Origin of the sequence: Streptomyces sp. NPDC057950 (genome assembly GCF_042887295.1) — a bacterium.
Taxonomy (GTDB): Bacteria; Actinomycetota; Actinomycetes; order Streptomycetales; family Streptomycetaceae; genus Streptomyces; species Streptomyces kaempferi.
The window spans coordinates 422,914-477,784 of the sequence record NZ_JBHVPP010000001.1 but is presented as its reverse complement, the minus strand read 5'-3'; the positions used below and the strand labels follow the sequence as shown (position 1 = coordinate 477,784).

35 protein-coding genes are annotated in these 54,871 nt (G+C 72.4%); 14 read left to right on the top strand and 21 right to left on the bottom strand.

All coding sequences use genetic code 11. The annotated features are described in order from the left end of the window. Positions 1 to 125: 125 nt before the first annotated feature. From ACFVTC_RS02170 to ACFVTC_RS02155, 4 genes are read right to left on the bottom strand one after another with little or no spacing between them, the layout of a single operon-like run. On the bottom strand, positions 126 to 737 hold the full coding sequence (locus ACFVTC_RS02170; protein WP_390122996.1) for an ATP/GTP-binding protein: 612 nt from the start codon (positions 735 to 737) through the stop codon (positions 126 to 128). After that, entirely contained in the window at positions 688 to 1,119 is a 432-nt protein-coding gene (locus tag ACFVTC_RS02165; RefSeq protein WP_390123742.1) for a DUF742 domain-containing protein, read from the bottom strand. Before ACFVTC_RS02165 ends, ACFVTC_RS02170 begins: the two co-directional genes overlap by 50 nt. Positions 1,120 to 1,178: 59 nt before the next feature. Beyond that, positions 1,179 to 1,652, bottom strand: a complete 474-nt coding sequence (locus tag ACFVTC_RS02160) for a roadblock/LC7 domain-containing protein (protein ID WP_148012874.1) — start codon at positions 1,650 to 1,652, stop codon at positions 1,179 to 1,181. Positions 1,653 to 1,654: 2 nt separating this feature from the next. Further along, positions 1,655 to 4,342 carry an ATP-binding protein gene (locus ACFVTC_RS02155; RefSeq protein ID WP_390122994.1) on the bottom strand — a complete coding sequence of 896 codons (2,688 nt, stop codon included), beginning with the start codon at positions 4,340 to 4,342 and terminating at the stop codon, positions 1,655 to 1,657. Between the two features lie 453 nt (positions 4,343 to 4,795). Here ACFVTC_RS02155 and ACFVTC_RS02150 point away from each other — a divergent pair, with 453 nt between their 5' ends. The 3 genes from ACFVTC_RS02150 to ACFVTC_RS02140 all read left to right on the top strand — a co-directional run bounded on the left by ACFVTC_RS02150 (position 4,796) and on the right by ACFVTC_RS02140 (position 8,206). Then, positions 4,796 to 5,758, top strand: a complete 963-nt coding sequence (locus tag ACFVTC_RS02150) for an ABC transporter substrate-binding protein (RefSeq protein ID WP_390122991.1) — start codon at positions 4,796 to 4,798, stop codon at positions 5,756 to 5,758. A gap of 100 nt (positions 5,759 to 5,858) precedes the next feature. After that, a complete protein-coding gene (locus ACFVTC_RS02145) occupies positions 5,859 to 7,469 on the top strand; it encodes an aromatic amino acid ammonia-lyase (RefSeq protein ID WP_390122989.1) in 1,611 nt (536 codons plus the stop codon). Positions 7,470 to 7,720: 251 nt separating this feature from the next. Further along, entirely contained in the window at positions 7,721 to 8,206 is a 486-nt protein-coding gene (locus ACFVTC_RS02140) for a DUF6924 domain-containing protein (RefSeq protein ID WP_390122987.1), read from the top strand. 37 nt (positions 8,207 to 8,243) lie between these two features. On the opposite strand, the gene ACFVTC_RS02135 is transcribed toward ACFVTC_RS02140, so the two are convergent. From ACFVTC_RS02135 to ACFVTC_RS02110, 6 genes are all read right to left on the bottom strand, one after another. Further along, positions 8,244 to 9,023, bottom strand: coding sequence for an alpha/beta fold hydrolase (locus tag ACFVTC_RS02135; RefSeq protein ID WP_390122985.1), 780 nt, complete (start codon positions 9,021 to 9,023; stop codon positions 8,244 to 8,246). Positions 9,024 to 9,084: 61 nt separating this feature from the next. Further along, positions 9,085 to 10,221, bottom strand: coding sequence for an alpha/beta hydrolase (locus tag ACFVTC_RS02130; RefSeq protein WP_390122983.1), 1,137 nt, complete (start codon positions 10,219 to 10,221; stop codon positions 9,085 to 9,087). Continuing rightward, positions 10,218 to 12,803 carry a thioester reductase domain-containing protein gene (locus ACFVTC_RS02125; RefSeq protein ID WP_390122981.1) on the bottom strand — a complete coding sequence of 862 codons (2,586 nt, stop codon included), beginning with the start codon at positions 12,801 to 12,803 and terminating at the stop codon, positions 10,218 to 10,220. Before ACFVTC_RS02125 ends, ACFVTC_RS02130 begins: the two co-directional genes overlap by 4 nt. A gap of 77 nt (positions 12,804 to 12,880) precedes the next feature. Further along, complete coding sequence (locus ACFVTC_RS02120; protein WP_390122979.1) at positions 12,881 to 27,628, bottom strand: SDR family NAD(P)-dependent oxidoreductase; 14,748 nt, start codon at positions 27,626 to 27,628, stop codon at positions 12,881 to 12,883. 328 nt (positions 27,629 to 27,956) lie between these two features. Further along, on the bottom strand, positions 27,957 to 29,684 hold the full coding sequence (locus ACFVTC_RS02115; protein ID WP_390122977.1) for a fatty acyl-AMP ligase: 1,728 nt from the start codon (positions 29,682 to 29,684) through the stop codon (positions 27,957 to 27,959). A 512-nt stretch (positions 29,685 to 30,196) separates the two neighbouring features. Then, entirely contained in the window at positions 30,197 to 30,412 is a 216-nt protein-coding gene (locus tag ACFVTC_RS02110; RefSeq protein ID WP_194280770.1) for a hypothetical protein, read from the bottom strand. 293 nt (positions 30,413 to 30,705) lie between these two features. On the opposite strand from ACFVTC_RS02110, the gene ACFVTC_RS02105 reads away from it, so the two are divergent. The 3 genes from ACFVTC_RS02105 (at position 30,706) to ACFVTC_RS02095 (ending at position 33,411) form a co-directional block, all read left to right on the top strand. After that, positions 30,706 to 32,070 (top strand): MFS transporter, encoded by a 1,365-nt coding sequence (locus ACFVTC_RS02105; protein ID WP_390122975.1) that lies wholly within the window; start codon positions 30,706 to 30,708, stop codon positions 32,068 to 32,070. A gap of 179 nt (positions 32,071 to 32,249) precedes the next feature. Next, the gene (locus tag ACFVTC_RS02100) at positions 32,250 to 32,609 is read left to right on the top strand and encodes a hypothetical protein (protein WP_390122973.1); all 360 of its coding nucleotides are present in this window, start codon (positions 32,250 to 32,252) and stop codon (positions 32,607 to 32,609) included. Between the two features lie 40 nt (positions 32,610 to 32,649). Further along, the gene (locus tag ACFVTC_RS02095; protein ID WP_390122971.1) at positions 32,650 to 33,411 is read left to right on the top strand and encodes a maleylpyruvate isomerase family mycothiol-dependent enzyme; all 762 of its coding nucleotides are present in this window, start codon (positions 32,650 to 32,652) and stop codon (positions 33,409 to 33,411) included. On the opposite strand, the gene ACFVTC_RS02090 is transcribed toward ACFVTC_RS02095, so the two are convergent. After that, positions 33,398 to 33,838 carry a MarR family winged helix-turn-helix transcriptional regulator gene (locus ACFVTC_RS02090; protein ID WP_390122969.1) on the bottom strand — a complete coding sequence of 147 codons (441 nt, stop codon included), beginning with the start codon at positions 33,836 to 33,838 and terminating at the stop codon, positions 33,398 to 33,400. The two genes, ACFVTC_RS02095 and ACFVTC_RS02090, sit on opposite strands and share 14 nt — an antisense overlap. An 85-nt stretch (positions 33,839 to 33,923) precedes the next feature. Here ACFVTC_RS02090 and ACFVTC_RS02085 point away from each other — a divergent pair, with 85 nt between their 5' ends. Continuing rightward, a complete protein-coding gene (locus ACFVTC_RS02085) occupies positions 33,924 to 35,426 on the top strand; it encodes an MFS transporter (protein WP_390122967.1) in 1,503 nt (500 codons plus the stop codon). Between the two features lie 221 nt (positions 35,427 to 35,647). Next, on the top strand, positions 35,648 to 35,929 hold the full coding sequence (locus ACFVTC_RS02080) for a DUF6332 family protein (RefSeq protein ID WP_390122964.1): 282 nt from the start codon (positions 35,648 to 35,650) through the stop codon (positions 35,927 to 35,929). Here ACFVTC_RS02080 and ACFVTC_RS02075 read toward each other — a convergent pair. The 3 genes from ACFVTC_RS02075 to ACFVTC_RS02065 all read right to left on the bottom strand — a co-directional run bounded on the left by ACFVTC_RS02075 (position 35,890) and on the right by ACFVTC_RS02065 (position 38,640). After that, the gene (locus ACFVTC_RS02075) at positions 35,890 to 36,555 is read right to left on the bottom strand and encodes a response regulator (protein ID WP_390122962.1); all 666 of its coding nucleotides are present in this window, start codon (positions 36,553 to 36,555) and stop codon (positions 35,890 to 35,892) included. The two genes, ACFVTC_RS02080 and ACFVTC_RS02075, sit on opposite strands and share 40 nt — an antisense overlap. After that, complete coding sequence (locus tag ACFVTC_RS02070) at positions 36,552 to 37,817, bottom strand: sensor histidine kinase (protein WP_390122960.1); 1,266 nt, start codon at positions 37,815 to 37,817, stop codon at positions 36,552 to 36,554. Before ACFVTC_RS02070 ends, ACFVTC_RS02075 begins: the two co-directional genes overlap by 4 nt. An 88-nt stretch (positions 37,818 to 37,905) precedes the next feature. Beyond that, entirely contained in the window at positions 37,906 to 38,640 is a 735-nt protein-coding gene (locus ACFVTC_RS02065) for a TetR/AcrR family transcriptional regulator (RefSeq protein WP_390122958.1), read from the bottom strand. Between the two features lie 147 nt (positions 38,641 to 38,787). On the opposite strand from ACFVTC_RS02065, the gene ACFVTC_RS02060 reads away from it, so the two are divergent. Further along, positions 38,788 to 39,237, top strand: coding sequence for a nitroreductase family deazaflavin-dependent oxidoreductase (locus ACFVTC_RS02060; RefSeq protein ID WP_390122956.1), 450 nt, complete (start codon positions 38,788 to 38,790; stop codon positions 39,235 to 39,237). A gap of 416 nt (positions 39,238 to 39,653) precedes the next feature. Here ACFVTC_RS02060 and ACFVTC_RS02055 read toward each other — a convergent pair whose 3' ends face one another. Beyond that, positions 39,654 to 40,859 (bottom strand): geranylgeranyl reductase family protein, encoded by a 1,206-nt coding sequence (locus tag ACFVTC_RS02055; RefSeq protein WP_390122954.1) that lies wholly within the window; start codon positions 40,857 to 40,859, stop codon positions 39,654 to 39,656. 184 nt (positions 40,860 to 41,043) lie between these two features. On the opposite strand from ACFVTC_RS02055, the gene ACFVTC_RS02050 reads away from it, so the two are divergent. Further along, positions 41,044 to 42,399, top strand: a complete 1,356-nt coding sequence (locus tag ACFVTC_RS02050) for a dipeptidase (RefSeq protein WP_390122952.1) — start codon at positions 41,044 to 41,046, stop codon at positions 42,397 to 42,399. Positions 42,400 to 42,580: 181 nt separating this feature from the next. Here ACFVTC_RS02050 and ACFVTC_RS02045 read toward each other — a convergent pair whose 3' ends face one another. Further along, on the bottom strand, positions 42,581 to 43,621 hold the full coding sequence (locus ACFVTC_RS02045; RefSeq protein WP_390122950.1) for an NUDIX domain-containing protein: 1,041 nt from the start codon (positions 43,619 to 43,621) through the stop codon (positions 42,581 to 42,583). A gap of 161 nt (positions 43,622 to 43,782) precedes the next feature. Further along, the gene (locus tag ACFVTC_RS02040; RefSeq protein ID WP_390122948.1) at positions 43,783 to 43,977 is read right to left on the bottom strand and encodes a hypothetical protein; all 195 of its coding nucleotides are present in this window, start codon (positions 43,975 to 43,977) and stop codon (positions 43,783 to 43,785) included. 345 nt (positions 43,978 to 44,322) lie between these two features. On the opposite strand from ACFVTC_RS02040, the gene ACFVTC_RS02035 reads away from it, so the two are divergent. Together ACFVTC_RS02035 and ACFVTC_RS02030 are read left to right on the top strand one after the other, a co-directional pair. Beyond that, on the top strand, positions 44,323 to 44,952 hold the full coding sequence (locus tag ACFVTC_RS02035; RefSeq protein ID WP_390122946.1) for a hypothetical protein: 630 nt from the start codon (positions 44,323 to 44,325) through the stop codon (positions 44,950 to 44,952). Between the two features lie 525 nt (positions 44,953 to 45,477). Next, positions 45,478 to 47,511, top strand: coding sequence for an NPCBM/NEW2 domain-containing protein (locus ACFVTC_RS02030; RefSeq protein ID WP_390122944.1), 2,034 nt, complete (start codon positions 45,478 to 45,480; stop codon positions 47,509 to 47,511). Positions 47,512 to 47,871: 360 nt separating this feature from the next. On the opposite strand, the gene ACFVTC_RS02025 is transcribed toward ACFVTC_RS02030, so the two are convergent. Then, complete coding sequence (locus ACFVTC_RS02025; protein WP_390122942.1) at positions 47,872 to 48,831, bottom strand: ROK family protein; 960 nt, start codon at positions 48,829 to 48,831, stop codon at positions 47,872 to 47,874. A 195-nt stretch (positions 48,832 to 49,026) separates the two neighbouring features. Between ACFVTC_RS02025 and ACFVTC_RS02020 the strand changes: the two genes are divergently transcribed. Continuing rightward, complete coding sequence (locus ACFVTC_RS02020; RefSeq protein ID WP_390123740.1) at positions 49,027 to 50,091, top strand: LacI family DNA-binding transcriptional regulator; 1,065 nt, start codon at positions 49,027 to 49,029, stop codon at positions 50,089 to 50,091. A 395-nt stretch (positions 50,092 to 50,486) separates the two neighbouring features. Here the strand turns inward: ACFVTC_RS02020 and ACFVTC_RS02015 are convergent, their stop codons facing one another. Continuing rightward, positions 50,487 to 51,791, bottom strand: coding sequence for a DUF6986 family protein (locus ACFVTC_RS02015; protein WP_390122940.1), 1,305 nt, complete (start codon positions 51,789 to 51,791; stop codon positions 50,487 to 50,489). A gap of 179 nt (positions 51,792 to 51,970) precedes the next feature. Here ACFVTC_RS02015 and ACFVTC_RS02010 point away from each other — a divergent pair, with 179 nt between their 5' ends. After that, positions 51,971 to 52,867: an endonuclease/exonuclease/phosphatase family protein gene (locus tag ACFVTC_RS02010; RefSeq protein ID WP_390122938.1), complete on the top strand. Its 897-nt coding sequence runs from the start codon at positions 51,971 to 51,973 to the stop codon at positions 52,865 to 52,867. 57 nt (positions 52,868 to 52,924) lie between these two features. Here the strand turns inward: ACFVTC_RS02010 and ACFVTC_RS02005 are convergent, their stop codons facing one another. After that, the gene (locus ACFVTC_RS02005; protein ID WP_390122936.1) at positions 52,925 to 53,887 is read right to left on the bottom strand and encodes an electron transfer flavoprotein subunit alpha/FixB family protein; all 963 of its coding nucleotides are present in this window, start codon (positions 53,885 to 53,887) and stop codon (positions 52,925 to 52,927) included. A 75-nt stretch (positions 53,888 to 53,962) separates the two neighbouring features. Beyond that, complete coding sequence (locus ACFVTC_RS02000) at positions 53,963 to 54,748, bottom strand: electron transfer flavoprotein subunit beta/FixA family protein (RefSeq protein WP_168526725.1); 786 nt, start codon at positions 54,746 to 54,748, stop codon at positions 53,963 to 53,965. Positions 54,749 to 54,871 lie beyond the last annotated feature (123 nt).

Genomic DNA, 54,871 nt, shown 5'->3' with positions numbered 1-54,871 from the left:
GGGGGTGCGCTGGCGCCTTCCGGCCTGCCGATAAGGGTGTGTACGGTCTTGGGGGGGACGGGCCGGGCCCGTCCCCCCTTCTCCGTTCCTCACGCCCTCACTCCCGGACCGTCACTCCCGGACCGTCACTTCTCCGCGGTGGCCAGGGCGTGTTCGAGGACGACGAGGAGCGCGTCCCGCACCGATCCGCGCTCACGTGCGTCGAAGACGGTGAGCGGCACGTGCTCGCCGACGTCGAGCGCCCACCGTACGTCGTTCAGGTCGTGCTCGACCTTGCCGTCGAAGGCGTTGACCGCCACCGCGAAGGGGATCTCGCGGTGCTCGAAGTAGTCGACGGCCGCGTAGCAGTCGTCGAGCCGGCGGGTGTCGACGATGACGAGACCGCCGAGGGCACCCTCGACCAGGTCGTCCCACATGAACCCGAAGCGTTCCTGGCCTGGTGTGCCGAACAGGTAGAGCTTCAGGGTCGGATCCAGCGTGACGCACCCGAAGTCCATGGCGACGGTGGTCGTCATCTTCTCGGGGGTGTGGGAGAGGTCGTCGATGCCGGCGGCGACCGAGGTGATGGACGCCTCGGTGGTGAGCGGCTCTATTTCGGAGATGGCGCCCACCGTGGTGGTCTTGCCGACGCCGAAGCCGCCCGCGATGACCATCTTGACCGGCATCGGCGGCCGGGACGCCTCGTTGTCAGCGCTCACGGATCGCGCCCCGGGAGTCGGGGATACCTCGGAGACCATCGATAACCCTTCGCAATACGGTGGCGTCGCGGGCGGATTCGGCCTGCGGTGCGTACAAGGCCAGTTGACCGTCGGCGCGCAGATCGTCGGCGAGCACCCTGATCACATTCAAATGCATTCGCAGCTTCGCCGCGATCTCCGCCAGTGACTGCGGCTGGCGGCAGATCGTGATGATGTCGCGGTGCTGGTCGAAGACGAAGGCCTCCAGCGTGGCCAGACCGAGTTCGGTCGCGACGACCTGCGTCTCGATCGGGATCGGCGGCACCAGGCTGTCACCTCCGGCGATCCGTCCCGCGGTCAGCAGGAATGGCCGGACGACCGACGCGGGGGGTTCCACACCCCACGCGCCGTCGTCGGCGGCTGATGGCTCGCCGGCCGTCATCACGTCCTCACCCTTCACCTCGCGGGTCGTCGCGGCCTTCGCGACGCCCCCGCCGACCGTCAACGGGTCGGCGCGATCCCCACGGTGTTCTTGAGCTCCATGACCAGCTGCGGACTCAGTGCGGCGCCTGCGCGGTTGGCGAAGAGGGTCATCTCGTACGCGATGTTCCCGAGCTTCGCCTCCTTCGAGGCGACCACGCCGAGCACCGCGCCCGCGCCCAGTGCGGACACCAGGACGTGGCCCTCCTCCAGGTCGATGATGACCTTGTTGAGGCCGCCGAGGCCGTAGTTGCCCGACGCGCCCATGGCGAGGCTGGTGATCCCGGAGACGATGGCCGCGAGCCGCTCCGAGTCGGCTTTGCCGCGCAGTTGGGACACCGCGATCAGCAGACCGTCGGAGGACACGCCGATCACGTCGACGACCCCGGCTGTCTCGGTGGCGAAACGATTGAGCAGCCAATTGAAGTCGGCAGCGGCGGTCTTCACGTCCGTCGCCGGTTCCACGGCCGCGGACTCGGGTCCGCCTGTCCACATGGTCACTTGCTCGTGCCTTCCGGGAATGAGGGTCTGTTGTTCTCTGTGCTGTGTTCGGTCGAGGTGACTGGCCGGCCCCCTGAACGGGCCGGCCCGCCGCCGCTCCCCCGGTACCCGGCAGCGCTCTCACGCTCGGCCCGCAGGACGGCTTCCTCGAACTCGTCGATCTCGGAGCGCGCCGCCTCCGCGTCGGCGGTCTGCCAAGCGGGGGGACGCGGGTTGGGGGTGGTGACGGCTTCCCTGGGCAGCCGGGTCGAGGCGGTGGTGGCCTGCAGGGTCGCGCCGCGCACGCGGCGCCGCAGTGGACTGGCACCGCCCTCGGCCGGTCCCGCCGCGCCGCTGCCGGACGCCGCCGGGACCGGGCCCGAGCCGCGTCCCGGACTCCCGCCACGGGGTGGTTGTCCGAGGCCGTCCTCCGTGGCGCGAGGCGCCTGTCCGAGGCCGCCGCCCACGGTACGGGGTGGCAGTCCGAGCCCGCCGACGGCGCCGGTGCCGCGCTGCCGTACGGGACCGGCGGCACCGCTCCCCGCTGCGCCGTGTCCCCCTGCCTCGCGGACCCCGGGTCCCGGGCGGGCCGGTGCTTCGGCTGCCGTGGCGCGACCCGGCCTGGGCCGCGCCGCCCCGGGACCGCCGTAGCCCACGCCGCCCTCGGAGGCCGGTTCCTGACGGCCCGCGTGGCCCGCGGACGCCGTGCCGCCGCGGGCGGGAATCCTGCGGGGCAGGGCCGAGGGGCCCGGCTCCGGGTCGACGGCCGCGGGGCGCGGTTCGGCGAGGCCCGAACGGCGGGGCGGAGGCAGGATGTGCGGGGCCCTGGCCGCGGCTCCGGTGGGGTCGGCGAGCAGCAGGTGGGACCCGGGCACCGCGACCGTCGCCGTGACACCGCCGCCCGGCGTGCGGGTCAGGACGACCTCGATGCCCCAGCGCCGGGAGAGACCGCCGACCACGAACAGGCCGAGGACCTCGGTCGGGGCCAGGTCCAGCCGTTCGCGGCGGATCAGGCGGGCGTTCTCCTCCTCCAGCCGCTCGGCGCTCATCCCCAGCCCGTGGTCGATGATCTCGATCAGGGCGCCGCCGCCGGCGCCGTGCCGGGGTCTCAGGACCACCTCGACGCTGCTGGACGCGGGGGAGAACGTCACCGCGTTCTCCAGGAGTTCGGCGAGCATCAGCGTCAGGTCGCCGACGATGTCGGGGGCGACGGTGACGTCGCCCTCGGCGTGCGGCGTGACACGCTGGTAGCCCTCGATCTGGCCGAGCGCGGCGCGGACGATGTTGCTGAGCCGCATGGGACCGGAGTTGAGGCCCGTCTCGCGGATCCCGGCGAGCAGCATCAGGCTGTCGGCGTTGCGCTGGAGACGTACGGCGATGTGGTCGATGCGGTAGAGCCGGTCCAGTACCTCGGGGTCGGTCTCACCGCGTTCCACGGAGTCGATCAGGGCGAGTTGCCGTGCGGTCAGGTTGCTGACGCGGTGGCCGACGTTGCCGAACATCTCGGCGATGTTGCGGCGGCTGACGACCTGGCGCTCCAGCAGGGCACTCGCGGTGACCTGCACCTGGTTGAAGGCTTCGGCGAGTTCGCCGATCTCGTCGCGGACCGGCACGGGAACGGCTTCGAGCCGCGGCGGGCCCGTGTCCTCGGCGTCGTCGTCCGCGACCCTGGCGAGTTCCGTCTCGGCGGCGGCTGCCACGTGCTGGGCCGCCTGGGTGAGACTGCGCACGGTCCGCACCACGGAGCGGCGCACCAGCACCGAGAACAGGATCCAGGCCGCGAAGGCGGCGAGGTTCGCGGCCACCAGCCAGAGCACCTGCCACCAGGCGTCGTCGGACGCCGACTGGGTGTCGGCGGCGATGTCGTTGATGAGCGACTCGGTGATCTTCAGCCGGTTCTGGGCCTGGCGCTCGTACGTCGGGTCGGCGGTCAGCGCGCCCTGGAGCGCGGTGCGCAACTGCGCCGGGCTCTCGGCGACCAGACCGCCGGGGTCGACCTGGAGCGCCGCGTAGTGCTGGGCGATGACGCTCTGGTAGGCGCTGTGCTCGATCGCGGCGAGTGCGGCGCCCTGCTCCTGGCTCGCCAACCGGGTGAAGCGATCGGCCTGGTAGGTGTACTGCTCGTAGTCGCCGACGGCTCCGGTGTACTCGATGAGCGCGTTGGCGTCGCGGGTGCGGGCCGCGAAGACGCTGGTCTCGAAGGACGCGTGGGCGGTGTCGGCACGCAGCAGCGCGTCGAGCAGATTGCCCGCGGACTCCGAGGACTCACCGCCCGACTGGCCCAGTCCGAGCCCGTTGATGAGGCCTTCGATCACCGATCCGTACGCCGGGTCGATGTTGTCGGCGGGGATGGGGCCCTGCTCGATGGTCTTGCGGAGGCTGTCGAGGCCCTCCAGCTCCTTGAGCGCCTGGGCCTCGGCCTCGGGCAGCCGGTCGCCGTAGGTGGCCCGCACGGCCTCGGCCTGGGCGGTGACCTTCTGCTGCGCCTGGAGGAAGGCGGAGGTGTCGGACGCCTTGTCGCCGGGGCGGGCGGCCTCGTGACGCAGGGAGACCAGGAGCGCCTGCCGGTGCTCGGTCTGCACTCCGTCGATGAGTTGGGTGACCTGCGCGCTGTCCCGTACGAGACGGGCGGTCGCGGCCGCGGAACGGGCCGAGTCCATCTCGGAGTAGACGATGTACGCGATCATCGCGGAAACAACGGCCAACGGAACAATGACCAGGACGTTGAGTTTCCGTCGGAAAGGCCAACGGTCGAGGAGGGAAGGCGTCCGGCTTATTCGGGGAGCCGTGGTCTGCGGCCCCCGGGCGGCTTTCCTGTGCGCGGGCACCAAACCTCCTTGACTTCATTCCCAATTGGAAGCCCGCGGCCCGAGCTGCGTGAACGGGTCGCGTCAGTACGCTCGGACCGAGCAAGTGGAACCATGTCCCCCGACTCGGCCAACATTAGCGGTTGCCGCAAGAGTACGGCCATGATCAACCAAAAAGTGACACGGCGAAACGTCTGATTCGATGCCCTTTCAAGCGAGTTGCGCACACGCGGTGAAGCCGCCTGGTCTCCATCGGTGATCTATTCGTGTCTTGACGGTGCGTTACTGCGCTCGATTGGATCGACTACACGCCATGCCTTCCGACCGTCGAACCCCCATGCACAAGTCTGGATGACCCACGTGACCCACGCCAGAAGCACCCGAACGACCGCAACGTATGCTGTGTCCCTGCTGGTTGTGGCCGCGGCCGCGCTCACGGGCTGCGGTTCCTCCGACAACAACTCCGACGGCAAGGACCCGCTGAAGGGTGACACCGCCAAGGGCGGTACGGTCGTGGTCGGTTCCAACAACTTCCCCGAGAGCATCCTGATCGCCGACATCTACGGCGAAGCCCTGAAGGCCAAGGGCATCAAGGTCAGTTACAAGCTCAACATCGGCAGCCGGGAGACGACCTACGGTCTGATCAAGAACGGCACGATCACCGTTCTGCCCGAGTACAACGGCGCTCTGCTGGCCTACCTGAACGCCAAGGCGGCCCCGACGACGGTCGAGGACACCTCCAAGGCCATCACCGCCGGTCTCGACGCGAAGCTGACCCTGCTGGAGCCCTCCGAGGCCCAGGACAAGGACGCGGTCGCGGTGAACGAGGCCACCGCCAAGAAGTACAGCCTCACCGAGAAGTCGACCATCGCCGACCTCGCCGACGCGGCGAAGGACATGGTCATCGGCGGTTCCCCGGAGTTCCAGACCCGCAAGCAGGGACTGGTCGGCCTGAAGTCCGAATACGGCCTCAATTTCAAGTCGTTCAAGGCCCTGGACGCGGGTGGCCCGCTGACCGTCGCGGCTCTGAAGGGCGACAACATCCAGGCCGCGGACATCTTCTCGACCGACCCCGGAATCGCCAAGAACAAGTTCGTCGTTCTCCAGGACTCGAAGAATCTCTTCGGTTTCGAGAACGTCACTCCGCTCGCCTACAAGAGCGGTCTCACCTCCGAGGGTGTCTCCGCCCTCAACGCCGTGTCGGCGAAGCTCGACACCGACGCCCTCGTGGACCTCAACGCCCAGGTGCAGAACGACAACAAGGACCCGCTGGACGTGGCCAAGAAGTGGCTGTCGTCCGCCGGTCTGTCCTGACGGACGCGCGCCGGCCGGAGCGGTGTTCCGCTCCGGCCCGCTGTCCGGCACCTCGGGGGTGGGGGCGCCCGGGGCCGTGTGGGTGAGGAGACCGTCCGACATGCTCGAGCGCACCGCCGAAACGTCCCCCGACGATCCGCGCACCGCCGGCCCGCGCGTGGCCGCCGTGCCCGCCGGGGTGGCACTGACGGGCCACGGTCTCGACGCACGCGCGGTCGCCCGGATCGCCGGCGGAGCCCCGCCCGCCACCGTGCGTCCCGGCGCGCTGGAGGGGATGGAGCGTTCACACCGGGCCGCCCAGGCGCTGGCGGCGGAAGGCACCCGGGCCTACGGACGCACCACCGGTGTCGGAGCCCACCGCGGCGTCGCCGTCGAGGAACGCGACGGCGACGGCCATGACCTGCGCCTGCTGCTCAGCCACGCGGGCGGCATCGGGGGGCGGCTGCCGGTGCGGCAGGTCCGCGCGATGATGGCGGTCCGGGCCAACCAACTGCTCGCCGGGGGCTCGGGGTTGCGCCCCGCGATCGCCACGGCCGTGCTGGACGCCCTGCGGGCGGGTGTGCATCCACCGGTCAGCGAGTACGGGGCGGTGGGCACCGGGGATCTGACGGCGCTGGCCGAACTCGGACTGGCGTTGTTCGGACACGGGCCGTGGGAGCACGACCGGGCGGACGACGGTGCACCGCTCCCCGAGCCGCTGCGGATCGAACGCGGCGACGCCCTCGCCCTGTTGAGCAGCAACGCCCTCACCCTGGGGCAGTCCGCGCTCGCCTGTCACGACCTCGGGGCGTCGCTGCGCGCCGCGCACGTGGTGGCGGCCCTGTCCCTGTGCGCGATAGACGCGTCCCTCGAGGCGTACGCGCCCGAGGTCCACCGCGCGCACCCGCATCCGCCCACGCGGCGCGCCGCCGCGCGCGTACGACGGCTGCTCGGTGCGTCGCGGACGCCGTGGCCACCGTCCCCGCGCGTCCAGGATCCCTTCGGCTTCCGCTGCTTCCCGCAGGTACACGGCCCGGCGACGGAGGCGTGGAGCACCCTGGACGAGGTGCTCGCCATCGACCTCAACTCCGCCGTGGAGAACCCCCTGATCGGCTGGGACGGGGTCGCCGGCGCCCCGAGCGCCCATCATCACGGCGGTTTCTTCGCCACCCCGCTCACCCTGGCGCTCGACGGGGTGTGCCTGGCCGTCCTGGGCACGGCCAGGCTCTCCGCCGCACGGCTCTCCGGGCTCGGTCGCCCCGAACTGACCGGACTGCGTTCCTACTTGGCCGACGAGGCGTCCGCGGGGTCGGGGATGATGATCCTCGAGTACAGCGCGGCGGCCGCGGTCGCCGAGGTCCAGACATGCGCCGCGCCTGCCGCTCTCGGGCACGTGGTGCTGTCGCAGGGGACGGAGGAGGCGGCGAGCTTCGCCACCCAGGCGGCCCGCAAGACGCTCCGCATCACCGACGCGTACCGGCTGGTCCTGGGCTGCGAACTGGTGGCCGCGGTACGGGCCTTGCGCCAACGCGGTACGGTTCCCGACCCGCTGACCGCCGCGGGGCGGGCCTACGCGCGGGCCGCGGCAGTACTGAATCCGGCGATGGAGGACCGCTCCCTGACCAGCGACGTGGCGAGGGCCGCGGCGCTGCTCGCGGAGTTCGCCGAGTTCGCCGAGTTCGCGGAGGCGGAAGGACACACCGCCGACACGCCGGCCTCCGCATCGCCGTAGCGGTTTCCGGAGCGTGATCGCCCCGACCTGCCCAGCGGCCTCCCGGGCGGCCGGTGAACTTCGGCGCCCGGCGACGTTCCCCGCCTGCCGATACCGACCGGTACTGAAGCTCTGGCGGCGGCGACGGCCCCGACTGCCCATCCCGACGGCGTGGACGTCGTACCGTCGAGCGGTCGCCCCACCGCGGTCACCGCAGTTACCGCAGTCACCACAGTCACCACAGTCACCACAGTCACCGAGGAGAACGTTCCATGAACGCGTTGCCCGCCGTCGTCGGCCGGGACGAATTCGATGCGCTTGTCGTCAGGACGGACTATCACGACGACGTGTCCTGGCAGGCCGTGACGGCTGCCCTGGCGGAGCCCTGGGGCGACGAGGGCGACGGGCAGTACGCGGCGGGCCTCCATGTCGTGGACGACCCTGCCTGGGCGGAGGCCGGTGCCGACGACGTGGCCGCCGCGGTCCGCGCCGACGAGAACCTGTCGGTCGTCTTCCTGGCCGACGGGACCACCATGCGGGCCGCGCACCACGCGCTGCTGGCGGTCACCACGCTGACGCGGGAGGAGTGCGAGGACGACGAGGACCACCGACGGCTCACCGAGTTCGGGCGCTCCTTCCGCACCGTCCCCGCGGGCATCCGCGACATCCACGCGAACCTGAGCATCGGCAACCTCGGATTCGAGGAGTACGCCGCGATGGCGCACGACGAACCCGAGGGGATCTACCGGATCTCCTGAACGGCCGCCGACCCACCGGGTCCTGGGGTCCGGTGACTCACAGCCGGTCGGACACGAACCCGTCGACGGCGGCGGTGAGTTCCGCCGGCTTCTCCACGGGCAGTTCATGGCCGGCGTCCAGGATCCGCACCACCGCGTCGGGGTAGGCCTTCGCCATGCGGAGCATCTGTGCGACGGGCAGCTGGATGTCGTAGTAGCCGTGGACCAGGAGGGTCGGGGTGCGGATCTCGCCGAGCCGGTCGAGGACGTCGAAGGACCGCATGGCGCCGTACAGCGTCATGACCACCTCGCGCGGGGTGTCCGCCGAGGTGCGGACGTACTCCCGGATCTCCTCGCGCGGATAGCCCGGGGCGAAGGCGCGCTGGATGTTGGTGGCCACGAACAGCTTGAACGGCACCAGCGTCGACGCCGCCATGAGCAGGCCCCGCCCCTTGCTGTACGTCATCCTGCTGATCGAGCTGACCAGGACCATGCGTTCGACCCGCTCGGGGTGGGCGAGGGCGATGGTCTGGGAGATCATCCCGCCCATGGAGTGACCGACCAGGACGAAGCGCTCGATCTTCAGGTGGTCGAGGACGGCGAGGACGTCCGTCGCCAGCTCCGCGATCGTACGCACCCCCGCCCCGCCGCTCTCGCCGTGCCCGCGCAGGTCCAGCCGGACCACTCGCCGGTTCTCGGCGAAGTGCGCCACCTGGTGGTCCCAGCGGCGCCGGTTGGCCGTCCAGCCGTGCAGGAACACCAGGGGGACGCCGCCGCCGTCGCGGGGGCCCTCGTCGTCGTACGTCAGCGCGGCGCCGTCGACATCGAGCTGCGGCATGGGGCCTCCTGGGTGCGGTCCGGTTACTGACCGGTACGGTATCCGGCCGCACGGGTCGCCGTCACCGTCGTTCGCCGAGGAATTCGAGGATGTGCCCGAACACGTCGAGGGCCGCGCCCCGGCCCAGGAACGTGTCCAGGTGGCCGTAGCCGGGAATCTCGGCGTACGAGACGTCCAGCTGGGGCTGCCGGTGCGCCAGTACCTCGTGGCAGAGCCGCTGCGAGTCCAGCCACAGTCCGTTCTCGCTGCCCGCGAGCAGCAGTACCGGGGTGTCGATGCGGGCCGCCGCGTCCAGCGCGTTGGGCGGCAGCGCCCGGTAACGGTGGTCGGTGTCGTGCCAGCGCACGACGGTGCGGGCCAGTTCGATGCGGCGCAGGTGCGGCAGGATCCACAGGGGCGCGGGCCCGAGGAGTTCGGCGAGCCGGTCGTGGGTCGCGTCGGACAGGTTCTCGTGCACGAAGAGCGAGGCACCCGAGCCCCAGGCCGAGTTGTGGAGGATCTGGCAGGTCGGGTCCGGGCAGGCCGCCCCGCGTGAGGCGAGGGCGAACAGCGGCGTGTACCTCGACCGCAGGCCCACCTTGCGGAAGTCGACCGGGATGTGGTCGATCCGGTTGCGCAGCAGTTCGCCCGCCACCGTCATCCGCAGCGAGGTGCGCCCCGCGAGCTTCGGCGTCAGGAAAACACCCTGGGAGACCACGCCCGCGAGGCCGGGCACCAGTCCCGCCGCCATGCTCAGCGACAGGGTGAGGGAGCCGACGCAGTGGGCGACCACGAACAGGGGCCTGTCTCCGACGCGTTCACGGACGCGGCTGACGGCTTCGGGGATGTCGTACAGGGCGACGTCGTCGTACGTGTACCTCCGGCCGGTCTCGTTGTACGGGAACCGGCGGCTGCCCCGCCAGTCGAGCAGCCAGGGCTCGTAGCCGTCGTCGAGCAGGACGTCGACGAGGTTGCGGGTCTCGGGGAGCAGGAACATGTCGGCGGACGCGGTGTGTCCGTGCAGGAGCAGCACGGCGGGCCGATCCCGCTCGCCGGTGTCGACGCGCGTGAGCGCGAGGCGTACGCCGTCCCGGGTGCTGAAGGGGATCTCCTCGACCCGGGCCGGGTCGAGACGGTGACGGAGGGGGTGCGGGGCCGTGGCCGTCCGGACCTTGCGGAGGGGCTGCCGGGTGCGGGAGGCGGCGGTTCTGAGGATCATCGGTGGCGCTCCGAGGGGGTCTGGGTGCGGCGCAGGTCGAGGAGGTCCGCGGCGGCACGGGCGAAGGGGCCGAGCAGCCCGCGGCCCATCTCCAGGCCGAACCAGGCGAGCCAGGTCAGCTTGGCGGCCCGCTGTTCCCGGGCGGTCAGGCGCGGATCGACCTTGATGCCGTCGATCTGGTCGCGCACATAGCTGTCCGCGGGCACGACCAACTCGCCAGTGAGCACGGCGGGTTCGCCCTCACGGCCGATGTCGACGCGCAGTGCGCGGGTCTGCCGCCACACGTCACGGCGGGCGCGGGCATGCTTGTGGCCCTCCAGCCACCAGCGGCCGCCGTCGGCGTCACGCAACAGCAGCCGGTAGCGCAGGAGCCGATGGTGCTGTCCGTGCTCCCGCGGAATGCCCTCCTCGGGGCGGACCCAGACGTCCCCGCGCACCACCACCAGCGGTTCGGGATGCACGGCGGAGCACACCAGCTCGCCGTCGGCGTCCACCCGCCGCTCCCCCGCCAGTTGGTACATGCTCGCGATGGAGAGGGTCAGCGCCATCGAGCAGGGGGTGTCGGCGGCGGTGCCGACGGGCCCCACGAAGCCCTCGGTCGTCTCGGAGAACCACAGATAGGGCTGGTCGTCCTTGTGCGGGAGCCTGGCCAGGCCGTCCTCGGCGAGACGCTCGAACGTCTTCAGCTGCGCCCTCGAGTCGTAGCGGGCCGGGGGCCGAAGGCCGAGCGCCTCGACGAGCGCGGCGGTGCGTTCTCCGGTGGCCGCGGGCCCCTTCAGGGTGGCCTCGCACAGCCTGAGGGCGGTGGGGCTGCGCAACACCCGGGTCAGGAAGCCCAGTTCGGGCACCGGGTCGGCCTCGAGGCGGGCCAGAGTGTCCGCGCGCCACTCGTCCCAGTCCTGTACGCGCACGTGCATGCCGCCGAACGCCATGTCCCGTACGACGTCGTCGAGGGTGTTGGGCACGCCGGTCAGGTTGTAGTCGTGGCCCCAGGCGTCCGGTTCGCAGACGACGGCGGCCGCGACCCGGCTCACCCAGTCCACCGGGGCCGAGTTCAGGTACCGGAAGGCGGGAACGGTGCGGAAACGGGCGAAGGCCGAGATGAGTCCGCTGCTCAGGTCCTGTGGGTTGTAGGCACCGGTTCTCGTGTGACCCCCAATGCCTCCGGGACGCATCGCGGTGACGACCAGACCGTGGTCGCGCGCCCTGCGCAGCGCGACCTCGGCGGCCCACTTCGTCTGGTCGTAACCCGCCACGAGGCGGTCGGCGTGGGCGAGTTGGTCGTCCTCCCCCACGGAGGCGATACCGACCTCGTTGAAGACCGCGATGGAGGAGATGTGGTGCAGCGGCTTCGGTGGGCCGGTCGCCGCGAGTTCGGCCAGGGTCAGCGCGCCGATGACGTTGCTCTGCCGCAGCGACTGGTAGCCGCGCAGGAAGTCCACGGCCGCCGCCACCCCGACCACGCTGTCCAGCTCGTGGGCGAGCGTGTTCCAGAGGTCGTCCGACAGGCCGAGGCGCGGGCGGCGGATGTCGCCGGGGAGCACCGTCACCCGGCGGCGGATCTCCGAGGACCAGGGCAGCCGGTGGGTCCTCAACGCGGCGCCGAGGCGCGCCGAGGCCGCCTCCTCGTCGGCGGCGCGGACGAGACAGTACACGTGGGCGTCGCTGTGTCTGAGCAGGTCGAGGAGCAGGTGGCCGCCGAGGAAGCCGGTGGCGCCGGTGAGCAGGATCCGGTGGGGCGGCAGCGGCTCGGGCGAGCTCGTCCAGGGCAGCCGGTCGGCGAGCGAAAGGTCGGCCAGGATCTGCTCCAGGTCTTCGGGACGGGCCGAAGGGTCCGAGGAAGGCGAGGAGTACGCGGACGGCGCGGGGAACCGAGAGAGCGGGGTGTCACCCACGGCCGTCCAGGGGTCGGCCGTCGTCCCGGGGTCGGCCGTCGTCCCGGGCGGTTGGGTACGGGGGGCCGTCCCGGGCGCAGTCGTGCGCGCTGTCGGGACCGGCGGGGCAGAACTCCACTCGGTTCCGGGGGTTTCCGACGCGCCCGGAACGGCGGGGGCCGCGGCGGTACCGGCGGTCGCCAGCAGGCGGCGGGCGAGGCTGCGCGGCCGGGCGTCGGCGAACACCTCGTCGAGGTCCAACTCGACGCCCAGTGAGTCCTCCAGGGCCGCGACGAGTTCCACGGCACCGACGGAGGTTCCCCCGGCGTCGAAGAAGTCGCTGTCGGGGGACAGACGTCCTCCGGGTACGAAGGGACCGGCCGCCTCGGCGATCGCGGAAGCCAGGCCGTCCACGTCGAGTGCGGTGGAGGTCGGAGCGGAACCGCGCGAGACGCCCGCGTCGTGCTCGCCCTGGGTACCGGGACCGGAGGGGGAGACGCCCTCGCCCTCACCCGTGACGCTCGTTGTCGGATCCACCTCGCCCGCGCCCGGTCCCGTGCCGCTCACGGCCGGCTCGGGTCCGGCGGCGAGACCCGCCCTGGACAGCAGGGCCGCCACGCTCAGCCCCAAGCCGCCACGCTCGATCGCCTCGCCGGCCGCACGCCGTCCGGCGTACGACGACGTGTCCTCGTTGTTCACTTCACGCATGAGAGCCCTTCCGCCCTGTGCCCTGCTCTTTTCCCGCACCGCTGTCACGGACGGGCCACGTGCCGCGGCCGTCCCGCTCACCGTCGCCGCCAGGAGCGGAAGGCCCGCAGCTGATCCGGCGTGACCACGCTCTCCAGGCGCTCGTCGTCCTGGTCGGCGCCGCCGAGCGCGGCCAGCAGACGCCGGGCCGGCAGGTTGCGCGCGGTGCGCTCCGCCGTCAGCCGGACCTTCGCGCAGCCCAGCCGCTCGGCGCGGTCGGCGAGCCACTGCAGCATCCGTTCCTCGACGCCCCGGCCCAGCGCCCGGCAGCTCATCACCCAGGCGAGGACGTCGAGTCGGCCGTCTTCCACGCGCAGGGCGATCAGGCCGATCTGCCCGTAGTCGCCGAACCGGTCGCGGGCCGCGGCCGTCCACACCTCGCCGTGTTCCCGCCACCGCGCCAGATCCCCGCCGTCGGCCGCCCGGGGGTGGAGGACGAACTGGTTGGTGCGGCGGACGAGTTGTCCGGCCCGCTCGACGTCGTCATCGGAAAGGGCCTTGATGTCGACCTGAAGCTCCAGCCGGGCGAGGAACTCCTCGAATCCGGCCTGCTCGCGGGCCGCGTCCCGCTCCCGCTCCTGCGCGTAGAACCGTGCCCGCAGCCCGTCCTCGGCCGTCGCCGCCGCCGGGACCAGCGGCCACAACCGGTCCAGGAAGTCGCCGAGTTCGGCCGCCGGTGGGCAGGTCAGTGACAGCACCTGCGGCAGCGCCGACCGCATCGCCGCGATCTCGACAGGGTTGTCGTCGAGGTAGAGGAAGCTGTCGAGTCCCAGGCCGAGGGCGCGCGCCGCCCGGGAGAGCCGGTCGGGCTTCGGCCCCCAGGTGACCGAGAGCGCGCTGAAGTGCTCGGCCTTCAACAGGCTGTCCGGACGGTCCAGTACGGCTCGTACCGTGTCCTCGTCGTTGTTGCTGACCAGTGCCAGCAGTACGCCGGCCGCCCGCCATTCGAGCAGCCTGCGCGCGAGGAGGGCGCGCGGACCGGCCAGGTCCACCGCGTCCGGGCCGATCTCCCCGGCCACCCCGCCCCACAGGGTCTGGTCACCGTCCACCGCGATCACCTTCGGTGCGGGGCGCCGCACCGCGCGTACGACCTCGGCCACCCGCAGGGCCACCACCGCCTGGAAGGGCGGTGTGAAGGGGAGATGGGCCAGCCGTTCGGTTCGTTCGTCGAAGCGTTCCGCGACGGTGTGGTGGCGTGTCCAGTCGTCCGGGCGCAGTACCGCGATGCCGGGGGAACCGGCGAGTCCGGCGGCGAGGTCCTCCTCCCACCGCGTGAAGCGGTCCTCCTGACGCGCGGTGGGCAGGAAGCCCACGATCAGAGGCTTGCGGGTCCGCTCGGACAGGGCCTTCAGCGCGGCCGGGTACGCGGCGCGCAGTTCGTCGAGCACCGCGTCGGTGACCGGGCCGAACCGTTCCAGGTCCACCGCCCGCAGCAGCACCACACCCACCGCCGACGCGGGGTCGGCGAAGACGCCCGACGGGTCGCGCAGGGCGGCGAGCACCTGGTGGTACGGGGCCTCGGCGACCGTCGGGCCCTCGTCCCGCACCCGGTCGGGCGCCCCGTCGCGTACCCCGTCCGGTGTCTGGTCCCCCTCTGTTTCCGTCTCCTCCTCGGTCGCCGCGGCGCACAGCGACGGCAGATGACCGAGCGCGAAGGTGGCGGCGATGGCGAGCGGGCGGCGCGGGCGTGCGGCGGGTCCACCAGCGGCCGGGGCGCTCCTCGACGCCCCACCGTTCCCCGTCGTCGCCCAGATCGTCTCCGCCTCCGCACGGACCGCCGCCGTCGGATCGTCGGCCGCGTCCGCGAGCAGCCGCAGGAACTCTCGCGCCAGGTCGGCCGAGGTCTCCGCGTCCAGGATGTCGAGGTTGTGGTCGAGGCGGACACGGCCCGCGTCCGGGGTCATGGTGATCATGAGGTCGAGGTCGGAGTAGCCCGTACCGGCGGGGAGCACCTCCAGCCGTTCGAGGCGGCGGCCGGGGGAACGTACGTAGTTGAAGTACACCTCCACCAGGGGCGCGTTCGCCCGGTGCAGCCCCTGTCCGGCGAGGGTCGGCAACACGTCCGAGAACATGGCGCCCTTGGCGAGGATGCGGTCCAGGCGCGTGTCCGTGCGGCGCAGCACGTCCTCGATCCGCTCCCCCGCCCCGGCCTGTGCCGGGAAGGGGACGGGCACCCCGAAGAAGCCCACCGCGTCGTACGCGTCGGCGTGGATCCGGGTGTCGACGGGCACGGCGAGCACGAAGCGCTCCCGTTCCCGCGCCCTGGCCAGCAGCACGGTCAGGGTGCCGAGGCAGAAGGCGGCGGGTGTGACGGCGAGTCGGCTCGCGGCCGCCGTCACCCGTTCCACGAGACCGTCGGGTATCTCCACGGTGACGCTCCCGGCCCGGTACGAACGGGTCGCCGGGCGGGGCCGGGCGAGGGTCAGATCGAGGCGCGCGGCGCCGTGGAAGGCCTCGCGCCACTCGGCCGTGTCCGCACCGGGGGTGCCGCCGGTGCGCTGGGCCTCGATCAGCAGGTCGAGGTCGCGATTGCTGACGGTGTCGCCGAGTGGGGTGCCGGACAGTTCGGCGTCGATCTCCCCCGCGACGAGCAGCAGCGACCGCAGATCGCTCACCGCGTGGTGGGCGCCGAACACGAGGAGCTGGCCGCCCTCGCCCGCGTCCAGCAACTCGAAGCGCCACAGCGGCGCGGCCGCCGGGTCGAACGGTGGCTCCAGCAGTCGGCGCAGCCGGTCGGCGGCGTCGAGTCCGGCGTCGCAGCTCACGGCCGTCCAGCGCAGGAGCGGCGAGGTCAACTCCCTTTCCACACGTATCTGTCGGCCCTGTCCGCCGCCGGGTATCGCCGTGCGCAGGGCTGCGTGCCGTCCGGCGAGCCGGGTGAGGACGGCGGCGAGGGCCTCACGGGTGGTCGGCGCGGTGAGCCGTGCGGCCAGACCGATGGCGTGCGCCGCGTCCGGCATGTCCGGCCGGGCGCTGCGCAGCAGCCGTACCATGTCGCGGGTCGCGGGCCGCAGTTCGCTCTCGGGTACCTGCGGTGCGCTCCCGGGACGCCGTTCCTCCTCCCGGGCCCCGGTGCCGTGTGCGGGCAACACCTCGCCCAGCGCTTGTGCCAGGCCCCGGATGTCGGGCGCCGAGAACACGTCGGTGGTGGGGAGTTCGGCGCCGAGTTCGCGTGCGAAGGCGTTGCGCAGCCGGACGAGCATCAGGGAGTCGAGGCCCAGTTCCTTGAGGGGTGTGGTCGCGGACGCGTCGAACGCACCGCCGGAGACCTGGGCGACCTTGGCCCGTACGTACGCTTCCAGCCGTGCGGCGCGGTCCCGGTCCGTGGTCGCCGCGAACACCCGCGTGACGAGGCCGTCCGTGTCCGCCGGGGACGCCGTGGTGGCGATCAGGTCGCCCAGGACCGGGCGGGTGCGGGCCGCGTCCGGGTCGAGCGCCAGGGCCTCCCAGTCCAGGGCGAGAGGGGCGAGTTGGCGGCGGGAGGTGGCGAGCAGCCGCTCGAACAGGTCGCCGCCCTCCTGTGGGGAGAAGGCGATCAGACCCGACCGGCCGGTCTCGGCGGCCCGGGTGCCGGACCCGGCGACCATGCCCACCCCCGCCCAGGCGCCCCAGTCCAGGCTCAGGGCTCGGCGGTCGGTGCGGGACAGATGGTGCGCCCAGGCGTCGAGGAAGGCGTTCGCCGCCGCGTACGGGGCCTGCCCGGCCGAGCCGAGCAGACCGGCCGCCGAGGCGAAGAGCACGAACCGCTCGGCCTCCGGGACGAGTTCGGTGAGCAGGGCGGTGCCCAGGACCTTGGGTGCGAGGACGCTCAGGACACGGCCGTCGGTCAGGGTGGCCACCGTGGCGTCGTCGAGGACACCTGCCGCGTGGACGACCCCGGCGATCGGTCCGGCCGCCTGTCGTACGGTGGCCAGGGCGGCCGTCAGGGCGTCACGGTCGGCGACGTCCGCGCGGGCGGGACACACGGTGACACCCCGTGCTTCGAGTCCAGCGATCCAGCTCGCCGTGTCCGCGTCGGGTCCGCCGCGGCTCAGCAGGGCCAGCCTGCGGGCGCCCAGGCGTACCAGCCGCTCGGCGACCACCCGGCCGAGTCCGCCGAGACCGCCCGTGATCAGGTACACGCCGTCCGCGGCGACCCCGTCGTGGCCGCCGTCGTCGGGGCGGGTGCGGGTCAGCCTCGGTACCAGCCGGCCCGACTCCCTTAGTGCGACGAGCCGTTCGTCGTCCGCGTGCCGCAGTTGCGTCCACAGGGCGTCGTCGCCGTCCGTTGCCGGCAGGTCGATCAGCGTGGTCGACAGTTCCGGGTACTCCTGGGCCACCGTGAGGCCGAAGCCCCAGGCGAGCGCCTGCTGAGGGTGCGTCACCTGTGTGCTGCCACCGGCGGCCTGGGTCCCGCGTACGACCACGAACAGGCGCGGGGCGCGGCCCCGCGGGTGGTCGGCGAGTGCCCGCACCAGATGCAGGGTGCTGAGGCAGCACCGGCGCGCGGCCTCCTCGGCCGTGGCGGCGTTCTCGATCGGGGGCGCGTCGAGCGCGTACAACTGCACCACCCGTTCCGGCGGTCCGTCGGCGAAGGCCTCGTCGAGGAGCCGGGTCACCTGCCCCGGGTCGGCCGGATCGAGGACGTAGCGGCCGGGGCCCTCGGCGCCGAACGCCTCGCCGGTGCGCGCGATCACGTACGGTGCCGAGGCGGCGGCCAGTCGCTCCGCGAGCGCGGCGGCCACTCCGGTCCCGTCGGCGAGGAGCAGCCAGCTGCCCCGGCCGGCCGGCTCCTGTGCGTCGGAGCGCGGCTGCCAGCGGGTCTCGAGGAGCGCGGCGTCCGCCCGTGTGAGCGCGGTCAATGCGAACTCCTTCGCCTCCAGGACGAGTTGGCCGTCCTGGTCCCATAGCCCGAGGTCCAGCAGCGCGGTGTCGCCCTCCACGGAACGCAGTCGGCAGGTCACCCACGCGGGAGTGCCGCCGAGACCGGTGAAGCGCAGCCGTCCGACACCGGCGGGTACGAACGCCCGGCCCTCGGGGGCGTTCGCCGGCAGCGCCGCCGTGTGGAAGGCGGCGTCGAGCACGGCGGGGTGCACGAGATGACCGGCGGCAGGACGCCGGGCGAGCCGGCCCACCGCTTCGGAATCCGTGCGGTGGCCCTGTTCCAGGCCCCGGAAGGCGGGGCCGTAGTCGATGCCGAGGGCGGTCAGCCCCGCGTAGACGGCCGACAGGCCGACCTCCTCACCGCACCTCTCGCGCAGCGCCGCGAGCTCCTCGCCCGCGTCCGGCGCGGGTTCGGCGGCACCGGTCAGGACGCGTCCGGTGACATGCCGCTCCCACCGGGCCGGCCGCTCACCGGCGGGGGCCGAGGAGATGGTGAAGTCCCGTGAGCCGTCCTCGGCGGGACGCAGGACCAGTTGCACCCGTACGGGCCGCTCGGCGTCGAGCGCGAGGGGCCGTACGAACCTCACGTCGGCGAGCCGTACCTCACCGCCGTCACGGGCCTCACCGCCGTCACGGGCCTCACCGCCGTCACGGGCCTCGTCACCGTCACGGGCCTCGTCACCGTCACGTACCGCCGAGGCGGCCTCCATCGCGAGGTCGAGGAAGGCGGCGCCGGGCAGCCAGACCTCGCCGCCGACCCGGTGGTCGCCGAGGTAGGCGAAGCGGCTGTCGCGCAGGTCGATCTCGTTCTGGAAGAGGTGCCGGCCGGGTGTGTCGCTGGCCTCGACGTGCGTACCGAGGAGCGGTGAGCCTCCGGCCGTCGCGGCGGCCGGGGCGGGTGCGAGCCAGTGGCGTTCGCGGGCGAAGGCGTACGTGGGCAGATCGACACGGCGGCCGCGGGGGAACAGCACCGGCCAGTCGGGCGCGTACCCGGCCTCGTACAACTCCCCCAGCCCGCGCAGCAGTACGTCCTGTCCGTCCCGCTGCCGGCTCAGCGAGCCGACGGCCACCGCGTCGATCCCCGCCTCGGCCGCCACCGCCTCGACCGACGCGGTGAGCGACGGGTGCGGGCTCAGCTCGACGAAGTAGCGGTACCCGTCGTCGAGCATCCGGCGGATCGTGTCCGCGAAACGGACCGGGCGGCCCAGGTTGGCGTACCAGTGGTCGGCGTCCAGCCGGTCACCGGGCACGGGCGCGGCCAGCACCGTCGAATAGAGCGGGGTCGGGGTTCGGGTGCCCCTGATACCGGCGAGCCGATCGAGCAGATCCTCGCGGACCGGGTCCATCAGGGGGGTGTGGGAGGCGAACGGGGTCGACAGCCGTCGTACCGGTACGCCCTGCGCGTCGAGTCGCCGGCGCAGCCCGTCCAGCGCCTCGGCGTCGCCGGACACCGCTGTGGAGGACGCGCTGTTGACGGCCGCGACGAACAGCCGGCCCCGGTGGGGCGCGAGCAGTTCCTCGACCTCCGCGAGCGGGAGTTCCAGGGACAGCATGCCGCCCTGCCCGACCAGCGGCGCGACCGCGCCGGCCCGTGCGGTCACCACGGCCACGGCGTCGTCCAGGGTGAGGGCGCCCGCGGTGTACGCGGCAGCGATCTCGCCGAGGCTGTGTCCGACCACCGCGTCCGGGCGGACGCCCAGCGCTCGCCAGGCGGCGGCCAGGGACGCGTTCAGCGCGAACAGCACCGGCTGGAGGAACTCCGTCCGGTCGAGCGGGGTGAACTCCTCGGGGGCTCGCAGCACGTTGAGGACCGACCAGCCGACGCGGCGGTGCACCGCTTCGTCGATCCGGGACAGCTCGTCGTGGAAGGCCGCCGACTCGGTCGTCAACTCCGCGCCCATTCCCGGCCATTGGCCGCCGTGCCCGGCGAGGACGAACGCCACGCCGCCCGTCCGTCCCTCATGGGACCGGGCCGGCGGTGTCCTTCCGCACGCCAGCGCGTCGAGCCGGGCGCGCAGTTCGTCACGGTCACCCGCCATGATCGCCGCCCGCCGCTCGAAGTGGCCTCGGTGTCGCGCCAGGGTGTGGGCGACGTCGGGCAGGGCGACGTCCCGCGTGAGGTGACGGGACAGCCGCTCGGCCTGCCCGCGTACGGCGGACTCACTGCGCCCGGACAGCACGAACAGCCTTTTGCCGGTGCCGGTGCCCGTGCCCGTGCCCGTGCCCGTGCCGGTGTCGGTGTCGGCCGTCGGCCGCGCCTCGGCCCGCGGGGCCTCCTCCACGACCAGGTGCGCGTTGGTGCCGCTGATCCCGAAGGCGCTCACGCCGGCCCGCCGTACGCGCTCACCCGTCAGCGGCCAGGGAGCCGTCTCCCGCAACAGCCGCAACCCGCCGCCGTCCCAGTCGACGTGGCGACTGGGCGTGCCGGCGTGCAGGGTGCGGGGCAGCGAGTGGTGACGCAGGGACTGGACGACCTTGATCAGCCCGAGCACGCCCGAAGCGGCCTGCGCGTGACCGATGTTGGACTTGAGTGAGCCGAGATACAGGGGTCGGCCCTGCGGACGCGAGGCGCCGAAGACCTCCGCCAGGGCGTTCGCCTCGATCGGGTCGCCGAGCGTCGTCCCGGTCCCGTGCGCCTCGACGTAGTCGATGTCGGCCGGTGCCAGCCCGGACAGTTCCAGCGCCCGCCGGACCACCTGCTCCTGGGCCGGGCCGTTGGGCGCGGACAGTCCCTGACTGCGGCCGTCCTGGTTGACCGCGGTTCCGCGCAGTACGGCGAGCACCTCGTCGCCGTCGCGGCGCGCGTCGCCGAGCCGCTTCAGTACGACCATGCCCGCCCCCTCGGCCCAGACGGCTCCGTCGGCGTCGTCGGAGAAGGAGCGGCAACGGCCGGTCGGGGACAGCCCCCGCAGACGGCTGAACTCGACGAAGGTCCCCGGTGTCACCATCAGGGTCACGCCGCCGGCGAGCGCGAGGTCGCACTCGCCCGACCGGAGTGCCTGCGCCGCCAGGTGTAGCGCCACCAGCGACGAGGAGCAGGCCGTGTCCACGGTGAGCGCGGGTCCGTTCAGACCCAGCGTGTACGCGAGCCGTCCCGAGGCCACGCTCAGGGCCGACCCGGTGCCGACGTACCCGTCCAACTGGTCGAGCCGGGAGCCCGCGAGGTAGTCGCTGCCGAACATGCCCACGTACACGCCGGTGGGACTGCCCGCCAGGTCGGCGGGGACGATCCCGGCGCGCTCCAGCGCCTCCCACGCCGTCTCCAGCAGCACGCGCTGCTGCGGGTCCATGGCCGCCGCCTCCTTGGGCGTGATGCCGAAGAAGCCCGCGTCGAAGGAGTCCAGCCCGTCGAGGAATCCGCCCTCCCGGGCGTACGACTTGCCCAGGGCCTCCGGGTCGGGGTCGTACAGCGACCGCACGTCCCAGCGTGCCTCGGGGAACGGGCCGACCGCGTCGCGGCCTTCGGCCACCAGGTGCCACAGGCCCTCGGGGTCGTGCACGCCGCCGGGCAGCCGGCACGCCATGCCCACCAGCGCCAGTGGCTCGTCCGCGGCGGGCGTGGTGTCGCGGGCGTGCCGCGGGCCGGGCGCGCTCCGCGGGGCCCTGGGGCCGCCTGCGGCGAGCGTGGTGGCCAGCAGGTGCGCGGTGAGCCGGGCCGCGGTGGGGTGGTCGAAGAGCAGGGTGGCGGGCAGCCTGGCTCCGATCCGGGTGCCGATGCGGTTGCGCAGCTCCACCGCCGTCACCGAGTCCATGCCGAGGTCACGCAACGGCCGGTCGGGCCGCACGGATTCGGCCGAGCGCAGGCCGAGTGCTCGGGCGGTCTCCTCGCGGACCAGGCCCAGGACGCGGGCGGCGCGTTCGGCCTCCGGCAGCCGGGTCAGCCGGTCCGCCAGGCTTTCGCCCCCGTCCCGGTCGCCGCGCGGCGCGGGCAGCAACGAGCGCCACAGTGCCGTCGAGCGGTGGTCAGCGGCCGCCGTGTTCTCGCGCAGCCGGGGCAGGTCCAGGGACCAGGCGACCAGGTGCGGTGCGCCGTGGAGCAGGGCGAGTTCGACGAGTTCGCGGCCCTGGTCCGGGGTGAGGGGCCGGTGGCCTGCACGGGCCATCCGGTCCAGGTCGGCGTGTTCGGCGGCGAGGCCCTCGCCCGCCCAGGCACCGAAGGAGACCGAGAGACCGGGCAGGCCCAGGGCGGCTCTGTGGTGGGCGAGTTGGTCGAGAAAGGCGTTGGCCGCCGCGTAGTTGGCCTGGCCCGCGGTGCCGACGACACCGGCCGCCGAGGAGATCAGCAGGAACAGGTCGAGGGGCAGGTCGGCGGTGAGCCGGTGCAGATGGGCGGCGCCGTCGACCTTGGGGCGCAGCACCCGCGCGAGGCGTTCGGGCGTCAGATCGGCGATCACGCCGTCGGCCAGGACTCCGGCGCAGTGGACGACTCCGCGCAGCGGCAACTCCACTGTCACCTGGGCCAGTACGTCGGCCAGGGCTTCGGCGTCCGCGACGTCGCACGCGGCGATCTCGACCTCGGCGCCGAGCGCGGTCAGTTCGGCGGTGACCTCGTCGGCGCGCGGGTCGTCCGGCCCCCGACGGGACGTCAGGAGCAGTCGGGGGACGCCCCGTTCGGCGAGAAGCTGGGCGATGTGGCGGCCGACCGCGCCGAGCCCGCCTGTGATCAGCACCGTGCCGTCCGTGGGTACCGGGCCGGTACGCCCGGCCGGTGCCTGGGCACGCTCCGTCGCACCGGGCGTACTCGCGCTGTCGGCCGGTGCGGCGGAAGGTCGTGCCGGGTGTCGCGACGGGGTGGACGTTGCCTGCCGCGGCACCAGGTCGAGGACGACGGGCCCGCCGGACGTGGTCCGCCGCCGCAGTGCCTCGCGCGCGCCGCTGACGGGAAGGACCCGGGGGCGGGCCGGACGTGTCGCACCGGCGAGGGCGGTGTACAACGCCTCGGCCGGTTCTCCCGAGACGCCCGCGCCACCGGCCGCGAGGGCCAGGGCCGCCGCCGTGGTGAACGGGACGTCGTCCGGGAGCACCGCGAGCCGCCGTGCGTCCACGACCGCCTCGGAGCCGGGTGGCGTCTCGGCGAGGGCGCAGACCCGCAGACCGGGAGCCAGGTCCCCGGTATCGGCGCCGGCCTCGGTCAGCACACCGGCGCACGCGGTACGGGGCGCCGCGCCGCCGGGGCCGGGGACCGCGACGGCGTGCACCTGGATCCTGACCTGGCCGGCGGCCAGGGCGTGGGAGGCCACCGCGCGCAGGGCGGGATCCGCCGGGAGCCCGGTCAGTTCGTACTGGTCCCCGGCCGGAATCCGCAAGCCGTCCGTCACGCGGGCGCGCACCAGCCGCGGTACGAGCAAGGTGGCTGCCCGGAGGGCGAGTTCGGGCTCGTCGGCGCGGGCGACGGCAGCCGCGAGGACATCGCCGGAGGGGAGACCGGAGGGGCCGGAGCCGTCGAGGTCCAGCAGGGTCAGTCCGAGGTGCGGGTGTTCGGTCCGGGCGCTGCGGGCGATGCCCCACAGCACGGACTGGGCCAGCCCTGGCACGGAGTCTCCGGCACCGGTCGCGATCGCGCCGCGGGTCACCCATACGGTCCGGGCGGGCAGCCGGTCCTGCGCGAGCGCCGAGAGGTCACGCAGTCCGGCCAGCGCGTCGGCGGCGAATTCCCGTGCGGCGGCGGCCGGTTCCACATCGGGCGCCGGACGCGGCCAGATCCGTACGAGGATGTCGGCGTCCGTCTCCCGCACCTGGAGGCCCGCCGCCTCCAGGCCGCGGACGGCGGCCGCGACGTCCGGGTCCGATGGGTCGCCGTGGACGGCCCACACGGCGCCCGGCGCCACGGCGGGTTCTTCGGGCCCGGCCGTCCACGCCACTTCGTACAGGTGACGGCCGTTCTCCGAGGCGCCGTTCAGATCCGCCGGGTCGGCGGCCCGCAGCCGTACGTCCTCCAGCCGGCCCGCCGGAAAGCCGTCCGCGTCCCACAGCGTCACGTCGAGGGTGAGGTCCGTCCCGGAGCCGCCCGATCTGCGGACCAGCGCCGTGAGGTCACCGGTGCCGCCGGGCGGCAGGACGCATCGGCCCACCGCGACCGGCAGCAGCACCCGGCCGTCGGACGCGCCGCCCGTGTCCAGCGCGGCGGCCACGTGCAGCGCCGCGTCCAGCAGTGCCGGGTGGACCGGGTAGGCGTCGGCCGTCTCCCGGGCCACGGTGGGCAGGGAGAGCCGGGCCAGCAGTTCGCCGTCCACGGTGGTCGTGACCGCCGACCGGACGCCCTGGAAGGCCGGGCCGTAGCCGAGGCCCAGGCCGCTCAGCCGCTCGTACGTCCGCGTGCTCCACACGGATTCGGCGGACTCCGGCCACACCGGCGGCCGGGCGGGCGGCGCCGGGAGGGGCGGAGCCGCCGAAGCCGTCGCGTGCAGGGTCCAGTCGGGGTTCGGCCGGCCGCGCGGGCGACTGTGCACGGTGATCTCCGGGGCGGGGCCCGTGGTGACCACCTCGACGGACACCTCGACCGTGCCGGACTCCGGCAGGACGAGGGGTGCGAGCAGGAGCAGGTCGGTCACGTCGCCGGGAACGTCCGGGCGGGCCACGGCGAGGGCGGCCCGGCACAGCTCCATCAGGGTGGTGCCCGACACCACGGTTCGGCCGAACACGGTGTGGTCGGAGAGCCAGTCGGCGGTGGCCGGCGACCACTCGTCGCGGAAGGTCCAGCGGGTCTCGTCCGCGGACTGCAGCTGAATGCCGAGCAGCGGGTGCGCGGCGCGGTCGAGGAGTCCGGGGGCTCCGGCCGCGGACTCGGGCTCGATCCAGTAGGACTGCGTGTCCCAGGCGTACGTGGGAAGTTCGACGCGCTCCGTGTCGGGGGCCGGCCGGGGCCAGTCGATCGGCCGTCCGTGGACGTGGAGTTCGGCGGCGGCCCGGTCCAGACAGGCGGGTCCGTCCTCGTCGCGACGCAGCGATCCGACGGCGACCAGGTCTTCGTGGCCGCAGTCCTCGGCGACCGTGCGCAGGGCGGTGACGAGGGAGGGGTGGGGACTGAGTTCGACGAAGCAGCGGTAGCCGTCGGCCACCATGCGCTCCACGGTGGGCGCGAAGCGGACGGGTTCGCGCAGGTTCGTGTACCAGTAGTCCGCCTCGAGTTCCTCCGTGACCGGTTCGCCGGTGACCGTGGAGTACCAGGCGACGGGGGCCGGGCAGGTGACGACGCCGTCGAGTTCGCCGAGGATCGTCGTGCGCAGCGGCTCGACCCGGGCGCTGTGGGAGGCGTAGTCGACGTCGAGGCGGCGGACGAACACCTGCTGCCGGTCGAGGTCGGCGAGCAGGGATTCGAGCGGTTCCGCGTCACCGGCGATCACCGTCGAACGGCCGCTGTTCACGGCGGCGACGCAGACCCGTCCGCCCAGGCCGGCGAGGTGTGCCTCGACCTCGGTGTGCGGCAGGGCGACGACGGCCATGGTGCCGGTGCCGGACAGCGCGGTCAGGGCCCGGCCGCGCAGGGCGACCACCGCCGCCGCGTCGTTGAGACTGAGCGCGCCGGCCACACAGGCCGCGGCGACCTCGCCCTGGCTGTGCCCGATCACCGCGTCCGGTCGTACGCCACGGGCCCGCCAGAGCGCGGCCAGGGAGACCATCACGGCGAACAGGACCGGCTGGACGACGTCCACCCGCTCCAGGGACGGGGCACCCTCGTCGCCGCGCAGGACGGCCGCCGCCGACCAGACGGTGAACGGGCGCAGGGCCGCGTCGCACCGGTCGAGTTCGTCGGCGAACACCGGTGACGTGTCCAGCAGTTCACGGGCCATGCCGGACCACTGGGCGCCCTGGCCGGGGAAGACGAACGCCAGCTTTCCCGGCGGACCTGCCGGTAGGGGACCCACGAGGAGCTCGGTGTCGGGCTGTCCCGCGGCGAGTGCGCGCAGGGCCGCGAGCAGTTCGTCGCGGTCGCCCGCCCGGACGACGGCGCGGTGTTCGAAGTGCGTGCGGTGGTGGGCCAGGGTCGCGGCCACGGCGGGCAGCGCCACACCGGGTCGTTCGGCGAGCGCGTCGAGCAGGCGGGCGGCCTGTCCCCGGAGCGCCGGAAGGGTGCGGGCGGACAGGGGGAAGAGCGCTGCGTCGCGTCCCGTGCGGGGTTCCTCGGTGCCGGGCTTCTCCGTGCCGGGCTCTTCGGTGACGGGCTCCTCCACGCCCGGCTCCTCTGTACCAGGCTCCTCCGTTCCCGGCTCCTCCGTTCCCGGCTCCTCCGTACCCGGCTGCCGGGCGGGCCCGGCAGTCGCGGGCTCGGCAGTCGCGGGCTCGGGCGGTCGCGCCACGTCCCGCGGTGCCTCCTCCAGGACCACGTGCGCGTTGGTTCCGCTGATTCCGAACGCGCTCACTCCGGCCCGCCGTACCCGGTCGCCGCGCCGCGGCCAGGCTCCGGCGTCACTGTGTAAGCGCAGGCCACCGCCCGCCCAGTCGACGTGCTCGGTCGGGGTCTTCGCGTGCAAGGACGCGGGGAGCAGTTCATGACCGAGGGACAGGACGGTCTTGATGACTCCGCCGATGCCCGCCGCGGCCTGGGTGTGACCGATGTTGGACTTCAGGGAGCCGACGGCGAGGGGCCGGTCCGCCGGACGTCCCGGTCCGAACACCGAGGCGAGCGCTCGGCCTTCGATGGGGTCGCCGAGCCGCGTACCGGTGCCGTGCGCCTCGACGAAGTCCAGGTCTTCCGGTCGGAGTCCGGCGTCGGCGAGCGCGGCGCGCAACACCCGTTCCTGCGCGGGGCCGTTGGGAGCGCTCAGGCCCTGACTCCGGCCGTCCTGGTTGACCGCCGAGCCCTTGACCACCGCGAGGACCCGGTCGCCGTCACGGCGCGCGTCCGCGAGCCGCTTGAGCAGCACCAGACCACAGCCCTCGGCCCACACCACGCCGTCGGCCTCGGTGGAGAACGGGCTGCACCGGCCGGTCGGCGACAGTCCGCGCAGCCTGCTGAACTCGACGTGCCCGCGCGGTGTCACGAGAAGCGTGGCGCCACCCGCAAGCGCGAGGTCGCACTCACCGCTCGCCAGCGCCCGCGCCGCCAGGTGCAGGGCGACGAGGGAGGAGGAGCAGGCGGTGTCGACGGTCACGGCCGGACCCCGCAGACCGAGGGTGTACGCGATACGTCCGGACGCCACGCTGGGCGCCGAGCCGGTGCCCACGTGCCCGTCGAGCTGCTCCAGGCGGGCCGCGGCGAGGTATCCACTGTCGTACAGGCCGATGTAGACGCCCGTGGAGCTGCCGTTCAGTGTCCCGGGGACGATCCCGGCGCGCTCGATCGCCTCCCAGCCGGTCCGCAGCAGCAGCCGCTGCTGCGGGTCCATGGCCGCCGCCTCGCGCGCCGAGACCCCGAAGAAGGGCGCGTCGAAGCGGTCGATGCCGGTCAGGAAACCGCCGCGCAGGGTGTACGCCTTGCCGACGGCCTCCGGGTCGGGGTCCAGCAGCGCACGGGTGTCCCAACGGCCCTCGGGCACCTCGCCGACAGCGTCCTGGCCCTCGGCCAGCAGCCGCCACAGGGACTCGGGGTCGTCGGCGCCACCGGGGAAACGGCAGGCCATGGAGATGATCGCGATGTCGCCGTCCGCCCGTACGGGTGCACCGGCCGACGCCGGGACCTGGACCGGATCGGCGGTCAGTGCGGGTCCTTCGCCGAGGACCGTTTCGGCGATCGCCGCGATCGTGGGGTGGTTGAAGACGAGGGAGGGCTCCAAGGGCCGGCCGAGCCGCTCGGACAGATCCGCCGCAAGCGTCACCAACTGCCGTGAACCCAGGCCGAATTCCGCGACCGGACGATCTGGGGCGACGGCCGACGGGGGGAGCCCGGCCGCCTCGGCGACGGCCGACGTCAACCACGCCCGCACGTCCTCGGAGGTCGTCGCGGGCGTCTCGGGGGACTGGTTCGGGGACTCGTTCGCAGGCATCTGGGCAGGTGTCCTCGTGAACTCGGGCTCAGGTGGATGCCGTACGGCCGCCACGGCGGAGCGCACGGGGTACGGCTGACGCCGCCGACGTGCGGCGGACGGGGGACGGCAAACGGGGGACGGCGGACGGCCAGATGGCGAACTCGGCCTGTTCCGGCGGGTTTCGGGGCGTACGGGTGACGAACGGCGTCACCTACGGGCAGCGAATGCCCGCACCCGATACGCGCCTCGATGCGGGGACCGCGCACGGTGGAGCGGCCCGGCGCACGTCACATGACGACCAGGGAACCCCCGACGGCACGTGCGGACGCGCGGTCGGCGGCCGCCGTCATCCCGAAGCGGGCGCGCCCACTGGGGAGAGGGTGCCTTCGAGGTACGCCGTCCGGGTGGCGCGGCGCTGGATCTTCCCGCTGGACGTCTTCGGAATGCTGCCGGGGTGGACCAACACCACATCACGCACCGGCAGGCCGTGGGCCTCCCCGATCGCGCCGCGGATCAGGCCGACGATCTTCTCCGACTCGCCGAGCGCCTCCGGGGCCGTCTCGGCGACGACGACGGGCTGCTCGCCCTCCTCCTCCCCGGCGTCCACGGAGAAAGCGGCGGTACAGCCGGGCCGCAGCGACCAGTGGGACATCTCCGCGGACAGTTCCAGGTCCTGGGGGTAGTGGTTGCGGCCGCCGATGACGAGCAGGTCCTTCAGACGGCCGGTGACGAAGAGTTCTCCGTCCCGCAGGAATCCGAGGTCGCCGGTGCGCAGGAAGTGACCTTCACGGTCCTTCAGCGTGGCCCGGAACGTCTGCCGGGTCGCGAGGGCGTTGCGCCAGTAGCCCTTGGCGACGCCCGCGCCGGCGACCCAGATCTCACCGACCTCGCCCTCGGGCAGTTCCTCCTGCCGCTCGGGGTCGGCGATGATCACGGTGGTGCCGGGGCCCGTCCGGCCGGAGCCGACCGCCGCCGCGTCCGCCGCGCCGTCGTGCGACCCGGTCCCCGGAGGCTCGGCCAGGGTGGGCGGGGCCTGTACGGAGCCGCCGGTGACGATCAGGGTGGCCTCCGCCAGCCCGTAGCACGGGTAGAGGGCCTCCCGGCGGAGTCCCGCGGCGGCGAAGGTCTCGGTGAACCGGCGCAGTGTGGCGGCCCGCACCGGTTCCGCGCCGTTGAAGGCGACCCGCCAACGGCTCAGGTCGAGGCCGTCGAGGAGTTCGGGCGTCGCGTGCTTCAGGCACAGCTCGTAGGCGAAGTTGGGGCCGCCGCTGGTGTGCGCGCGGTAGTGGCTGACCGCCTTCGGCCAGCGCTCGGGCCGGTGCAGGAAGTGCAGCGGCGAGAAGAACGTGGCGGTCACGCCGAGGTACACCGCGTTCAGGACCGGGCCGATGAGTCCCATGTCGTGGTAGACGGGAAGCCAGCTGACGAAGAGTTCGTGGCCGTATTCCTCGATCACCTCGGGGGTGTGACCCATCCGCTCCGTGATGACCCGCTCGTTGTCCAGAAGGTTCGCGTGGGTCACCATCACACCGCGCGGGGCGGAGGTGGATCCGGAGGTGTACTGGAGGAAGGCGACGGAGTCGGCGGTGAGTTCGGGTTCGCGCCAGGAGCCGGCCGCTTCGTCGGGGATGTCCTCGGTCGCGACGCAGGTGATCCCGGCCAGTTCCGGCAGGTGCTCCGCCATGCCGGCCAGGGCGGCCATCACGTCACGGCCGCCGAGGATCACCTTGGCGTCCGCGTCGGCGATCAGGCGCTTCGTCCGGAGGAGGGCACGGTGGTTCTGCGACCGTCCCTGTGGAGGTACGCCCGGCACGGCGACGACTCCGGCCGAAAGGCAGCCCAGATAACCGGACATGAACTCGAGTCCGGGTGGATAGAGCAGCATCGCGCGGGAACCGGCCAGGCCGCGTTCCTGCAACCAGGCGGCGACGGCCCGGGACCGCTCGGCCAGGCGTCCGTAGGAGATGTCCTGGACCTCTCCGTCGCAGTCGCCCGTGACGAGATACCGGTAGGCGGTCCGGTCAGGCTGTCGGGAGGCGTGCGCGGTCAGTAAATCGACCAGGGAACGAGCCATATGAGGTGTCTCACCTGTTCGGATGAGTAAGCGAGAAAACTGGAGTTCGAAGGCCGCGTCACAGATACGCGCAGATGCCGTGTCCGCCTGGCCCCCTTGCCAGAACGTCCGTCTCGACCAACCCGCCCGAGGAGTGACGGAACTGCCTTCCGCCCGCTCCCCGCGACCCCCGTGCGACTTGCTACCAACGAGTAGGACGATAGCAAGAGTTATCGCTCGGACCGGTGTAACCCCGAGTACAAATCGTGGAATTGCACGGTCCACCCACCGAACACCGTTCCCGGACAGCTGAATTGGCTGGTGTGCGCCGGGAAGGAAGTGAATATGTGTGTCGCGTCACCTACTTCGAACAATGTCCCGCTCATCGACAACGCGGGAATGCGGCCGGTGCCGCTCCGCCACTCGCACACCACCCGGCCGTCGCCACACCCACGGTCGCGACCCTGGTTCCGGACAAGAGTGAGGCGGACCGCGCGATGCGCGGCCCGCCGAATACCCTCGCCCTCGAGGAATTACTGGCTGACGTTGATGGCCTGACCGGCACCCGAGTCCGCCACCGACCACGAGGAGTGGTCGTTGAGCGCGGCCGACTCGTTGTGCGCGGAGATGTTGGCGACGTGCTTGGTGACGTTCACCGTCTTGCCGATGCTGAACTTCAGCCGACCCAGGGCCTCACGGCCCGGCAGCAGCTCCGCCGACTCGGCGTCCAGTTCACGAGGATCCATCATGATCAATTCCCCCTAAGGAATCGGTGCCTTGTGCTCGTCGGGCGCGGTCAGGTTCCCCCCGGGCCGTGCCCAACTCCGTCGGACGAACTGTCCAACGAGATTGGACACTAGGCGACGGGACGCCCGCGCCGCAAGGGATTCAAGGGGGACGACAGGGATTGGACGGGAGTTCGAATAGACCACCCCCATCCCTGACCGTCACCTCGATCCTCCCGCCACCCCGCTCCCCCTCCTCCCGTGATTGCCGCGCGAACGGTCTTGCCGCAGCTCAGCCACCCCCTTACCGTGAGTTTGTGCCGAAAATAAACAAAACCCGAACGCGCAACGTGGCGCCGGGCAACGGCAAGGACCTCACCCGCCTCCGTATCGCCCTGACCGCCTTCTTCGCCCTCGACGGGTTCGTCTTCGCCGGGTGGGTCGTCCGTATCCCCGCCATCAAGGAGCAGACCGGCGCCTCGGCGAGCACGCTCGGGCTCGCGCTGCTCGGGGTATCGGCCGGCGCGGTGATCACGATGACGCTCACCGGAAGGCTGTGCCGCCGGTTCGGCAACCACCCGGTGACCGTCGTCTGTGCCGTCATCCTCTCGCTGAGCGTGGCACTGCCGCCGCTCACGCACTCCGTGGCCGCCTTGGGCGTCGTGCTCCTGGTGTTCGGCTCGGCCTACGGCGGGATCAACGTCGCGTTCAACAGCGCCGCCGTCGACCTGGTGGCCGCGCTGCGCCGGCCGATCATGCCCAGCTTCCACGCGGCGTTCAGTCTGGGCGGCATGATCGGCGCGGGCCTCGGCGGAGTCGTCGCGGGATCGCTGTCCCCCACTCGCCATCTGCTGGGACTGACCTTCGTCGGCCTGTTGGTGACCGCGGTCGCGGGGCGCGTCCTGTTGCGTGAGGCGGCTCCGGCGGCACCGGACCGTCCGGACCACGACGACGCCCATGCGGCACCGGACCGCACGCCCCACGACGACGCCCCCGCCCACGCGGCACCGGACCGCACGCCTCACGACCACGCCCACGTCCACGCGGCACCGGACCGCACGCCTCACGACCACGCCCACGCGGCACCGGGGAGCCTGCGTCCCGCCAACGCGCGGGTACGCCGTCGCACGGACCCCCGCGTCCGGGTGCTGGTGCTCGTCTTCGGCGTGATCGCCCTGTGCACGGCGTACGGCGAGGGAGCCCTGGCCGACTGGGGAGCGCTCCACCTCGAACAGGATCTCGACGCCCATCCCGGTGTCGCGGCCGCCGGCTACTCCTGCTTCGCGCTCACCATGACGATCGGCCGGCTCAGCGGGACGGCGCTGCTGGAGCGACTCGGACGGACCCGGATCCTGGTGGTGGGCGGTGCGACGGCCGCGGCCGGCATGCTGCTCGGGTCGCTCGCCCCCTCCGCGTGGGCCGCGCTCCTCGGATTCGCCGTCACGGGGCTCGGCCTCGCCAACATCTTCCCCGTCGCCATCGAACGCGCGGGCGCCCTGGCCGGACCCGGTGGAGTCGCCGCCGCGTCCACACTCGGCTACGGCGGCATGCTCCTCGGGCCGCCCGCCATCGGGTTCATGGCCGACTGGTTCTCCCTGCCCACGGCGCTCACCAGCGTGGCCGCGCTGGCGGCCGTGGCCGCCGCCATCGGCTTCACGACCCGCCGGGTCGCGGTGGGCTGACGCCGGCCGGTGCGTCCCTGAGGACACCGGCCGCCTCTCGGGCTCCCACCGCCCGAGACCCGGGTGCCGAGGCGCGGGAGGGCGCGGGAGGGCGCCCGTCGTGCGACGGGCCGGCGTCCCACGAGCGCCACGGGGGAGGCGGCGCACCGGCCCTTCGGACGCCAATACGTGCGACGGCGGTGTCGAGGTCGGCAGCCTCGTCGGCGGACCGGGAGACGCCGGTCGGCCAGGTGTTCCCCTCCGGCCGCTCACGGCGCCTGCTGCCGGGCCCCGGCACGATCCACGGGGTGCCGGACGAGCGGCTGGGCGAGCAGCCCGGCGAGCGGCGCCCGTCCTCGGTCGGCGACCTCTCCGCCGGTTTCGAGGCCGCGGCCCTGCCCGCGGACCCCGGCCCAGCCCAGCCCAGCCCAGCCCAGCCCAGCCCTCACCAGCTACGATGCCGCCCCCGCACCCCGTCCGCCGACGGCCTCGGCCTCCTCACCGCCGCCTGGACCGTGGTCGAACGGACGCCGCGAACCGACGGTCGGACACCCTCGTGAACCTCTCCTCGCCGTGCGGTTCGTCCGGCAGACTCACCGCATGGACGTTCAGGAATTCGTGAAGACCCTCGACGCGGAAGGCCGCTCGCTGGCGGCGGCTGCCGAGCGGGCGGGACCCGATGCCGAGGTGGCGACCTGTCCGGGCTGGCAGGTGCGGGATCTCGTACGGCACACGGGCATGGTGCACCGCTGGGCGAGGGCGTTCGTCACCGAGGGGCACACCGCGTATCTGCGGGACGGCGGGCTGCCCGACCTCGACGGCGCCGAACTCCTGGCCTGGTTCCGCGACGGCCACCGCCGGCTCGTCGACAGCCTCGCCTCCGCGCCGTCGGACGTGGAGTGCTGGAGCTTTCTGCCCGCTCCCTCGCCGCTCGCCTTCTGGGCCCGGCGACAGGCGCACGAGACGACCGTGCACCGCGTCGACGCACAGTCCGCGCTCGACGGGACGCCGGGTGCGATCGCCCCGGACTTCGCGGTGGACGGGATCGACGAGTTGCTGCGCGGCTTCCACGGCCGGACGCGGAGCAAGGTACGCGCACAGGCGCCCTGCGTGCTGCGGGTGCGGGCCTCGGACGCCGACGCGGCGTGGACCCTGCGGCTGTCACCCGAACCGCCCGTGAGCGAGCGGGGCCCGGCTCGGGGTGCGCGGCAGGACGAGGACTCTGACGTCGACTGCGAGGTGTCCGGTCCCGCCGCGCGGCTCTACCTGGCGCTGTGGAACCGGCTGCCGTTCCCGACGGTCACCGGCGACAGCTCACTCGTGGCGCTGTGGCGGGAGACGTCCGCGGTCACCTGGAGCTGATCCGGGCGGTTCGGTCGTCACCGGCGGTCGGGTCGCCCGCCAACATCCGCCCGAGCACCGCGCGTTGCAGCGGCTGCACCTCACGGTGCAGGTCGAACCCCTTGGGCGTGAGGGACACCCGCACCCCCCGCCGGTCCTCCTGGCACATGCCCCGTGTCACGAGGCCGTCCTTCTCCAGTCGGGCCACCAGCCGGGACAGCGCGCTCTGGCTCAGATGCACGCGGTCGGAGATCTCCTGGACGCGGTAGGAGCAGGCGGCGCCGTCGGCCTCTGCGTCACCGGCCAGCACGTCGAGCACTTCGAAGTCGCTTGCGCCCAGGCCGTGTCGGTGCAGCACACGGTCGACCTCGCACAGGGTGCGCGCATGCACCGCGAGGATGTCGCGCCACTGGTCCACGAGCGCCTGCTCGGCCTTCTCCGCCGCCATGAGCGCACGGTAGCAAAGAATCCCCTTTGTTGCATCGGCATTAAATGCATTTGCATTGAATGCATGTGCATGTACTCTCTCCGTCATGACCTCCCCGCTCACCGCCCCCGTGTCCCTGGGACGCTGGACCCCCCGACTGTGGGGCACCCTGCTGGTGCTCTGCGCCGCGATGTTCCTGGACGCGCTTGACGTGTCGATGGTCGGCGTCGCCCTGCCCTCCATCGGCTCCGAACTCCACCTCTCCACCTCGACGCTGCAATGGATCGTCAGCGGCTACATCCTGGGATACGGCGGACTGCTCCTGCTCGGCGGACGCACCGCCGACCTGCTGGGCCGCCGACAGGTCTTCCTCGTGGCCCTGGGAGTCTTCGCACTCGCCTCACTGCTCGGCGGACTCGTCGACTCGGGCCCGCTGCTGATCGCCAGCCGCTTCATCAAGGGCCTGAGCGCGGCGTTCACCGCGCCGGCTGGCCTGTCGATCATCACCACGACCTTCCCCGAGGGCCCGCTGCGCAACCGAGCCCTGTCGATCTACACCACCTGCGCCGCCACCGGCTTCTCGATGGGCCTCGTCCTGTCCGGCCTGCTCACCGAGGCCAGCTGGCGGCTGACCATGCTGCTGCCCGCGCCCATCGCGCTTCTCGCACTCCTCGTCGGCATGAAGCTCCTGCCGCGCAGCGAACGGGAGAAGGACCACAACGGCTACGACATCCCGGGCGCGGTTCTCGGCACGGCATCGATGCTGCTGCTTGTGTTCACCGTCGTCCAGGCACCGCAGGCCGGCTGGGCCTCGGCCCGCACGCTGCTGTCCTTCCTCGCGGTCGCCGTCCTGCTCACGGTCTTCGTCCGCGTCGAGCGGCGCTCACCCGGACCTCTGATCCGGCTCGGGGTGCTGCGCTCCGGCGGTCAGATCAGGGCCCAGCTCGGCGCGATGGCGTTCTTCGGCTCGTACGTCGGGTTCCAGTTCCTGGTCACGCTCTACATGCAGTCGCTGCTCGGGTGGTCGGCGCTGCACACCGCGCTCGCCTTCCTTCCCGCGGGCGCGCTGGTCGCGCTCTCGTCGACCAAGGTCGGCGCCGTGGTGGACCGTTTCGGTACCCCTCGGCTGATCGCCGCGGGCTTCGCGCTGATGGTGGTCGGCTACGCGCTGTTCCTGCGCGTCAGCCTCGACCCGGTGTACGCGTCGGTGATCCTGCCCACGATGCTGCTGATCGGCGCGGCCTGTGCGCTGGTCTTCCCGTCGCTCAACATCCAGGCCACCAACGGCGTCGACGATCACGAGCAGGGCATGGTCTCGGGCCTGCTCAACACCTCGGTCCAGGTGGGCGGCGCCATCTTCCTGGCGATCGTGACGGCGGTCGTCACCGCGAACTCCTCCGAGGGCTCCTCCCCGCAGGCCGTCCTCGACAGCTACCGGGCCGGCCTGCTCGTGGTCACGGGCATCGCCCTGGCGGGTCTGCTGATCACCCTGCCGGGTCTGCGGACGCGGCGTCCGCGGGGGTCCGTCGTGGTCGCCACGTCCGCCCCTCAGCCGTCGCAGGAGACGTCACAGGAGGCGTCGCAGGAGCGGGTGCCGGTCCGCGACTGATCCGATGCGCGGGCCCCACCCAGGCCACCCGGCTCACCGGGCCACCGTCGCCCGGTTCCAACCGGGCCACCGTCGCCCCGTCTCCACCGGGCCACCATCGCCCCGGCTCCACCGACCGACGAGCCTCCGGTTCGAACCGATTCGTCCCGTTCCGCACTCAACTCGACGCGCCCGGCCGGGCATTCCTTGCCCGCCGGGCGCGCCGCACGGACACTTGTCGGATGAGACCAACACGTACACAGGACCAACGGGACGCGATCACCGTGGAAATCGGGTACGCGTTGCTCAGCGCGGCGTTCGTGGCGGCGCTCGCGTTGGGAGCGGTGTCCGGCCCCGCGCTGCTGTTCCATCTCCCCCTAGCCGTCGAGAAGTTCCTGATCACCTCGGGGATAATGCTGGCCGTGGCGCTCTTCGCCGTACGTGTGGTCACCGTACTGATCCGCTTCGGGCGCGCGGCCGGCGCTCAGCCCAGCCACCCCGGCCGTACCAGCCCCGACTCGTAGGCCATCACGACCAGTTGGGCCCGGTCGCGGGCTCCGAGCTTCACCATGGTCCGACTGACGTGGGTCTTGGCGGTGAGCGGGCTGACGACAAGTCGCCTCGCGATCTCGTCGTTGGACAGACCGATACCGACCAGCGCCATCACCTCCCGTTCCCGCTCCGTGAGCTGGACGAGGAGGCCGGCCGCCGCGGGTTCCTTCGACCGGGCCGCGAACTCGGAGATGAGCCGCCGTGTCACCCCCGGCGACAGCAGCGCGTCGCCCTCGACCACCGCCCTTACCGCGCGCAGGAGTTCGTCCGGCTCGGTGTCCTTGACGAGGAAACCGGAGGCGCCGGAGCGGATCGCCTCGAAGACGTACTCGTCCAGCTCGAAGGTGGTGAGCATCACCACCTTGACGTCCTTGAGCTCCTGGTCGCCGGTGATGCGGCGGGTCGCGGACAGCCCGTCCAGCACCGGCATGCGGATGTCCATCAGAACGACGTCGGGCCGCAGTGCGCGCACCTTGCGCAGCGCCTCGTCGCCGTCGGCCGCCTCACCGGCCACCTCCAGGTCCGCCTGTGCGTCGAGCAGCGCCTTGAAGCCTGCCCTGACCAGTGACTGGTCGTCGGCGAGCAGTACGCGGATCACCGGTCCTCCTTGACCTGCAGGGGCAGTACGGCCACTACGCGGAAGCCGCCGTCGTCACGCGCGCCCGCCTCGATCGTGCCACCGAGCGCGGCGGCCCGCTCCCGCATGCCGGCCAGCCCGTGCCCGCTGCCGCCCGCGTCGGCGTCGGTCCCGGGTCCGTCGTCGTCGACGCGCAGCCGCAGCGCGTCCCCGGACGGCTCGATCCGCACGCGCGCGTGCCGCGATCCCGAGTGCCGTACCACATTGGTGAGGGCCTCCTGAACGATCCGGAACGCGGCGAGGTCGATGCCCGGTGGAAGCTTCGGGGGGGTGCCACGGACCTCGACGGCCAGGCCGGCGGCCGCCGCCTGCTCGACGAGCTCGGGGAGCCGGTCGAGTCCGGGAGCCGGAGCCCGCGGCGCGTCTCCGGGGGCACGCAGGGTGGCGAGTACCTGCCGGACCTCGCCGAGCGCCTCCTTGCTCGCCTCCTTGATGGTGGTGAGCGCCGAGCGCGCCTGCTCCGGGTCGGAGTCGAGCAGCGCGAGGCCGACACCCGCCTGGACATTGATCACCGAGATGCAGTGCGCCAGGACGTCGTGCAGTTCGCGGGCGATCCGCAGCCGCTCCTCGTCGGCGCGACGCGCCGCGGCCTGCGCGCGCTCGGCGCGGTCGCGGGCCCACTGCTCCCGGCGGACGCGCACCAGTTCCGAGACCGCCACGATCGCCACGCCCCAGGTGGCGACGCCGATCTCCCGGGTCCAGGAGACCTCCCGGTCGCCCGTCGGCGGCAGCCAGTGGTAGAGCCAGTGCGCCATGAGCAGATGGCCGAGCCAGAGCATGCCGATGGCCGCCCACGCCGCTCGGCGGTGTCCCGTGACGACCGCGCCGAAGCAGCCGACGGCCACCGTGACGAAGACGGGCCCGTACGGGTATCCGGCTCCCAGGTAGACCAGGGTCACCGCGGCCGTACCGAAGGCGACGAGCACCGGACTCCGTTGCCGCCACAGCAGCAGACCGCACCCCACGAGCAGCAGCGCCCGCGCGAAGGGGTCCAGCGCCGCGCGGTCTCCCCCTTGGGCGTGCGCGGCGAACTGCGAGCCGGCGAGCACGAGGACGGTCAGGAGCAGAGTGGAGCGCCAGGGCAGACGGCCCGCGCGCGCCTCGGAATCCCCCGGATCCCCACCGGTCCGACCCTGCGGCCCGGTCCACTCCGGGGGCCCGTGCCGCCACCACGGCGGTCCACCGCCCCACCCCGGGGACCTGGGGGTTCGCTGCTCTTCCATGACGGCCACGCTAGACGGCACCGGCCGCCGACGGCGTCAGCCGGGCGAGGTGATCACACGTACTCCCCACGGAGTAGCGCCGCCTCCCTCAGGAGCCTGCCCGGCCACCCTTTCCGCCCGTTGCCCCCGCCTCCGGGTACACGAGTCCCACACCGTGGGCGAGCTGGTCCGCCGCGTGCCGGAAGAACTCCTCCCGGTCCTCGACGACCGTGTTGAACTGCCCGAAGACCTCGAACCCGATCAGGCCGTAGAGCTGCGACCAGGCGGCCACGAGTGCCACGACGGCCTCGGACGGGAGGTCGGGAGCGAGGTCGGCGGCCATCCGCCGCGCCTCCGCCCGCAGCGCGGCTGGCAGCGGGGTGCGGGCCACGCCCTTGCCCTGGTAGGCGTCACGGACGATCCCGATCAGAAGCAGCCCCACGCGGGAGGCGGCCGGGACCGTGGTCTGCGGCGCGGTGTATCCGGGCACGGGCGAACCGTAGATGAGCGCGTACTCGTGCGGATGCTCCAGCGCCCAGTGGCGCGCCGCCACGCAGACCGTGATCCAGCGCTCGCGCGGGCCGGCTGTCACGACCTCGGCATGCGCCGTCTCGGCGCTCTCGCCGAGGGAGTCGTAGGCGTCGATGATGAGCGCGGTCAACAGGTCGTCGCGGCTGGGGAAATAGCGGTAGAGCGCGGAGGAGGCCATACCCAGTTCGCGGGCCACGGCGCGCAGCGAGAGCTTGGCGGCCCCCTCCTCGGCGAGCTGTCTGCGTGCCTCTTCCTTGATGGCGGCCGTGACCTCGATCCTGGCTCGGGCACGTACTCCTCGTGCGGTCGTCATGGGAGGCAGTCTGCCACGCTTCCAGAGCACTGCACACAAACGAGAGCACTGCTCTTGCTTTGGATCACCGGTCTCATGCAGACTGCTCTCAAGCGAGAGCAGTGCTCACAAAAGCGAGCGGCGCTCTCTCAGTCGATAGGGGTCACCATGTCCACGCATGTCCAGAAGCCCGGCTGGTTCACCGTCAACGTCTTCAACCGCGCCGTGGCCTGGATGACCCGTCGCGGTCTCAGCGTCTGGGGATCCCGGGTCCTGGCCGTCCGCGGCCGCAAGAGCGGTGAATGGCGGACGACTCCGGTCAACCTGCTCACCGTGGACGGGCAGCACTACCTGGTCGCGCCGCGTGGCCACGTCCAGTGGACGCACAACATGCGGGCCGCGGGCGGTGGCGAGCTGCGCCTCGGCAAGGAGGTCGACACGTTCACCGCGACCGAGGTCACCGACGACGACAAGGTCCCGCTGCTGCGCGCGTACCTCAAGCGCTGGAAGGCCGAGGTCGGCGTCTTCTTCAATGGCGTCGGTCCCGACTCCTCCGACGAGGAGTTGCGCCGCATCGCCCCCGACCACCCGGTGTTCCGGGTCCTGGTCGAGAACTGACCGCGGCCGCCCGGGATTTGGCCGGCCCCCGCGTCACCCACGGAGAGGCCCGGCGCGACGCCCTGGCCACCGAAGCCCCCGCGAGCGGAGCCCCGGCCGCCGAGCGACCGTCGGCTGACCGGCCCACGCCCCCTGGGCGTCCGACCCGACGCACTCGGGCCCCGTCCGGCACGCTCAGACCACCGTCCGGCGCACTCAGGCCACCGTCACGGCACACCCCGACCACCCCGACCGCCGGCTCCACGCGCCCACCCGGCCCGACGAGCCGACGCCCACCCAGCCAACCAGCCAACCAGCCAACCAGCCATCATCGATCCGGCGTCCGCGGTCCGTCACGAGCCCGCCACGCCGAGACCTACCCTGCCCGGTTCAGGAGACCCTGGACGTGCCTGGACGTGCCTGGACCGCCGGCCGGTTCACTTGTCGAGTGCGGTGAGGGCGCGCCCGGCCAGCGGGTGGGAGCGCACGAGCTCGCCGAGCGTGGTCGAGCCGCGCGTGATCCGCGCGAACGCGTTCCAGGCGGGCCGGAAGCTTGTCAGGACCGCGTGCAGGGTGCCCGGCTGCCGCTCGAAAGCGGTGAGCATGCGCTTGCCGACGCTCATCTCGACGCCGAGCCCGGCCTTGATGGCGAAGGCGTAGTTGAGCGCCTGGCGTCGGGTGTCCACCGCGTCGTGCGCCTCGGCGATCCGGACCGCCCACTCCCCCGCCAGCCGCCCGGAGCGCAGCGCGAAGGAAATGCCCTCGCGCGTCCACGGCTCCAGGAGTCCCGCCGCGTCCCCGCACACGAGCACCCGCCCGCGCGACAGCGGCGAGTCGTCGGCACGGCAGCGCGTCAGGTGGCCCGAGGAGACGCTCGGCTCGAACCCGGCCAGCCCGAGCCGGGCGATGAAGTCCTCCAAGTACCGCTTGGTGGCCGCGCCTTCGCCGCGGGCGGAGATCACACCGACGGTGAGGGTGTCGCCCTTGGGAAACACCCAGCCGTAACTGCCGGGCATGGGGCCCCAGTCGATCAGGACCCGCCCCTGCCAGTCCTCGGCGACGGTCCCCGGCACCGGGATCTCCGCCTCCAGGCCGAGGTCGACCTGGTCCATCTTCACCCCGACATGGGCCCCTATGCGGCTGGCGCTGCCGTCCGCGCCGACCACCGCACGCGCCAGCACCGCCTCGCCGCCCTGCAGCACGACGGCGACGGTGCGCCGGTCCGGCACGGCCGACCCGTGCTGCTCGACCCGCGAGACCGTGACGCCCGTACGCAGCTCCGCGCCCGCCTTCTGCGCGTGCTCGACGAGCTGCTGGTCGAACTCGGGCCGGTTGATCAGCCCGAACAGCATCTGCTTGGAGCGCCGGGTACGGGTGAACTTGCCGTCCAGCGAGAACGTGACCGCGTGCACACGGTCTCTCAGCGGCAGCTCGAAGCCGGGTGGCAGCGCGTCGCGCGAGGGGCCGATGATTCCGCCGCCGCACGTTTTGTAGCGCGGCAGCTCCGCCTTCTCCAGCAGCAGGACGCTGCGTCCCGCGACCGCTGCCGCATAGGCGGCCGAGGCGCCCGCTGGCCCCGCGCCGACCACGACGACGTCCCACACCATCTGTCCGTCGTCCGCCGAAGAGTTCTCGCTGCTCACGATGGTCTACTGCTCCCAGTCCAGCCGTCTGCCGCACCTGTCCCCCGCATCCTACGGTGGACGTCGCCGCAGGCCACTGTGGGAGGATCGGCACCGTATGCGACCTGCACACCAGTGCGCGTGTACGCACCACCCGGTCACCCGTACACAGAAGTACAACGTCGCACCCACAAGGAGCGTGCCCATGTCGTCGAATCCGGTCGCCGAGACCGTCGCCTCGCTGATGCCCGTGGCAAAGGCGGAGCTCACCGAACTGGTGGCCTTCAAATCGGTGGCGGACTTCGGCCAGTACCCGCGCGTCGAGAGCGAGGGCGCGGCCAACTGGATCGCCGATACCCTTCGTGCCGAGGGCTTCCAGGACGTGGCACTGCTCGACACCCCGGACGGGACGCAGTCGGTCTACGGTTTCCTGCCCGGGCCCGAGGGCGCGCGGACGGTCCTGCTGTACGCGCACTACGACGTGCAGCCGCCGCTGGACGAGGCCGCCTGGGCCTCTCCGCCGTTCGAGCTGACGGAGCGGGACGGCCGTTGGTACGGGCGCGGGACCGCCGACTGCAAGGGCGGCCTGGTCATGCACCTCCTCGCGCTGCGCGCGCTGAAGGCGAACGGTGGCGTTCCGGTGAGCGTCAAGGTCATCGTCGAGGGTTCGGAGGAACAGGGCACGGGCGGTCTCGAGCGGTACGCCGAGGAGCACCCTGAGCTGCTGGCCGCGGACACCATCGTCATCGGCGACGTCGGCAACTTCCGGCTCGGTCTGCCCACGGTCACCTCGACGCTGCGCGGAATGACCCTCGTACGTGTCCGGATCGACACCCTCGAAGGCAACCTGCACTCGGGGCAGTTCGGCGGCGCGGCACCGGACGCGCTCGGCGCGCTGATCCGGGTCCTGGACTCACTGCGCGCGAAGGACGGTTCGACGACGGTGGACGGACTGACCGGTGACGCGCGCTGGGAGGGCCTGCAGTACGACGAGGAGGCGTTCCGCCAGGACGCCAAGGTTCTCGACGGGGTCGAGCTGATCGGCTCCGGTTCGGTCGCCGACCGCATCTGGGCCCGTCCGGCCGTCACGGTCCTCGGCATCGACTGCCCGCCCGTCGTCGGGGCCACTCCGTCCGTGCAGGCGGGTGCCCGTGCGCTGGTCAGCCTCCGGGTGCCGCCGGGCACGGACGCGGCCGAGGCGACCAAGCTGCTGCAGGCCCACCTGGAGGCGCACACGCCGTGGGGCGCGCGGGTGAGCACCGAGCAGATCGGGCAGGGCCAGCCCTTCCGCGCCGACACCTCCAGCCCCGCGTACTCGGCGATGGCGGAGGCGATGGCGGCCGCGTACCCGGGCGAGAAGATGCAGTCGGCGGGCCAGGGCGGCTCCATCCCGCTGTGCAACACGCTGGCCTCGCTCTACCCGCGGGCGGAGATCCTCCTCATAGGGCTGAGCGAGCCGGAGGCACAGATCCACGCGGTGAACGAGAGTGTCTCGCCCGACGAGTTGGAGCGTCTGTCGGTCACGGAGGCGCTGTTCCTGCAGAAGTACGCGGCGAGCTGAGCACTGCCGGGAGGGGGAGCGCCTCACGGCGAGGCGCGCCCCTCACCACACGTCGGGCGACGGCAGAGCGCCGTGCGCGATGCGCGGGGTCGCGGGCGGGTCAGCCGCGCCCGGCGGTGGGAGCCCGTATCTTCGGCTGATCGGCCGTCAACTCGCGCAGTGCGCACCGGACTCGGCCGGCTCAGCCGACCGGGACGCCGGCCTCCAGATACAGTGCGGCGCCGCGTTCACGCGCCCGAAGCGCCCAACGCAGCCGCTCGTAGCGCACCGGGGGCAGCAGGTCGGCCGCCTCCTGTTCGGTGACGAAGCGCCAGGCACGCAACTCCGGTCCCGGCAGCAGCAGTCGGCGGGCCTCGTCGGAGCCGAGCAGGCCGCCGTCGTAGAGGAGGCGCAGACCGCCGTAACCGGGCGGCGCGGGCGGTTCCCAGTCGACGACGAGCAGGCCGGGGACGTCGTCGAGCCGTATGCCGGTCTCCTCGGCGACCTCGCGCATGCCCGCACGGGCGGGGGCCTCGCCGGACTCGACGACGCCGCCGGGAAACTCCCAGCCGGCCTTGTACGTCGGGTCGACGAGCAGCACCCGGTCCCGCTCGTCGAAGAGGAGCACGCCCGCGGCGACGGTCTCGGAGGTGGGTTCGGGGGTCTGCACGATGTCGCAGGCGGCCACGCCACCGGTGCGGACCGCCTCGGCGATGCGCAGTGCGGTGTCGTACGGGGTCAGGGCGCTGGTGTCGACGGGGTGGGCGTCGGCGGTGAGCCAGGAAGCGAGCGCCGTGCGGTAGGGCTCGATGTGGTCGTAGCACCACTGGCGCATCCGTATCTCGCCGTCCGGCAGGTCCCCGGGTATCTCCCGGCTCGCGATGCGCTCGCGCAGGATCGTTTCCGCCGGAGCGAGGAGGACATGGCGCACCTCGATCCGGCGCGAGGCGAGGCCGCCGAAGATCTCGTCGCGGTACTCCTGACGCAGGAGGGTCATGGGAACCACGAGGACGCCGCCGAGCTCCGCGAGCATGGCGGCCGCGGTGTCGACCACCAGGCGCCGCCAGATCGGCAGGTCCTGGAAGTCGCCGACCTCGGCGAGGTGCTTGGGCGGCAGCAGTTTCGTGAGCCCGCCGCCGATGACCTCGGGGTCGAAGAGCGTGCTGTTCGGGATCAGGTCGATCAGTTCCCGTGCGGTGGTGGTCTTCCCCGCACCGAACGCACCGTTGATCCAGACGATCACGGTTCCCCCTCTTCTGTTGGCCCCCTGTGGCTTGCCCGCTCCACCCTGCCACGGAAACCAGCCCATGATGAGGGAGCCGAACGGCGCGTCGCCGACCCCCTGTCGCTGGGGCACCGGCGCCGCGCGCGTGCTGCTTCGGCTCAGGCGTTCCGGTCCTGCGCTCAGCCCTTCCGGTCCGGTGCGGAGTCGTCCGCGGCCAGGCTGTCGCTGCTGAGCGTGTGGTCGACGGAGCTGAGCGTGTCGTCGACGTGCAGGTCGCCGAGGGCAGTGCCGTCGAGGGCGTGGGACGGGGTGATCGCCGCGACGACGAACCCGGTGGCGAGGGAGGCGATGGCCAGCATGCTGCGCTTCTTCATGCCCGGTTCAACTACGAAAACGGCGACGGGTCACGGTCCGGTGACGACAAGTCACGGCTCGCTCACGCGAACCTCGCTCGCCTCTGCCGGACGGATCAACTCAACGCCCGTCATTCCAGGCCGAAAACTCCAGCTCGCGTACGTGTCGGGGACCCGGACCACGGTTGCCATCCCGACCGCGCCGGGGGCCGCGTGGGCCGCGAATGAGGAGTTACCGCCTGAGGCGCTCCCCGGAACCGCCCGTCCGTCACAACGGTCGATGACCGTCGGCCGGAGAACACGTCGTGTGCGGTTTCGTATCCTGTCCGTGCGTTCCGTCCGCATCGGTACCACTTGGGGGAATACGTGCGCACCCGGATCATCAGTGCCGTCCTGCTCACGGTAGGCGTCGGCGGTGTCGTCGCCTGTCAGCCGACGGACGACGGCAAGGCCAACGGCACTTCGGCGCCGACCGCCGCGGCTTCGTCACCGAAGGACGACAAGCCGACCACGGCCGAACGGAAAGCGGTGCCCGACTTCGTCGGTATGGGCCTGCAGTCCGCTCAGGACAAGGCGCAGAAGCAGGGCTTCCGCTCGCTGAGGTCGCACGACTCGCTCGGCCGGGACCGCCACCAGATCCTCGACCGGGACTGGAAGGTCTGCTCACAGAACGTGAGAGCCGGTACGACTACCGGCACCGGCACGACACTGGACTTCGGTTCGGTGAAGCTCGCCGAGACATGCCCGTCGAAGGACGTGACGGCGCCGTCCACGGCGGGCGGGAGGATTCCGGACTTCACGGGGAAGTCCGTGAAGGCGGCACGGGCCGCGCTCGACCCGGGCACGTCCTTCACGGTCAAGGACGCTTCCGACGCACGGCGTTGGATCCTGGTCGAGAGCAACTGGAAGGTGTGCACCCAGTCTCCGGCCGCCGGCACCGCACTCCGCGGCCGACCGGTGGAACTCACAGCGGTCAAGTTCGACGAGTCCTGCTAGGGCGGTTGCCAGATTCCCGCCTGCGATCCCTCGGCCGATGCCCTGGCGGGTCTCCGCCACTTCGGCCCCCGGAACGAACTCTTCACCGGCAGGGCCTGACCCGCTGCCCGAGTGCCCCCTCGGCAGACGTCGGGGCGCCACGACAGGAAGGACGGAGGCCGAGGCCCGCACCCCTCGGCCGGCCAGGACCGCACTCGGCGAACGGCTGCGGCGTCCCGGGGTCAAGGCGCCCGGCTCGGCATGATTTTCGCCGGGACCTCCGATGTCCCGCAGCGCCTTCGGACCCGGCAATGCCCTCCGGGCGCTGACCGCCGCGCGCACCCCCTCGGGACACCTTCCAACACAACCGAACGTGCGACTCGGGGCTCACCATCAAGCCGGCGCGTCGTCACTGGTTCTGACGGGGAATCGGACAGTTCTCGCCCTCCTCTTCCAACAGAGTCAGACACGTCCTACCGTAAACGCGCACACTTGTCGCGGACATGCAGACAGGCTCGTCTTTCGCGAGTTCGGAGGAACGTAACGATGCGTCACCTTCACACCCGCACCACCCGCAGCAGATTGGTCGGAGCACTCGTCGCAGGACTGTTGTGTACGACCGGCCTCGCCGCGCCGGCCCTGGCCACCCCCGTCACGGGCCCGGTCGCCCCCGACCCGGCCGACGGTCTCGCCCTCACCCCGCCGATGGGCTTCAACAACTGGAACTCCACGCACTGCCGCGAGGAGTTCAACGAGACCATGGTCAAGGGGATCGCCGATCTCTTCGTCGAGAAGGGCCTCAAGGACGCCGGTTACCAGTACGTCAACCTGGACGACTGCTGGGCCCTGCCCTCCCGGGACGCGGACGGCAAACTGGTCCCGGACCCGGCCCGGTTCCCCGACGGGATCAAGGCGGTCGCCGACTACGTGCACGCCAAGGGCCTCAAGCTCGGCGTCTACACCAGCGCGGGCACGAAGACGTGCGACAGCGCGGGCTTCCCCGGCGCCCTCGGCCACGAGTACAGCGACGCCCGGCAGTTCGCGGACTGGGGCGTCGACTACCTCAAGTACGACAACTGCAACAACCAGGGCGTGGACGCCAAGTCGCGCTACACCACCATGCGGGACGCGTTGCGGGCCGCTTCCCGGGAAACAGGGCGCCCCATCGTCTACAGCATCTGCGAGTGGGGAGAGAACAAGCCCTGGGAGTGGGCGTCGGACGTCGGGCAGCTGTGGCGCACGACCGGGGACATCAGCGACAACTGGGGCTCGATGCTGTCGATCCTCAAGCAGAACCTGCCCCTCGCCCCGTACGCCGGTCCCGGGCACTGGAACGACCCGGACATGCTGGAGGTCGGCAACGGCGGGATGACCGACACCGAGTACCGCTCGCACTTCTCCCTCTGGTCGGTCATGGCCGCACCCCTGCTCATCGGCTCCGACCTGCGCAAGGCGACCCCCGCCACCTTCGACATCCTCGCCAACAAGGAAGTCGTGGCGGTCGACCAGGACCCCCTCGGCAAACAGGGCACCGTGCTCTCCTCCGCGGGCGGACGCTGGGTGGTCGCCAAGGAGATGAAGGACGGCAGCCGGGCGGTGGCGCTGTTCAACGAGACCGGCGGCCCACAGCGCATCGCCACCACCGCGGCGGCCGTGGGACTCCCGGCGGCTCCCGCCTACACCCTGCGCGACCTGTGGCAGCACCGGAGCTTCAACACCGCGGGCGGCATCTCCGCGACCGTCCCCGCACACGGCACGGTGCTCGTCCGCGTCGCGGCCGGACGCGGCTGGGCCGCGCAGCCCCCCGCCGTCGAACTCGGCCTGGGAACAGCCCCGTTGGTCGAAGCAGGTGAGCCGGCGACCCTGACGACGACGGTCACCGACCTCGGCCGCACGACGGCACACCGCGTCGCCGTGAAGCTCAGCGGTCCCGCGGACTGGACGATCCGGGCGGCGTCACGCACCACCGCGCCGGCGGTGCCGACCGGCCGTTCGCTGCGCACGAAGTGGCGGCTCACCGTGCCCGAGGGCACCGCCACCGGATCGTACGACCTGACGCTGAAGGCGACGTACCGCTCACCGCACGGCGTACGCGTCGAGACCGTGCTGCCCGTGACGGCCTCCGTGGTCGTGCCTCCTCCCCCGGGCACCTCCTCCCTCGGCGACCTGCCGTGGATGTCGGCGGCCAACGGCTACGGACCCGTCGAGCGCGACACCAGCAACGGCGAGAGCGCCGCGGGCGACGGCCATCCGATCACCCTCGGCGGTGTCGTCCATGCCAAGGGCCTCGGTGTGCACGCCGCGAGCGCCGTCGAGTACTACACGGGCAAGGAGTGCGAGACCGTCACCGCGGACGTCGGGGTCGACGACGAGAAGGGCGACAGGGGCACTGTCGCCTTCGAGATCTGGGCGGACGGCACCGAGGTCGCCTCGACCGGGGTGCTCACCAACGCGATGCCCGCACAGCCCGTCTCGGCCGACGTGAGCGGCGCCGAGGTGGTCCGGCTGGTCGTCACCGACGGGGGTGACGGGATCGACTCGGACCACGCCGACTGGGCCGACGCGCGGCTGGCCTGCTGAGCGGCCGCCCCGGACGACGGGAGGGGCGGTCGGCCACCCGGTCGGCTGAGCGGCTGAGCGGCTTTCCCGGCAGGGGGAGCCGCTCACCGGCCTCCCGACCGTGTGACCGGCCCGTCGACGCCATCAACCCGTCGACGCGGCCGACACACCGACATACCGACGTGACGGACACACCGACGGCCACGCCCACCGGGCCGATCGACCGACCCGAAGGCCGAACGCCCGGATGCCCAGGCGCCCGGATGCCCAGGCGCCCGGGTGCCCCGGTGCCGTGACGACCGGGGCCGACCTGTCACTCCGCCCGTTCGCCCGTCACCGTCACCCGGCCCGTCCCCCGCCCCCGTAATCCGGCCGCAGCAATCAGCCGCCGACCCGCGCGGCCGTCTCGTTCGGCTGCCTGCTGAGTGCGGCAGCCGCCGCGCCGACCAGACCGGCGTCCGTGCCCATCAAGGCGGGCGCCACGGTCAGCCGCCGCACGAAGGACAGCGTCGCGTAGTCGCCCAGCGCCTTGCGCAGCGGGTCGAGGAGCACGTCACCCGCCTTGCCCACACCTCCACCGATGACGGCGATGTCGATCTCGACGAGGGTCGCGGTGGCCGCGATGCCCGCCGCGAGCGCCCTGGCGGCCCGCTCGAAGGAGGCCACCGCCACCGGATCGCCCGCACGGGCGGCGTCGGCCACCGCGGCGGCCGAGGTGTCGCCGTCGGGTCCGGGCCGCCAGCCGCCCTCCAGGGCGCGCCGAGCGATGTTCGGGCCGCTCGCGATGCGCTCCACGCAGCCCCGGGAGCCGCACGGGCAGAGGTCGCCGTCGAGGTCCACGCTGATGTGCCCGATGTGGCCCGCGTTGCCGGTGGGGCCCGCGTGCAGCTGTCCGTTCAGGACCAGACCGCCACCGACGCCCGTCGACACCACCATGCACAGCGCGTTGTCGTGACCACGGGCGGCACCCTGCCAGTGCTCGGCCGCGGTGATGGCGACGCCGTCACCGATCAGCTCGACGGGCAGACCGCCCGTGGCCTCGCGGACCCGCTCGACCAGCGGGTAGTCACGCCAGCCCGGCACGTTCACGGGACTCACGGTGCCCGCCGAGGCGTCCACCGGGCCCGCGCTGCCGATGCCGACGGCCGCGGCCCTGCTCCACAGCGGGGAGAGGGTGAGTTCACCGACCACGGCCTCCACGGCCCCCATGACGGTGTCGCCGTCCTCCTGCGCGGGTGTCGCACGCTGCGCGCGCAGGAGGATCCGGCCACGGCCGTCCACGAGCGCTCCGGCGATCTTGGTGCCGCCGATGTCGAGCGCGGCCACGAGGTCGGTGTGCATCAGAGTCAGTTCTCCTGGTGAACCTTGCGAAACAGGGCAGACCGGTCTCGCGGTGGGGGGCGCAGGCCGGAGAATGCGGTGAACAGTGTCCCCCGCATCTGACAACGTTGTCCAGGCTCTATGCTCGACGCCACATCCTCATACATCCCCATGGACCATCGCATCACCGGGGACGACAGGAATGGTCGCATCACCGTGGACGACAGGACAGGACAGCGCATCGTGGCAGAGACCGCCCGCCGATCCGAGAACCGATACGGCAATCGCCCGACGATGAAGGACGTGGCGGCGCGCGCCGGCGTGGGTCTCAAGACGGTCTCACGCGTGGTCAACGGCGAGCCCGGCGTGACCCCGGACACCGAGCGCCGGGTGCAGGAGGCCATCGACGCGCTGGGCTTCCGGCGCAACGACAGCGCGCGGGTGCTGCGCAAGGGCCGCACCGCGAGCATCGGCCTCGTCCTGGAGGACCTCGCGGACCCGTTCTACGGCCCGCTCAGCCGCGCGGTGGAGGAGGTGGCCCGTGCCCACGGCGCCCTGCTCATCAACGGCTCCAGCGCCGAGGACCCCGAGCGTGAGCAGGAGCTGGTCCTCGCCCTGTGCGCGCGCCGGGTGGACGGGCTGGTCGTCATTCCGGCCGGCGACGACCACCGCTACCTCGAACCCGAGATCAAGGCCGGCGTCGCCACCGTGTTCGTGGACCGCCCGGCGGGACAGATCGACGCCGACGTGGTCCTCTCCGACAGCTTCGGCGGGGCCCGGGACGGCGTGACCCATCTGATCGACCACGGTCACCGCCGGATCGGCTTCATCGGTGACATGCCCCGCATCCACACCGCCGCCGAGCGGCTGCGCGGCTATCGCGCGGCCATGGAGGACGCGGGCATTGCGGTCGAGCCCGCCTGGATGTCCCTGGGTGTCACGGATCCGCTGCGGGTCCGCGACGCCGCGGAGGAGATGCTCTCGGGCGACTCCCCGGTCACCGCGATCTTCGCGGGCAACAACCGTGTGACGGTCACGGTGGTCCGGGTCCTCGCCGAGCACGGACGTCCGGTCGCCCTGGTCGGCTTCGACGACATCGAGCTCGCCGACCTCCTCCAGCCGGGTGTCACCGTCGTCGCCCAGGACGCCGCCGCCCTCGGCCGCACCGCCGCGGACCGCCTCTTCCGCCAGCTCGACGGCACCCTCCTCACCCCGGAACGCATAGAGCTGCCGACCCGCCTGATCACCCGCGGCTCGGGTGAACTGCCGCCCCCGGCCTGAGCCCTGGCCGCCCTGACCCGCGCGGCCCCGAAGCCCTGGGCTCGCCGCGGCGCCTCTCGCGCGGCCGCCGAGTCACCCGGGTGTCTGACCCGGGGGGCCCGACGCCTCGGCGGCGAAAGGCTGTCACCGCTGACGCGCCGGAGGCAGGAGGACCGCGTGCCGGTTCTCAGGGTCCGCTCCCACACCCGTCCCGCCCGACTCCGGTTCAAGGCGGCCCGGTAGGGGGTACGGCACGGTCCCGACGGCACGGGCACGCGTCGTGGACGCCGGGGCACGCGTCTCTGGCCAGGTGAACCGGGGCGGGCAGGAGTCCACGTCGCCCGTCCACGCGCCGGGCGTGCCGCGCGAGTCGACGCCTTCCGGGCGAACGCTCACCGGGACGCGCGCGGGACGCCCTACTTCACCGAGGCGGTCAGGTCTCCGCGCCTCGGCGCGGCGAAACCCTCCAGGTCCGCCCGTGTCAGACCCGCCAGCCGGGCCACCTCCGCGATGTCGAGGGCGCCGCAGTCCAGCCCGCGCAGAAGGTAGCCGCTGAGCGCCTTGGCGGTGGCGGGTTCGTCCATGACGTCGCCGTCGGTGCGGTTTGCGTAGCGGGCCAGGCGCGCGGCGGCCTGCGCGAAGCCCTCGCGGTAGAAGGCGAACACGGCCGCGTAGCGGGTCGGGATGTGCCCGGGGTGCATGTCCCAGCCCTGGTAGTAGGCGCGGGCCAGCGCGCGGCGGGTGAGGCCGTAGTGCAGTCGCCAGGCGTCGTGCACCTTCTCGGTCGGGCCGACGGGCAGCACGTTCGTGGAGCCGTCGCAGACGCGTACGCCGGTGCCCGCGGCGGCGACCTGCATGATCGCCTTGGCGTGGTCGGCGGCCGGGTGGTCACTGGCCTGGTGGGCGGCGCTGACGCCGAGGCAGGCGCTGTAGTCGAAGGTGCCGTAGTGCAGGCCCGTGGCGCGGCCCTCGGCTGCCTGGATCATCCGGGCGACGGTCGCGGTGCCGTCGGTCGCCAGGATCGACTGGCTGGTCTCGATCTGGATCTCGAAGCCGATCCGCCCCGGCGCGAGACCGCGCGCCTTCTCGAACTCCTCCAGCAGCCGCACCATCGCGGTGACCTGCTCCGCGTACGTCACTTTGGGGAGGGTGAGGACCAGCCCCTCGGGCAGACCCCCCGCGTCCATCAGACCGGTGAGGAAGACGTCGAGCGTACGGATGCCCCGCCGACGGACCGATGCCTCCAGGCACTTCATGCGGATGCCCATGTACGGAGCCGCCGTGCCGTCGGCGTACGCCTGTGCGATCAGTCGGGCCGCGCGCGCCGCCGCCTCGTCCTCCTCGGCGTCCGGACGCGGGCCGTAGCCGTCCTCGAAGTCGACACGCAGGTCCTCGACGGGCTCCCGCTCCAGTTTGGCCCGTACGCGGTCGTACACGGGCCCGGCGAGGTCGTCGGCCAGGCCGAGGACCGCGGCGAACGAGGCGGCGTCGGGGGCGTGCTCGTCGAGGGCCGCGAGCGCCCGGTCGCCCCAGGAGCGGATCGTGTCGGCGGTGAACGCGTCCGCGGGGACGTACACGGTGTGCACGGGCTGCCGGGTGCCGGGGTCTCCGGGGTAGCGGCGCTCCAGTTCGGCGTCGACCGGGGCGAGCGAGGCGCTGATCTCCTCGCTGACGGCGCCCGCGAGGCTTGTCGCCACGTTCTCCTGCTGGCCCTTGCCCATCCCACGCCCTCCTGTTTTCCGCTTCACGGAATCAACAATCCGTAGAGCGAAGTTATCCATGGCGCTTCCCGTGGTCAACACCTGTCCGCGCCCTGGTCCGTCGCCTTCTCTCCTGCCCCATGCCGTCTTTCGCGCACCGCCCCGCACCCCTCATGCTGGCCGTGCGGGGAGGGGATGACATGTCGAACATCCGCCGGGTGACCCGGCGCCTGGGTCTGCGGACCGCGGTGGCCGCCGTGGTGACCGTGCCCCTGCTAGGTACGGCGCCCGCGTCCGCCGGCCGCCGCGGCGGCGGGCGCCCTCTTGACGTCATGACGTTCAACCTCCGCTTCGCGAGCACCGCCGGGCCGCACAGCTGGGCCGCGCGCCGTCCGGCGATGCGCGAGCTGCTGCGCCGGGCTTCCCCCGACGTCATCGGCACCCAGGAAGGCCTCTACCCGCAGCTGCGCGACATCGCGTCCGACCTCGGACGGCGCTACGACTGGGTCGGCACCGGCCGCGCGGGCGGCAGCCGTGACGAGTTCGCGGCGGTCTTCTACGACACCGATCGCCTCGCCCCGGCCGGGTACGACCACTTCTGGCTGTCCGACACCCCCGAGGTGATCGGCTCGAACACCTGGGGCGGTTCCCACATCCGCATGGTCACCTGGGTCCGCTTCCGTGATCTGCGCGCCGCCGGACGGGAGTTCTACGTCCTCAACACCCATCTGGACAGCGGGAGTCAATACGCGCGCATGCGGGCCGCCGCGCTGATCGGGCAACGGATCGCCGGGCTCGACCGCGCCCTGCCGCTCGTGGTCACCGGCGACTTCAACAGCGCCGCGCACAAGAACCCGGTCTACGACGCGATGCTGGGCGCCGGTCTCGTCGACACCTGGGACACCGCGGCCGAGCGCGGCGCCCCGTACGCCACCTTCCACGGCTACGGCCGCCCGGTGCCCGGCGGCGACCGTATCGACTGGATCCTCGCCAGTCCCGGGGTGCGCGCGGACCGGACGCTGGTCGACACCTTCTCCTCGAACGGTCGGTATCCGAGCGACCACCTGCCCGTGCGGGCCACTCTGCGCCTGGGATGAACCGAGGCCCCCGTGACCGCGCGGGCGGTCACGGGGGCCTCGTACGGCCGGACTCGGTCAGCCCTTGCGGGTCTTGATCTCGTCGGTGAGCTGCGGGACGACCTCGAAGAGGTCTCCGACCACGCCGTAGTCGACGAGGTCGAAGATCGGGGCCTCGGCGTCCTTGTTGATCGCGACGATCGTCTTCGACGTCTGCATGCCGGCGCGGTGCTGGATGGCGCCGGAGATGCCGGAGGCGATGTACAGCTGCGGCGAGACGGACTTGCCGGTCTGGCCGACCTGGTTGGAGTGCGGGTACCAGCCGGCGTCCACGGCGGCGCGCGAGGCGCCCACGGCCGCGCCGAGGGAGTCGGCGAGGTTCTCGATGACCGAGAAGTTCTCGGCGCCGTTGACGCCGCGGCCGCCGGAGACCACGATCGCGGCCTCGGTCAGCTCGGGGCGGCCGGTCGCCTCGCGCGGGGTGCGCGCGGTGACCTTGGTACCGGTGGCCTTCTCCGAGAAGGAGACCGTGAGGGCCTCGACCGCGCCGGCGGCCGGGGCGGCCTCGACGGCGGCGCTGTTGGGCTTGACCGTGATGACCGGGGTGCCCTTGGAGACACGGGACTTGGTGGTGAAGGAGGCGGCGAACGCGGACTGCGTCGCGACCGGGCCCTCGTCACCGGCCTCCAGGTCGACCGCGTCGGTGATGATGCCGGAGCCGATACGGACCGCGAGGCGGGCCGCGATCTCCTTGCCCTCGGCGGAGGACGGGACGAGCACGGCGGCCGGGGACACGGCGTCGTACGCGGCCTGCAGCGCGTCCACCTTCGGCACGACCAGGTAGTCGGCGTACTCGGCGGCATCGTGGGTGAGGACCTTCACCGCACCGTGCTCGGCGAGCGCGGCGGCGGTGTTCCCGGCACCGGGGCCGAGGGCGACGGCGACGGGCTCGCCGATGCGGCGGGCCAGCGTCAGCAGCTCCAGGGTGGGCTTGCGGACGGCGCCGTCCACGTGGTCGACGTAGACGAGAACTTCAGCCATGGGACTTCTTCTCTCCTGCTTACGAAAGATGAGGGGCGGTCGGCGTGTCGGGGTTCAGCGAGCCTCGAACGGGCCTCAGATGAACTTCTGGCCCGCGAGGAACTCGGCGAGCTGCTTGCCGCCCTCGCCCTCGTCCTTGACGATCGTGCCGGCGGTGCGCGCCGGGCGCTCGGCGGCGGAATCGACCTTGGTCCAGGAGCCCTCGAGACCGACCTCGTCCGCCTCGATCTCCAGGTCCTCCAGGTCCCATGCCTCCACCGGCTTCTTCTTGGCGGCCATGATGCCCTTGAAGGAGGGGTAGCGCGCCTCGCCGGACTGGTCGGTCACCGACACGACGGCCGGCAGCGCGGCCTCCAGCTGCTCGGAGGCGGTGTCGCCGTCACGGCGGCCCTTGACGACGCCGTCCGCGACGGAGACCTCGGACAGCAGCGTGACCTGCGGGACACCCAGACGCTCCGCGAGGAGCGCCGGGACGATACCGGCGGTGCCGTCGGTGGACGCCATGCCGGAGATGACCAGGTCGTAGCCGGCCTTCTCGATCGCCTTGGCGAGCACCAGCGAGGTGCCGATGGCGTCGGTGCCGTGCAGGCCGTCGTCCTCGACGTGGATGGCCTTGTCGGCACCCATCGAAAGCGCCTTGCGCAGCGCGTCCTTGGCGTCCTCGGGACCGACGGTCAGCACGGTGATCTCGGCGTCGTCCGCTTCGTCGGCGATCTGCAGCGCCTGCTCCACCGCGTACTCGTCGAGCTCCGAGAGCAGACCGTCCACGTCGTCACGGTCGACGGTCAGGTCATCGGCGAAGTGCCGGTCGCCAGTGGCGTCGGGCACGTACTTCACAGTGACAACGATCCTCAAGCTCACGCCGGCTCTCCTACTGCATCGTCATTTCTGGGCTGCCTTCTTTCAGGCAGCATAGGCGCCTGAAGCGGCCGGTCCCGGTCGGGGCGGCCCGCGCTCCGAACGAAATATTACTCGCCAGTACAC

What these genes read in the sequence shown, in the direction of transcription:
- ACFVTC_RS02170 (WP_390122996.1), bottom strand. Translation starts at nt 737, where the DNA reads ATGGTCTCCGAGGTATCCCCGACTCCCGGGGCGCGATCCGTGAGCGCT.
- ACFVTC_RS02165 (WP_390123742.1), bottom strand. Translation starts at nt 1,119, where the DNA reads ATGACGGCCGGCGAGCCATCAGCCGCCGACGACGGCGCGTGGGGTGTG.
- ACFVTC_RS02160 (WP_148012874.1), bottom strand. Translation starts at nt 1,652, where the DNA reads ATGTGGACAGGCGGACCCGAGTCCGCGGCCGTGGAACCGGCGACGGAC.
- ACFVTC_RS02150 (WP_390122991.1), top strand. Translation starts at nt 4,796, where the DNA reads ATGACCCACGTGACCCACGCCAGAAGCACCCGAACGACCGCAACGTAT.
- ACFVTC_RS02145 (WP_390122989.1), top strand. Translation starts at nt 5,859, where the DNA reads ATGCTCGAGCGCACCGCCGAAACGTCCCCCGACGATCCGCGCACCGCC.
- ACFVTC_RS02140 (WP_390122987.1), top strand. Translation starts at nt 7,721, where the DNA reads ATGAACGCGTTGCCCGCCGTCGTCGGCCGGGACGAATTCGATGCGCTT.
- ACFVTC_RS02135 (WP_390122985.1), bottom strand. Translation starts at nt 9,023, where the DNA reads ATGCCGCAGCTCGATGTCGACGGCGCCGCGCTGACGTACGACGACGAG.
- ACFVTC_RS02130 (WP_390122983.1), bottom strand. Translation starts at nt 10,221, where the DNA reads ATGATCCTCAGAACCGCCGCCTCCCGCACCCGGCAGCCCCTCCGCAAG.
- ACFVTC_RS02125 (WP_390122981.1), bottom strand. Translation starts at nt 12,803, where the DNA reads ATGCGTGAAGTGAACAACGAGGACACGTCGTCGTACGCCGGACGGCGT.
- ACFVTC_RS02120 (WP_390122979.1), bottom strand. Translation starts at nt 27,628, where the DNA reads ATGCCTGCGAACGAGTCCCCGAACCAGTCCCCCGAGACGCCCGCGACG.
- ACFVTC_RS02115 (WP_390122977.1), bottom strand. Translation starts at nt 29,684, where the DNA reads ATGGCTCGTTCCCTGGTCGATTTACTGACCGCGCACGCCTCCCGACAG.
- ACFVTC_RS02110 (WP_194280770.1), bottom strand. Translation starts at nt 30,412, where the DNA reads ATGATGGATCCTCGTGAACTGGACGCCGAGTCGGCGGAGCTGCTGCCG.
- ACFVTC_RS02095 (WP_390122971.1), top strand. Translation starts at nt 32,650, where the DNA reads ATGGACGTTCAGGAATTCGTGAAGACCCTCGACGCGGAAGGCCGCTCG.
- ACFVTC_RS02090 (WP_390122969.1), bottom strand. Translation starts at nt 33,838, where the DNA reads ATGGCGGCGGAGAAGGCCGAGCAGGCGCTCGTGGACCAGTGGCGCGAC.
- ACFVTC_RS02085 (WP_390122967.1), top strand. Translation starts at nt 33,924, where the DNA reads ATGACCTCCCCGCTCACCGCCCCCGTGTCCCTGGGACGCTGGACCCCC.
- ACFVTC_RS02080 (WP_390122964.1), top strand. Translation starts at nt 35,648, where the DNA reads ATGAGACCAACACGTACACAGGACCAACGGGACGCGATCACCGTGGAA.
- ACFVTC_RS02070 (WP_390122960.1), bottom strand. Translation starts at nt 37,817, where the DNA reads ATGGAAGAGCAGCGAACCCCCAGGTCCCCGGGGTGGGGCGGTGGACCG.
- ACFVTC_RS02065 (WP_390122958.1), bottom strand. Translation starts at nt 38,640, where the DNA reads ATGACGACCGCACGAGGAGTACGTGCCCGAGCCAGGATCGAGGTCACG.
- ACFVTC_RS02060 (WP_390122956.1), top strand. Translation starts at nt 38,788, where the DNA reads ATGTCCACGCATGTCCAGAAGCCCGGCTGGTTCACCGTCAACGTCTTC.
- ACFVTC_RS02050 (WP_390122952.1), top strand. Translation starts at nt 41,044, where the DNA reads ATGTCGTCGAATCCGGTCGCCGAGACCGTCGCCTCGCTGATGCCCGTG.
- ACFVTC_RS02040 (WP_390122948.1), bottom strand. Translation starts at nt 43,977, where the DNA reads ATGAAGAAGCGCAGCATGCTGGCCATCGCCTCCCTCGCCACCGGGTTC.
- ACFVTC_RS02030 (WP_390122944.1), top strand. Translation starts at nt 45,478, where the DNA reads ATGCGTCACCTTCACACCCGCACCACCCGCAGCAGATTGGTCGGAGCA.
- ACFVTC_RS02025 (WP_390122942.1), bottom strand. Translation starts at nt 48,831, where the DNA reads ATGCACACCGACCTCGTGGCCGCGCTCGACATCGGCGGCACCAAGATC.
- ACFVTC_RS02015 (WP_390122940.1), bottom strand. Translation starts at nt 51,791, where the DNA reads ATGGGCAAGGGCCAGCAGGAGAACGTGGCGACAAGCCTCGCGGGCGCC.
- ACFVTC_RS02010 (WP_390122938.1), top strand. Translation starts at nt 51,971, where the DNA reads ATGTCGAACATCCGCCGGGTGACCCGGCGCCTGGGTCTGCGGACCGCG.
- ACFVTC_RS02005 (WP_390122936.1), bottom strand. Translation starts at nt 53,887, where the DNA reads ATGGCTGAAGTTCTCGTCTACGTCGACCACGTGGACGGCGCCGTCCGC.